This is a genomic window from Bradyrhizobium zhengyangense, assembly GCF_022012555.1.
Classification (GTDB): Bacteria; Pseudomonadota; Alphaproteobacteria; order Rhizobiales; family Xanthobacteraceae; genus Bradyrhizobium; species Bradyrhizobium zhengyangense.
Genome location: NZ_JAKLTZ010000013.1, coordinates 110,641 through 158,073 on the forward strand (window position 1 = coordinate 110,641; position 47,433 = coordinate 158,073).

General features: G+C 64.8%; 39 protein-coding genes and 1 other RNA gene (1 of these 40 only partly in view). 33 read left to right on the top strand and 7 right to left on the bottom strand.

The features are described from left to right. The 3 genes from L6639_RS33615 to L6639_RS33625 all read left to right on the top strand — a co-directional run. Window positions 1-916, top strand: partial view of a taurine ABC transporter substrate-binding protein gene (locus L6639_RS33615; RefSeq protein ID WP_237865901.1) — the 3' portion only. Its footprint begins 95 nt before the window's first position; only the last 916 of its 1,011 coding nucleotides appear in the window; its start codon lies off the left edge, out of view; its stop codon occupies window positions 914-916. A gap of 62 nt (window positions 917-978) precedes the next feature. Then, on the top strand, window positions 979-2,334 hold the full coding sequence (locus tag L6639_RS33620) for an amidase family protein (RefSeq protein WP_237865902.1): 1,356 nt from the start codon (window positions 979-981) through the stop codon (window positions 2,332-2,334). 70 nt (window positions 2,335-2,404) lie between these two features. Next, window positions 2,405-3,148 carry a Crp/Fnr family transcriptional regulator gene (locus L6639_RS33625; protein WP_237865903.1) on the top strand — a complete coding sequence of 248 codons (744 nt, stop codon included), beginning with the start codon at window positions 2,405-2,407 and terminating at the stop codon, window positions 3,146-3,148. 18 nt (window positions 3,149-3,166) lie between these two features. Here L6639_RS33625 and L6639_RS33630 read toward each other — a convergent pair whose 3' ends face one another. Together L6639_RS33630 and L6639_RS33635 are read right to left on the bottom strand one after the other, a co-directional pair. After that, the gene (locus L6639_RS33630) at window positions 3,167-3,517 is read right to left on the bottom strand and encodes a DUF6665 family protein (protein ID WP_237865904.1); all 351 of its coding nucleotides are present in this window, start codon (window positions 3,515-3,517) and stop codon (window positions 3,167-3,169) included. Window positions 3,518-3,572: 55 nt separating this feature from the next. Further along, a complete protein-coding gene (locus tag L6639_RS33635) occupies window positions 3,573-4,208 on the bottom strand; it encodes a TetR/AcrR family transcriptional regulator (RefSeq protein WP_237865905.1) in 636 nt (211 codons plus the stop codon). Between the two features lie 197 nt (window positions 4,209-4,405). Between L6639_RS33635 and L6639_RS33640 the strand changes: the two genes are divergently transcribed. The 5 genes from L6639_RS33640 (at window position 4,406) to L6639_RS33660 (ending at window position 12,432) form a co-directional block, all read left to right on the top strand. Next, a complete protein-coding gene (locus L6639_RS33640; RefSeq protein WP_237865906.1) occupies window positions 4,406-5,713 on the top strand; it encodes an HlyD family secretion protein in 1,308 nt (435 codons plus the stop codon). 30 nt (window positions 5,714-5,743) lie between these two features. Next, entirely contained in the window at window positions 5,744-7,333 is a 1,590-nt protein-coding gene (locus L6639_RS33645; RefSeq protein ID WP_237865907.1) for a DHA2 family efflux MFS transporter permease subunit, read from the top strand. 510 nt (window positions 7,334-7,843) lie between these two features. Continuing rightward, window positions 7,844-9,643 carry an ABC transporter ATP-binding protein gene (locus tag L6639_RS33650; protein WP_237865908.1) on the top strand — a complete coding sequence of 600 codons (1,800 nt, stop codon included), beginning with the start codon at window positions 7,844-7,846 and terminating at the stop codon, window positions 9,641-9,643. 53 nt (window positions 9,644-9,696) lie between these two features. Continuing rightward, on the top strand, window positions 9,697-11,100 hold the full coding sequence (locus L6639_RS33655; protein WP_237865909.1) for an MATE family efflux transporter: 1,404 nt from the start codon (window positions 9,697-9,699) through the stop codon (window positions 11,098-11,100). A gap of 72 nt (window positions 11,101-11,172) precedes the next feature. Then, entirely contained in the window at window positions 11,173-12,432 is a 1,260-nt protein-coding gene (locus L6639_RS33660) for an O-antigen ligase family protein (RefSeq protein ID WP_237865941.1), read from the top strand. On the opposite strand, the gene L6639_RS33665 is transcribed toward L6639_RS33660, so the two are convergent. Then, window positions 12,429-13,172, bottom strand: coding sequence for a sulfite exporter TauE/SafE family protein (locus tag L6639_RS33665; RefSeq protein WP_237865910.1), 744 nt, complete (start codon window positions 13,170-13,172; stop codon window positions 12,429-12,431). The two genes, L6639_RS33660 and L6639_RS33665, sit on opposite strands and share 4 nt — an antisense overlap. Before the next feature lie 267 nt (window positions 13,173-13,439). On the opposite strand from L6639_RS33665, the gene L6639_RS33670 reads away from it, so the two are divergent. Further along, the gene (locus L6639_RS33670; RefSeq protein ID WP_237865911.1) at window positions 13,440-13,718 is read left to right on the top strand and encodes a hypothetical protein; all 279 of its coding nucleotides are present in this window, start codon (window positions 13,440-13,442) and stop codon (window positions 13,716-13,718) included. Window positions 13,719-13,724: 6 nt separating this feature from the next. On the opposite strand, the gene L6639_RS33675 is transcribed toward L6639_RS33670, so the two are convergent. Beyond that, window positions 13,725-15,101: an aminotransferase-like domain-containing protein gene (locus tag L6639_RS33675; RefSeq protein ID WP_237865912.1), complete on the bottom strand. Its 1,377-nt coding sequence runs from the start codon at window positions 15,099-15,101 to the stop codon at window positions 13,725-13,727. 49 nt (window positions 15,102-15,150) lie between these two features. Between L6639_RS33675 and L6639_RS33680 the strand changes: the two genes are divergently transcribed. Both L6639_RS33680 and L6639_RS33685 read left to right on the top strand, forming a co-directional pair. Further along, the gene (locus L6639_RS33680) at window positions 15,151-15,612 is read left to right on the top strand and encodes a DUF983 domain-containing protein (protein WP_271607129.1); all 462 of its coding nucleotides are present in this window, start codon (window positions 15,151-15,153) and stop codon (window positions 15,610-15,612) included. A 76-nt stretch (window positions 15,613-15,688) separates the two neighbouring features. Beyond that, a complete protein-coding gene (locus L6639_RS33685; protein ID WP_237865914.1) occupies window positions 15,689-16,402 on the top strand; it encodes an alpha/beta fold hydrolase in 714 nt (237 codons plus the stop codon). 58 nt (window positions 16,403-16,460) lie between these two features. Here L6639_RS33685 and rnpB read toward each other — a convergent pair. After that, an RNA gene (gene rnpB / locus L6639_RS33690) (RNase P RNA component class A) lies at window positions 16,461-16,887 on the bottom strand. Between the two features lie 150 nt (window positions 16,888-17,037). Here rnpB and L6639_RS33695 point away from each other — a divergent pair. Both L6639_RS33695 and L6639_RS33700 read left to right on the top strand, forming a co-directional pair. Next, window positions 17,038-17,388, top strand: coding sequence for a YciI family protein (locus tag L6639_RS33695; protein ID WP_237865915.1), 351 nt, complete (start codon window positions 17,038-17,040; stop codon window positions 17,386-17,388). Beyond that, entirely contained in the window at window positions 17,388-18,620 is a 1,233-nt protein-coding gene (locus L6639_RS33700; RefSeq protein ID WP_237865942.1) for an RNA polymerase sigma factor, read from the top strand. Before L6639_RS33695 ends, L6639_RS33700 begins: the two co-directional genes overlap by 1 nt. On the opposite strand, the gene L6639_RS33705 is transcribed toward L6639_RS33700, so the two are convergent. Both L6639_RS33705 and L6639_RS33710 read right to left on the bottom strand, forming a co-directional pair. Continuing rightward, window positions 18,617-19,639 carry a D-cysteine desulfhydrase family protein gene (locus tag L6639_RS33705; RefSeq protein WP_237865916.1) on the bottom strand — a complete coding sequence of 341 codons (1,023 nt, stop codon included), beginning with the start codon at window positions 19,637-19,639 and terminating at the stop codon, window positions 18,617-18,619. The two genes, L6639_RS33700 and L6639_RS33705, sit on opposite strands and share 4 nt — an antisense overlap. A 100-nt stretch (window positions 19,640-19,739) precedes the next feature. After that, the gene (locus L6639_RS33710; RefSeq protein WP_237865917.1) at window positions 19,740-20,522 is read right to left on the bottom strand and encodes an N-acetylmuramoyl-L-alanine amidase; all 783 of its coding nucleotides are present in this window, start codon (window positions 20,520-20,522) and stop codon (window positions 19,740-19,742) included. A gap of 512 nt (window positions 20,523-21,034) precedes the next feature. Between L6639_RS33710 and rsmH the strand changes: the two genes are divergently transcribed. The 20 genes from rsmH (at window position 21,035) to ligA (ending at window position 47,254) form a co-directional block, all read left to right on the top strand. Then, the gene (rsmH, locus tag L6639_RS33715; protein ID WP_237865918.1) at window positions 21,035-22,024 is read left to right on the top strand and encodes a 16S rRNA (cytosine(1402)-N(4))-methyltransferase RsmH; all 990 of its coding nucleotides are present in this window, start codon (window positions 21,035-21,037) and stop codon (window positions 22,022-22,024) included. A gap of 3 nt (window positions 22,025-22,027) precedes the next feature. Beyond that, a complete protein-coding gene (gene ftsL, locus L6639_RS33720) occupies window positions 22,028-22,420 on the top strand; it encodes a cell division protein FtsL (RefSeq protein WP_237865919.1) in 393 nt (130 codons plus the stop codon). Continuing rightward, entirely contained in the window at window positions 22,417-24,156 is a 1,740-nt protein-coding gene (locus L6639_RS33725; protein WP_237865920.1) for a peptidoglycan D,D-transpeptidase FtsI family protein, read from the top strand. The genes ftsL and L6639_RS33725 overlap by 4 nt, the downstream gene beginning before the upstream one ends. A gap of 82 nt (window positions 24,157-24,238) precedes the next feature. After that, the gene (locus L6639_RS33730) at window positions 24,239-25,711 is read left to right on the top strand and encodes a UDP-N-acetylmuramoyl-L-alanyl-D-glutamate--2,6-diaminopimelate ligase (RefSeq protein ID WP_237865921.1); all 1,473 of its coding nucleotides are present in this window, start codon (window positions 24,239-24,241) and stop codon (window positions 25,709-25,711) included. Further along, complete coding sequence (locus L6639_RS33735) at window positions 25,708-27,087, top strand: UDP-N-acetylmuramoyl-tripeptide--D-alanyl-D-alanine ligase (RefSeq protein WP_237865922.1); 1,380 nt, start codon at window positions 25,708-25,710, stop codon at window positions 27,085-27,087. Before L6639_RS33730 ends, L6639_RS33735 begins: the two co-directional genes overlap by 4 nt. A 159-nt stretch (window positions 27,088-27,246) precedes the next feature. After that, window positions 27,247-28,350 (top strand): phospho-N-acetylmuramoyl-pentapeptide-transferase, encoded by a 1,104-nt coding sequence (gene mraY, locus L6639_RS33740; protein WP_237865923.1) that lies wholly within the window; start codon window positions 27,247-27,249, stop codon window positions 28,348-28,350. Between the two features lie 10 nt (window positions 28,351-28,360). Beyond that, window positions 28,361-29,758, top strand: coding sequence for a UDP-N-acetylmuramoyl-L-alanine--D-glutamate ligase (gene murD / locus L6639_RS33745; RefSeq protein ID WP_237865924.1), 1,398 nt, complete (start codon window positions 28,361-28,363; stop codon window positions 29,756-29,758). Between the two features lie 2 nt (window positions 29,759-29,760). After that, window positions 29,761-30,153, top strand: coding sequence for a hypothetical protein (locus tag L6639_RS33750; RefSeq protein WP_237865925.1), 393 nt, complete (start codon window positions 29,761-29,763; stop codon window positions 30,151-30,153). 180 nt (window positions 30,154-30,333) lie between these two features. After that, window positions 30,334-31,485, top strand: a complete 1,152-nt coding sequence (ftsW, locus tag L6639_RS33755) for a putative lipid II flippase FtsW (protein WP_237865926.1) — start codon at window positions 30,334-30,336, stop codon at window positions 31,483-31,485. A gap of 145 nt (window positions 31,486-31,630) precedes the next feature. Continuing rightward, window positions 31,631-32,731, top strand: coding sequence for an undecaprenyldiphospho-muramoylpentapeptide beta-N-acetylglucosaminyltransferase (gene murG / locus L6639_RS33760; RefSeq protein WP_237865927.1), 1,101 nt, complete (start codon window positions 31,631-31,633; stop codon window positions 32,729-32,731). A gap of 117 nt (window positions 32,732-32,848) precedes the next feature. Next, on the top strand, window positions 32,849-34,252 hold the full coding sequence (gene murC / locus L6639_RS33765) for a UDP-N-acetylmuramate--L-alanine ligase (RefSeq protein ID WP_237865928.1): 1,404 nt from the start codon (window positions 32,849-32,851) through the stop codon (window positions 34,250-34,252). A 4-nt stretch (window positions 34,253-34,256) separates the two neighbouring features. Continuing rightward, window positions 34,257-35,177: a UDP-N-acetylmuramate dehydrogenase gene (gene murB / locus L6639_RS33770; RefSeq protein ID WP_237865929.1), complete on the top strand. Its 921-nt coding sequence runs from the start codon at window positions 34,257-34,259 to the stop codon at window positions 35,175-35,177. Between the two features lie 128 nt (window positions 35,178-35,305). Beyond that, window positions 35,306-36,292, top strand: coding sequence for a D-alanine--D-alanine ligase family protein (locus L6639_RS33775; RefSeq protein ID WP_237865930.1), 987 nt, complete (start codon window positions 35,306-35,308; stop codon window positions 36,290-36,292). A gap of 348 nt (window positions 36,293-36,640) precedes the next feature. After that, a complete protein-coding gene (locus tag L6639_RS33780) occupies window positions 36,641-37,657 on the top strand; it encodes a cell division protein FtsQ/DivIB (protein WP_237865931.1) in 1,017 nt (338 codons plus the stop codon). After that, entirely contained in the window at window positions 37,654-38,976 is a 1,323-nt protein-coding gene (gene ftsA / locus L6639_RS33785; protein WP_237865932.1) for a cell division protein FtsA, read from the top strand. The genes L6639_RS33780 and ftsA overlap by 4 nt, the downstream gene beginning before the upstream one ends. An 87-nt stretch (window positions 38,977-39,063) precedes the next feature. Further along, window positions 39,064-40,854: a cell division protein FtsZ gene (gene ftsZ / locus L6639_RS33790; RefSeq protein WP_237865933.1), complete on the top strand. Its 1,791-nt coding sequence runs from the start codon at window positions 39,064-39,066 to the stop codon at window positions 40,852-40,854. A 363-nt stretch (window positions 40,855-41,217) separates the two neighbouring features. Beyond that, on the top strand, window positions 41,218-42,180 hold the full coding sequence (gene lpxC / locus L6639_RS33795) for a UDP-3-O-acyl-N-acetylglucosamine deacetylase (RefSeq protein WP_237865934.1): 963 nt from the start codon (window positions 41,218-41,220) through the stop codon (window positions 42,178-42,180). A 244-nt stretch (window positions 42,181-42,424) separates the two neighbouring features. After that, a complete protein-coding gene (locus L6639_RS33800; protein WP_237865935.1) occupies window positions 42,425-43,312 on the top strand; it encodes an outer membrane protein assembly factor BamD in 888 nt (295 codons plus the stop codon). A gap of 24 nt (window positions 43,313-43,336) precedes the next feature. Next, window positions 43,337-45,010, top strand: coding sequence for a DNA repair protein RecN (gene recN, locus L6639_RS33805; protein WP_237865936.1), 1,674 nt, complete (start codon window positions 43,337-43,339; stop codon window positions 45,008-45,010). Window positions 45,011-45,106: 96 nt separating this feature from the next. After that, window positions 45,107-47,254, top strand: coding sequence for an NAD-dependent DNA ligase LigA (gene ligA / locus L6639_RS33810; RefSeq protein WP_237865937.1), 2,148 nt, complete (start codon window positions 45,107-45,109; stop codon window positions 47,252-47,254). The last annotated feature ends 179 nt before the right edge of the window (window positions 47,255-47,433 follow it).

A 47,433-nucleotide genomic window follows, 5' to 3' on the forward strand; every position in this document is an offset into this window, starting at 1 on the left:
CTATCTGAACCTGGTGAACGCGCAGCTCGTGACGAAACACCTCGGCCTGCTCGCCAAGGAGATGCCGGGGGTCGACATCAAATACGTCAAGGTCGGCGGCGGCGGCGACATGCTGCGCGCGATCGCCGGCAACGACGTTGATTTCGGCGGCCTCGGCAATCCGCCGACGGCGATCGGGGTAACGCGTGCCTTGCCGATCAAGGGCATCCTCGTCATCAACATGCTCGACTATGTCGAGTCGATGGTAGTCCGCGCCGACAAGAACATCACCTCGTTCAAGGACCTCAAGGGCAAGACGGTCGCCGCGCCGTTCGGCTCGACCACGCATTATCTGCTGCTCCAGGCGTTGAAGGACGAGGGCGTCGATCCCGCCTCCATGAAGATCCTGGATCTCGCGCCGTCGGATATCGCAGCGGCCTGGCTTCGCGGTGACATCGATGCCGCCTGGTTCTGGGAACCGAACCTCGACAAGGCCGTGAAGAACGGCGGCAAGATCCTCGTCACCTCGGGAGAAATGGCCAAGCGCGGTTACCCGACCTGGGACATCGGGGTTGTCATGAATGCGTTCGCGGACAAATATCCTTCCTACGTCGAGAAGTTCGTCAAGGCCGAGTGCGAGGGGATCGATTTCTGGCTGAAGAACCCGGACAAGACGGCCGAGATCATCGCGGAGGAGCTGTCGCTGCCGCTCGAGGATGCAACGCGCATGATGAAAGGCACCGGCATGGTCCCCTGCGACAAGCAGCTTACCGGGGAGTATCTCGGCACGTCCGCGAAGAAGGGCAAGTTCGTCGATACGCTGGTGTCGACCGCCGACTTTCTGGTCAAGCAGGAACGACTGCCGAAACTTCTACCGCGCACCGACTTCGAAGCCTTCATCCAGCCGGCCTATATCGAGAAAGTCATCGGCCACTAAGGCGAGTGCCGGCGCGCTTGTCCCGCCGGCACAGTCCCGTTCCTGCAGGTACATCAGCGACAATGGATATCTCCCCCCGCCGTCTCCGCGCCGCCTATCGCAGCGGCGCGCTCAAGCCGTCCGATGTCGTCGCGCATGTGCTGTCGCGCCTTACGGACGCCGACCAGAGCGGCGTCTGGATATCGAAAGCCAAACCCGAGAATGTCATGGCCGCCGCGCGTGCGCTCGATGCGCGCGCCAATGAAATCGACAAGCTGCCGCTTTACGGGCTGATCGTCTCGGTGAAGGACTGTATCGATGTCGCCGGCGAGCAGACCACCTCGGCCTGCCCGGAATTCGCCTATGTCGCGAAAGATACGAGCCCGGTTGTCGCTGACGCCATCGCCGCCGGAGCCATCTATATCGGCAAGACGAACATGGATCAGTTTGCCACCGGCCTCGTCGGTGTGCGCTCGCCCTATGGCATCGCGCGCAACCCGTACAATGCGGACTACATTCCCGGTGGTTCCAGCTCGGGCGCCGCAGTGTCGGTCGCAACCGGCACGTCGTCCTTTGCCTTCGGCACCGATACCGGCGGATCGGGCAGAGTGCCGGCGTCCTATTGCGGTGTCACCGGCTTCAAACCGGCACCGGGTGCTTTCAGCCAGCGCGGCATGGTCTATGCCTGCCGAAGCTTCGATACCATCTCGCTGTACACGCGGGAGCCGGGCGACGGCTATGACGTCTATCGCGTGCTGGCGCGACGCGACCCCGCGGATTGCTTTTCGCCGGTCGATTTTGCCGGCTGGACGGAGCAGATCTCTCCGACTCGGCCCTTCCGGATCGCGACACCTCGACCGGACCAGCTCAGGTTCTTCGGCAACGAGGAGACGGAGAGGCTGTTCGGCAGCGGGCTTCGCAAGTTGCGGCGGCTTGACATGTCGGTCGCTTCCACCGACTTTTCGCCGTTCACCTCGATCAACGATCTGATGTTCTTTGGGCCGTTCCTCGCCGAGCGTGATGTTTCGGTTGGCGCGTTCCTCGAGGCCAATCCGGACGCGGGCGTCAGGATCGTGCGCGATCTTGTCATCGGCAGCCGGAAGTTCAACGCGGCCGACACTTATCGCGCGCTCTACGAGGTCAAGGAGGTCCAGCGCGTGCTCCGCGACTTCTGGCAATCTCACGACGCGTTGGTCGTGCCGACGGTCGGAACCGTGCTCAGGATTGACGACGTCGCGCGCGATCCGCTGACGGCAAATTTCAACAATGGCTACTACACGAACTACGCCAATCCGCTGGGGCTCACCGCAATCGCGGTGCCGAATGCGATGACCGGGGCAGGCGTGCCCTATGGCGTCACCTTTCTGGCGCCGGCGGGGCGGGAGCGCCTGCTCACCGACCTCGCCTGTGCATTCATGGAAGCGGAAGCCCAGGCTTGAACACTTTCCCTCGCGTTGCAATCTGACCGGAGACCTCCTAGCCTTCGAGCCGGCACTCGAAGGGAGACCGATGGTGGGGCGCAGTCATGCGCAGGAGGTGGCCGATCCGGGTGAGGCTTCAAGTGAGCCTTGCGCCGAGGTGCAAAAGGCCGGGACCGGACGTTATGTGCTGAAGGCGCTCGACAAGGCCGATCTCGACCTGGTGATGCGGACCGGCAGGCTCGCGGCCTACCAGAACCGCGAATATCTGCTGCGGGAAGGGGAGCCTGCGAACGGCATCCACATCATCCTGAACGGGATCGTGGAAAGTACCCATGCCGGTACGCAGGGGCGCGAGCTGATGCTGGCGACCTGGGAGGCCGGCGACTTCGTCGGTGCGCCCTACATTCTCGGTGATCACCGCCATAGCTGGTCGGCCCGCGCGCTTGGCCGGGTCGAGGCCCTGCATCTCGACCAGGACGCGATCCGAACGTTGATCGCGCAATCTCCGTCGTTTGCGGTGGCACTGATCGAGTGCCTCGGCTTCAAGGGCGAGACTTATTCGATGCTGGCGCAGACGCTGGCGGGGCAGAAGGCGGCGGAGCGGCTGGTATTGCTGCTGGTGAAGCTCTGCGAAAACGCTGCTCAGGACGAGAGTGGCCCAATTTCGCTCGGTCGGATCACGCAGGCCAACTTGGCGCGCATGATTGGTGCGACACGACAGTCGATCAGCCTGATCCTCAGCCGCCTGCAGGACGACGGCATCATCTCGACCGGTCCGACCAAAATGGTCGTCAATGATCTCGCGGCGTTGAGGAAGCAGGTGACCGAGTAGCGAGCGCGCAGCAGAAAGTCATTTCGAAGCCAGCTTCGTTGGCGGCGCCAGCCCCATGCAGCGCTGCACCTCGGCCGGCACGTTGTAAGTCCGCATGATATGGCGGCTGTCGCGCAGCCCGGTGGCCTCGCGCTGGACCACGAACATCCAGAGCGCCTGACCGGCCTCCATTACCAGCTTGCGCCTCGCCGGCTGCATCGCGGCCGGCGTCTCCGAGGACGACTCCGAGGACTCATGGGCGGCGTCGAATTCGCGCAAGTGCGCCAGCGCCTGTTCGAGTGTGCGGCCCATCCGTCCAAGCGCTGAGGCCTGTTCCTGGACGATCTCATAATGGAGGATATCGACCGGCGGGCGAAGATCACGGGACATGGCGCTCACTATAATGCGGCGCCAACTGCGGGCGCAACGCGTCGCCGGCTTCCGCTCACTTCGCCTTGTACGCAGCCAGGAACATCCGCGTCGCGCTGTCGATCACTTCCGCCATGCGCTCTTCCGAGGGCGGCGGCGCGGCCTGGAAGACGAAGGGCAGGAAGAGCGAGGCCTTGCACAGTTCCATGAACTGCGAGGCCGCAAGGTCGCAATCGTCGATGGCGAGATCGCCGGAGGCGACATGGGCCTTCAGATATTCGGACAGCCGGTTGATGGTCTTGTCCAGCACGCGCAGATAATAGCGGCGGCCGACGTCGGGCATGCGCTCGGCAATCGCCATCACCGTGCGGATCGCCGATCCGCCGCCAGGCCGGCAGAGCAGGTGCAGATAGGCCTGGCCGAAATCCTTCAGCGTGGTCTCGGCGTCGCGCGCAGGGTCGAAATTGAACACGACCTGGCCGTGAAACAGCGCTTCCTCCTCGAGGATGGCCTCGAACAGCGCGCTCTTGTCGGCGAAGTAGACATAGAGCGTCCCCTTGGAGACGCCGGCCGCGCGCGCGATCTCGCCCATGCTGGCGCCGTCAAAACCCAGATCCATGAACACCTTACGGGCGCCGGCCAGGATCTGGCGGCGCTTCGAGCTGTCCTCCTCTTGGAGGATTTGCAGATGTTCGCGGCCGGCTACAACCATTGGTTCAGCGTCTCGGAAGGTTTTCGGATCAGGGGTCGAAGCATGAAACCCAAATAAAGGATTCGGGCCAATAGGGTTCGCCCGGGAATATTATCTATATTGACCGAACCGTTCGGTCAATGATATTTGGGATGGACGAACGGGATTGCGGCCGCGCGACGGCTGCCCCGGTTCGCGTTTTTATTGGGGAGGCCTTTATGGCCACATCGAGAGACCAGGCTGCGCGCGTCCTTCGCCAGGAAGCGGTGGAGACGAATGCGACGAACGGCGAAGCTGCGCCCGGGGCATCGGTAGCCCTCGCCGAGCAGCTGCGGTCTCATGTGGTGGAAGAAAGCAAGCGCCGCACCAGCGAGGCGCCGGAGAAGCCTGTGGCCGATCAGCCGGCTCCGACCGCACCCACCACTGCCGCGCCGAAACCCGGCAAGCGCAAATTCGTCATGATGGGTGTGGGCCTCGTGCTGGCGCTCGCGGCAGCAGGCTACGCCGGCTACTACACGCTGGTCGGCCGCTTCTATGTCTCGACCGACGACGCCTATGTCCGCGCCAACAACACCATGCTGGGCGCGCGCGTGGCCGGTCATATCTCCTCGATCCTCGCCAAGGACAACACGCTGGTGCATGCCGGCGACATCGTCATGCGTATCGATGACGGCGACTACAAGATCGCGGTCGATGCAGCCGCAACCCGGATCGCGACCCAGCAGGCCACCATCGACCGCATCGGCCGCCAGATCGCGGCGCTGGACAGCCAGGTCGCGCAGGCCAAGGCGCAACTCGTCTCCGCCGAGGCGGGGCTCAAGCGCGCCGATCTCGACTATGAGCGCCAGCAGGCGCTGAGCAGCAAGGGCTTTGCCTCGCGCGCCACCTTCGAAACTTCGGAAGCCGGCCGCGACCAGGGCGCCGCCGCGGTCAAGGCCGCGCAGGCTGCCTATGACGTTGCGGTGAGCAATGTCGATGTCGCCAAGGCCCAGCAGGCCGAAGCCCAGGCGCAGCTCGCCGAGCTCAAGACTACGCTCGCCAAGGCCGAGCGCGACCTCGCCTTCGCATCGGTGCGGGCGCCGGTCGACGGCATCTTCTCCAACCGTCTCGTCAACGCCGGCGACTTCATTGCCGTCGGCCAGCGCCTCGGCAATGTCGTGCCGCTCGACGAGGTCTATATCGACGCCAATTTCAAGGAGACCCAGCTCAAGCGCATCCGTCCCGGCCAGCCGGTGACGATCAAGGTCGACGCCTACGGCATGCGCAAGTTCTCCGGCGTTGTCGACAGCATCGCAGCGGGCGCTGGCTCGGTGTTCACGCTGCTGCCGCCTGACAACGCCACCGGCAACTTCACCAAGATCGTGCAGCGCGTCCCGGTCCGCATCCGTGTGCCGAAGTCGGTCGCCAGGCAGAACCTGCTCCGCGCCGGCATGTCGGTCTACGCCACCGTCGACACCAACAAGGGCGCGCCCGACGCCGACAGCGAGACCGATCTCGACGATCCGACCATGATCCATCCGCAATAGGCGCGCGATCGGCGCTGCGAGGGTCAGACCATGGCGAACGCCACGACTGCTTCACCTGCCATGATGGCAGATCCCGCTTCGGAGCGCATCGCGCCGAAGCGGCTGTTCGCCTTCATCATCATGGTGTTCGGGATGTTCATGTCGATCCTGGACATCCAGATCGTCTCAGCGTCCTTGAGCGAAATCCAGGCCGGCCTGTCGGCGAGCTCCAGCGAGGTCTCCTGGGTCCAGACTGCCTATCTGATCGCGGAAGTGATCGCGATCCCGCTGTCGGGATTCCTGTCGCGCGCGTTCGGCACGCGGCTTCTGTTCGCGATCTCGGCGGCCGGCTTCACGATTTCGAGCCTGCTCTGCGGCTTCGCCACGACCATCGAGGAGATGATCCTCTGGCGCGCGCTGCAGGGCTTTCTCGGCGCCGGCATGATCCCGACGGTTTTCGCCTCCGCCTACACTGTGTTTCCGCGTTCGAAATTCCACATTGTCGGTCCCATCATCGGGCTTGTCGCGACCCTTGCTCCCACGATCGGTCCGACGGTCGGCGGCTACATCACCGATTTGATGTCGTGGAATTGGCTGTTCTTCATCAACGTCGTGCCCGGCATCGGCATCACCCTCGGTGTGTGGGCGCTGGTCGATTTCGACGAGCCGCATTTCGAGTTGCTCGACCGCTTCGACTGGTGGGGCCTGCTGTTCATGGCCGGCTTCCTCGGCACGCTGGAATACGTGCTGGAGGAGGGGCCGCAATATGAATGGCTGCAGGACACCTCGGTGGCGATCTGCGCCTGGATCTGCGTCGTCTCGGCGATCGCCTTCTTCGTGCGCGTCTTCACGGCGGCCGAGCCCATCGTCAATCTGCGCACCTTCAGCAACCGCAATTTCGCCGTCGGCTCCACGCTGCAATTCTGCATCGGCATCGGCCTTTACGGCCTGACCTACATCTATCCGCGCTATCTCGCCGAGGTGCGCGGCTACAGCGCGCTGATGATCGGCGAAACCATGTTCGTCTCTGGTATCACCATGTTCCTGGTGGCGCCGCTGGTCGGCCGGCTGATGGCGAGCCTGGACATGCGCTACATGGTCGCGTTCGGCCTGATCGTGTTCGCGATGGGCTCCTACCAGATGACCTGGATCACGCGCGACTACGATTTCTACGAGCTGCTCATTCCGCAGATCCTGCGCGGCGTCGGCATGATGTTCGCGATGGTGCCGACCAACAACATCGCGCTCGGCACGCTGCCGCCTGATCGGGTGAAGAACGCCTCCGGCCTGTTCAACCTGATGCGCAATCTCGGTGGTGCCGTCGGGCTCGCCGTCATCAACACCGTGCTCAACGATCGTACCGACCTGCACATCACGCGCCTTCAGGAGCGCATCACCTGGGGCAATGCGACCGCGACCGAAACCCTGACCATGCTCCAGCAAAAGTTCCAGGGCCTCGGCGACTCCGCGCTGATGGCGATGAAGCAGCTCACCCAGATCGTGCACCGTCAGGCTGTGGTGATGAGCTTTGGCGACGCGTTCTTCATTCTGACGCTGTTCTACCTCAGCCTCAGCGTGCTGGTCACGCTGCTGAAAAGGCCGGCCTCGCCGTTCGGTGCTGGCGGCGGCGACGCACACTGACGCGAGCCATATATCTGGTGTCGTCGCCCGGCTCGACCGGGCAACCCAGTATCCCAGAGGCGGCATTGGTGAGCTCGCTCTCACCATGCCCGCCGCGGCGTACTGGATGCCCCGCCCCCCGCGCGCAATTGCGCACTAGGCGGGGCAATGACAGCGACAATTGAGGCGGCAGCCCCTCGCACCAAAATGCAACACTCGTGCGTGATCTCGCGCAGGCCCCGTTGCAAACTGCAAATCACACATCTATAAAGCGCACCTCATTTCAATCGAACCGGGGAGAGATTTGCATGATTTCGTCGCATTCGCAGATCGTACGCCCGCGCTCGATGTTCTGGCTCGGTACCTGCTTGGCCGCCTAGAGGCCGCTTCCGCCAGCTTCGATCGGATTTTTTACCCCGATCGCTCCGCTTCCCAACTGTAAGCCAATTCAAGTGACGCTGCTTCGGCCCTCGCGGCCGGCTTGTGTCCATCGATGGAGCCGGCCCGCGCCAACAGCGGCCGGATAATGTCATGACCGCCTTGTCGAAAAAGCCCGCGGCTATCCGCGTGGTTCTGCGCTTTGTGTTCCGGCACTGGCTGAAGCAGCCGGGGCGGGCGCTTGCCATCGCCGTCGGCCTGTTAGGTGCGACCGTCGCCGATCTGTTCATGCCGGTGTTCTCAGGACATCTGGTCGATGCGCTGACGCGCGGGCCGTCCGATCCCGATGCGCGCCACGCCGCCCTGGTGGCGCTGGGTGGCATCGTGGTGCTGGGCGCTGCGTCGATGGTGCTGCGCCTGAGCGGACTCCAGGTGATCGTGCCGTTCACGCTGAAGCTGATGTCTGACGTCGCGCAGGATGCCTTCCTGCGCGTGCAGCGCTTCTCGACCGACTGGCACGCCAATTCCTTCGCCGGCTCGACCGTGCGCAAGATTACCCGCGGCATGTGGGCGCTCGACCTGCTGAACGACACCATCCTGCTGGCTCTGCTGCCGTCGCTAGCGGTGCTGATCGGATCGATGATCCTGCTCGGCGTGCACTGGGCCTCGCTTGGTGCGGTGATCGCGCTCGGCGCGGCCGCCTATGTCACGATGACGGTGCTGTTCTCGATGCGCTACATCGCGCCGGCCGCGCGTGTCTCCAATGCCTGGGACACCAAGGTCGGCGGCACGCTGGCGGACGCGCTCACCTGCAACGCGGTGGTGAAATCGTTCGGCGCGGAAATGCGCGAGGATGCGCGGCTCGCCCGCGTCATCAAGCGCTGGCGCGTGCGGGTGCGGCGGACCTGGTTCCGTTACAACTACACGGCCATGTCGCAGCTCTCGCTGCTGCTGTGCCTGCGTGCGTCCGTGATCGGCGGTTCGGTGCTGCTGTGGATGTCGGGTCGCGCCTCGCCCGGCGACGTCACCTACGTGCTGACGAGCTATTACGTGATCCACGCTTACCTGCGGGATGTCGGCATGCACATCAACAACCTCCAGCGTTCGGTCAACGACATGGAGGAGCTGGTGGCGATCCATGACGAGCCGATCGGCATCGCGGATGCCGAAGGCGCGCTGCCGATCGCGATCGAAGGCGGCGAGATCGTGTTCGACGACGTCACGTTCCATTACAGCGGACATCGCGCGCCGCTCTACGACGGATTGTCCTTGACGATCCGCGCCGGCGAGCGTGTCGGTCTCGTCGGCCGCTCCGGCTCCGGCAAGACGACGTTCGTCAAGCTGGTGCAGCGGCTCTACGACGTCACCGGCGGCCAGGTGCTGATCGACGGGCAGGATATCGCGCTCGCAACGCAGCAATCGCTGCGCTGCCAGATCGCGATCGTGCAACAGGAGCCGATCCTGTTTCACCGCACACTCGCCGAGAACATCGCCTACGGCCGGCCCGGCGCCAGCCTGGAGGCGATCGAGCAGGCGGCGCGGCTCGCCAATGCGCACGATTTCATCCTGCGCTTGCCGAAGGGCTACGGCACGCTGGTCGGCGAACGCGGCGTCAAACTGTCGGGCGGCGAGCGGCAGCGCGTTGCGCTGGCGCGCGCCTTCCTGGCGGATGCGCCGGTGCTGATCCTGGACGAGGCGACCTCGAGCCTCGATTCGGAATCGGAGGCGCTGATCCAGCAGGCAATGGAGCGGCTGATGAAAGGCCGCACCTCGATCGTGATCGCGCACCGGCTGTCGACGGTGAAGAGCCTCGATCGCATTCTCGTGTTCGACCGCGGCGAGATCGTCGAGCAAGGCACGCATGCCATGCTCGCGAGCAAGCCCGGCGGGATCTATCGCAGCCTGTTCGAGCGCCAAGTGGTGGAGCTCGGGCATATCGCAGCAGCGGAATGACGCGCGGCGGCAGGGCGAAAGCCTTGCCGTCACGTCGTCGAGGATGGAATGACATGAAGGACCTGACGCGCGGCTCCATCGTGAGCCACATTCTGAGCATGGCGCCACCGATCGTGGTCGGCATGATCACGATCATGATCTGCCAACTCGTCGACCTGTACTTCGTGTCCGGGCTCGGCGACGCCGCTGTTGCCGGTGTCGCCGCGGCCGGTAACGCCGGCTTCCTCGTCAACGGGCTGATGCAGATGCTCGGTGTCGGCGCGGTCGCGTTGATCGCGCATGCCGTGGGCCGCAAGGACCGCGACGACGCCAATATCATCTTCAACCAGTCGGTCGTGCTGTCGGTGCTGTTCGGGCTGCTGACGCTGCTCGGCGGCCTGGCGCTGGCGCGCCCCTATATGCGCGCGATCTCGCTCGACGCGGCCACGATCGAGGCTGGCGCCACCTATTTCCACTGGTTCATGCCGGCGTTGGCCCTGCAATTCGTGACGCAAGTGATGGGGGCCGCGCTGCGGGCCACCGGCATCGTGCGGCCGAGCATGCTGGTGCAGGTGCTCGCCGTGCTCCTCAACATCGCGCTGGCGCCGGTCCTGATCACGGGCTGGGGCACCGGACACGCGTTCGGTGTCGCCGGAGCGGGCCTTGCGAGCTCAATCGCCGTCTTCATCGGCGTGCTGATGCTGTTCGCTTATTATCACAGGCTGGAGCGCTACGTCGCCTTCCATCCGGAGCAATGGCGTCCGCGGCTGCGGGAGTGGAAACGGATCCTCAATGTCGGTCTGCCCGCGGGCGGCGAGTTCGCGATGATCTTTATCTTCATGGCCGCGATCTATTACGTGCTGCGCGATCTCGGTCCGGCGGCCCAGGCCGGATTTGGCATCGGCACGCGCGTCATCGGCTTGATCCAGATGCCGGCGCTTGCCGTCGCCCTCGCGGCGGGGCCGATTGCGGGCCAGAATTTCGGTGCGGGCAACAGCGAGCGAGTGCGGGAGACCTTCGTCAGGGCGGCGTTGATTGCGACGGTCTTGATGATCGCGCTCACTGTCTTCGTGCAGCTCGCACCCGGATTGTTGCTCACCGGCTTCTCGAATGATCCGGAGACGATGAGGGTCGCGTTGCTGTTTCTGAAAATGATCTCGCTGAACATGGTGGCGCAGGGATTCATCTTTGTCTGCTCCAGCATGTTCCAGGGCCTCGGCAACACCAAGCCGGTGCTGTGGAGCTCGGCGACACGCGTCCTCACTTATTCTCTGCCGGCGATCTGGCTTTCGACGCGGCCGGGCTTTCGGATCGAGTACGTCTGGTACATATCGAACGCGGCGACGACGCTCCAGGCCGTCCAGAGCCTGTGGTTGTTGCGCCGCGAGTTCAGGAAGCGGCTGGTGACTCCGACGGAGAATGCTGAAGAGCCGGTGAGTTCGGAGCCCAGCGCGCCTCTGGCCCGCGAGCCTGCGTAGCGACGGCTTGTTCCATCCCCGCGGCTCCGGCTAATTTGCCGGGCTGCGAGGGTGGGATTGTCGAAGGGACGAATGGGCGGAGTGGCGAACGAGGGGCGGCCGGCGACCTGGCTCTCGGCGATCTGGGCGGCGCGCTACCGCACGCCGGCTCGTTTTGTCGCGCTGATCGCGCTGCTGCTGCCGTGGACGACGAGCGGGACGACGTTCGCGCTGATACCCTGGCTGATTGCCTTCGCGTTCCTCGATCTGCGCGACTTCCCGCGCTCGCTGCTGCGTCCGGTCTGCCTGCTGCCGATCGCGCTGGTGGTCCTCGCGCTTGTCGGCATGCTCTGGTCGGAGGCCCCGTGGCCGGAAAAAGTTCATGCGATCGGACCGGTGTTGAAGCTCCTGGTGATCCCGCTTCTGATCTACCAGTTCGAGCGTTGGCCCTACGGCGTCTGGGTGTTCGTGGCTTTTCTCACATCCTGCGCGCTGGTCATGCTGGTCTCCTTCGCCGTCGCTGTTGACCCCGATCTGTCGCTGAAGCTCTATCTGTCGCGCGGGCCGTATAAGATCGAGAGCGGTGTCGCGGTGCGCAACTATATCGACCAGAGCCAGGAGTTCGGGCTCTGCGCGATTGCGTCGATCTATCCGATCGTGGCGTTGTTTCGCGAGGGACGCGTCCGTATCGCGATGCTGCTTACCGCGATCGCGATCGGCTTTCTCGCCAATATGACGTTTGTCGTGGTCTCGCGCACGGCACTGGTGACGCTGCCGATCCTGCTCGTGGTCTTTGCTCTCCTGCATCTGCGTTGGCGCGCCGCCTTGCTGGCCGCGGGTGCGATGGCGTGGTTGGCTGTGTCACTCTGGACGGTCTCGCCGCATCTGCGCGCAACCGTCGCGAAGTTCCAGGGCGACTACGAGATGAGCGTGGAGGACAAGCAGGTCAGCGGCATGGGTTCACGTCTGGAGTACTGGCGGAAATCCCTGGGCTTCGTCGCTGATGCGCCGCTGGTTGGCCACGGCACCGGCTCGATCCGCGCTCTGTTCGCAGGCGCGGCTGCGGATGCGGAGGCCGATCCGCTGCGCGGCGAGATCGTCAGCAATCCGCACAATCAGACGCTGAGCGTTGCGGTGCAATGGGGCGTGGTGGGCGTGCTGGTTCTCTACGCGCTATGGTTTGCGCATTTGCTGATGTTCCGCGGCGAGGGGCTCGCCTGCTGGATCGGCCTATTGGTCGTGGTGCAGAACATGCTGTCCTCGATGCTCAACACCCATCTGTTCGACTTCACGCCGGGCTGGATCTACGTGCTCGGTGTCGCGGGCGGCATGGCGCTCGCGAAGAAGAGCTAGAACGCACTGACGCTGTTCCAAACCAGGGTCGCGCCCGAGAGGAATAGCAGGCCGAGCACGACGTCGCCAAAATGCTTGTCGCTGAGGGCGTGATAGACGCGCGCCCCCAGCCATGCGCCGATCAACGTGCCCGGGAATGCGACCATCGCGAGCCACACCACCTTGAATGCGACGAGGCCCGAGGCGGTTTGCAGCACCAGCGCGGTCGCAAGCACCGTGAAATTGAACAGCTGGAAGATGCCCCGCCGTTCGTGCTTGTTCCAGCCGCGGATATTGGCCCACAGGATCGGGAGCGGTCCGGACAGGCCGGCGAGCCCGCCCAAAATGCCGCCGGCAAAGCCGATCACGCCGTCGGCGATGCGGCCGCCGAAGGTGACGGCGAACTGCTTTTTGTTGAAGTAGAGCGCGCTCGAGAAGATCAGCAACAGGACGCCGACGCTCAGTTTGAACACTTTTGGATCGGCCGAAGCGACCAGCGTGGTTCCGATCGGCACGCCGAGCAACCCACCGATCAGGAACGGCCACACCAGCGAGAGGTCAAAGCTTTTCCACATCGATGGCAGCGTCGAGGTTTGTGCGATCACCGAGCAGATCAGCACCAGGGGCACCGCGAGCGAGGGCGGCAGCACGTAAAGCCAGATGCCGAGCGCCATCAGCGCGGTGCCGAACCCGGCCAGCCCCGAGACGAACCCGCCGGCCAGCGCGCCGAACAGCAGCAGCGCAATCGTGAACGTTTCCACGCCTAAGTTCCTGTTGTCGCGATCTCGTGATCACCGCACCGTGCATAGCACAGCCGCGGACGTCGAGGTCAATGCATGCTTGCACGCAAATGCGACCTGCAATCGTCGGGCATTTTCGAACGATACGCCCAGGAAAATGGAGAACAACCATAGGTGCGCCGCGCCGGTGATGCCACCGAAGTGACTAATCGTGAACCCGCTCCTTGTTGGAACGGCGGGACCTCATTCGTATCTGAGCCGGGGCGGCCGTCGATTGGAGAGACAGCAATGCGTATGATTCTGGCTTCGAGCCTTTTGATCGCCCTCATGGGCTCTGCGAACGCGGCTACGGTGCACCATGCGCACCGACAGCATGTCATTGTTCGTCCCGATCAGGGAGGAGGCGCCTCAGACCCCGCTTCGGCCTTTGGCTACGCACCATCCGGGCCGGCGATCTATCCCCGCTCGGCACCGTACGGTGAATATGAAATGTATCCGCGGGATTCCCAGGGCTACGCGCCTGGCGAACGCGAGCAATTTCTCGACAGCGTGAGACGAGGCGGCTGACGCGCCTTAGACGATCTGCCTGGTATCCGCGGGCCTCTGCAGCGTGCCGATCAGAATCCGGAGTGCTTGCGTCAGCTCCGCGCGATTGCGCGCGGCGCCGAGCGACAGCCGTGCAGCATTCGGCGGACTGCCATCGACCACGAAAGAGTCGCTGGCCACGACGGCGAGCCCATCGCGCAACAGCTGCGCGGCGACATCGCGGCGGCCCGATCCCTCCGGAAGCCGCAACCACAGATGATGCGCGGCGGGGTTGGCCTGGAACTGAAACCCCTTCAGTGCGCGCTGCGCCAATTGCTGGCGGCCGACGGCCTCGTTGAGGATGGCCGCGATGATGCGGTCGGCGACACCGTTCTCGAGCCAATGCGTCACCAGCGCGACCATCAGCGGCGCCGGCATCTGCACTGTCGCTTGCAGATGGCCGCGCATCTGAAGCTGCGCGTCGACGTCGGGCGCCAGGAGATAGGCAACGCGCAACGCCGGCGCGATGCATTTTGACAGTGTCGTCGCGAGATATGTCCGCTCCGGGATGAGGTTCGCAATCGGCGAGGCCGATCGGTCGAGCAGCCCGTAGGCATCGTCCTCGATCAGGGCAGTATCGGCATCGCGGACGATCTTGGCGATTGCACTGCGTCGCTCGGCGGAGAGTGTCGCCGTGGTCGGATTGTGCAGGGTCGGAATGAGATAGACTGCCTTCGGGCCGTGCGTGCGACAGGCCTTCGCCAGCGCATCCGGCAAAATGCCCCCGTCATCCATGGCGACACTGACGAGCTTGACGCCGAGCTGCGCAGCCGCCGCTTTAATGCCGGGAAAGGTGAGGGCCTCCGTCAGCACGACGTCGCCTGGCCGCGCGAGGTGGGCGAGGAGGTTGAACAGGATCGTCTGTGCGCCCGGAAAGATCACGAGCTTGTCGGCCTGCGCATGGGGAACGCGCGCACGCATCCAGCGCGCGGCGACCTCGCGCTCATGCGCGCTGCCGCCCGGCGGCTGGTAGTTCAGGAATGCGGTCAGGCCCGATTGCGCGCGAAGGGCCTCAAAGCCGGCGATGATGCGCTCGTCGAGCTGCGCTTCGAGCGGATGCGGCGGCACGTTCATGGAGAGGTCGATCGTGACCGGATGTGGCAGGTCGACCGTACGGCGTGCACTGGTCTCCGACACGAACGAGCCCTGGCCCACGCGGGCCTCCATGATGCCGCGGCGTCGTGCCTCGGTGTAGGCGCGCGTCACCGTGGTGAGGTCGATGCCCAGCGCTTTTGCCAGCGCACGCTGCGTCGGCAATTGCTGTCCCCGCACCAGCCGGCCCGTCGCGATGTCGGCCTCCATTGCGTCGACGATGCGCTGGTAGCGCGGCCCTGAGAGCTCCGAAATTGTAGGGGTCCAATCCATGCAATTTAGGCCCATATCCTTTGAATGTATGGATGCAGGATATTATTGTATGGATCATCAAAACGGAAGAGGTGTCGTCATGACGACCGGTTCAGTCTCTCTGGCAAAGGCGATGTGGCGTGGCTTTCGCGGCAAGTGCCCGAATTGCGGCGAAGGGCACGTGTTCGGCCGTTTCCTCAAGGTGGCCAGCGCTTGCGATCATTGCGGCGAGGAGCTGTTCCATCAGCGCGCCGACGACTTCCCGGCCTATCTCGTCATGGTCGTGGTCGGCCATCTCGTGGTGCCGGCGATCCTTGCGGTCGAGACCGCCTATGCGCCGCCGGTCTGGCTGCAACTCGCAGTGTGGCTGCCGGTGACGCTGTTTGCTTCGCTTGCTCTGCTGCAACCGACCAAAGGCGCGATCGTCGGCCTGCAATGGCAGATCGGCATGCACGGGTTTGAGGCGAGCAAGCTGCGGCGGGAAGCCGGCCAGCTTGCGCCCGTGCTGGTGAAGGCACAGCGCGCGGCCTGAGGCAGCTCGCGGCGTTTACATCGCGCGGCCCATTGCTACACTCCATCGCATCAAAACAAGAACGATGGAAACGCCAATGGCCGCACGCGCAAAAACCTTCCTGCTTTGTCATGGCGCGTGGTCCGGCGGCTGGTCCTGGCGCAAGATGCATCCGCTGATGGCGCAGGCCGGCCACCGCCTGGTCGCGCCCACCTACACCGGGCTCGGTGAACGATCGCATCTCGCCAGTCCCGCGGTCGATCTCGACACGCACATCCAGGACATCCTGGGCGTCATCAAGTTCGAGGATCTCGACGACATCGTGCTGCTCGGCCACAGCTATGGCGGCATGGTCGCGACGGGCGTTGCCGATCGCGCGCGTGAGCGCGTGACGCAATTGATCTATCTTGACGCCTTCGTGCCGCGCGATGGCCAGTCGCTGTTCGATCTCAACGAAGGTGGACGCGAGCCGATGCGCAAGGCTGCCGCCGCCGGCGATGGCTATCGCATCCCGCCGAACCCGCCGCCCCCTGATACGCCACAGGCCGATCTCGATTGGCTCAACGCCCGCCGAATCAACATGCCGATCAAATGCTTCGAGACGAAGCTGAAGCTTCAGCACGGCGAGCCGGCAATGCCGCGCAGCTACATCTATTGCGCCCGCATCCCGCCCGGTGATGTGTTCGGGCAATTCGCAAGGCGGGCGAGGAGCGAGCAGGGCTGGCGCTATTTCGAGCTCGACGCCAGCCACGCGCCGAACGTTACGGCACCGGGGGCATTGATGAAGGTGTTGCACGAGATCGTGGCGTAGAGCGGCGCCCAAAATTGGTGAGGGGTCCGATGCGTTGGCATCGAACCCCTCGTTGCAAGATATCAGCCGGCCTGTAAGCCGGGTTCTGTAGGGCACCGCCTGCTTGCGCAAACGATACGTGACGACCATTCCTCTGGGACCATGTTTGCACATGACCTCGAGCAACCTACCCGGACGGCGGGCCTGACATCGCCCCGCGGCGTTATCGCTTTCGCGAACAGCCCGCTATGCCGTCCCTATTCGGTTTTGCTCCCGGTGGGGTTTACCATGCCGGCTCCGTTGCCGGACCCGCGGTGCGCTCTTACCGCACCTTTTCACCCTTACCCCGCGAAGCCCGAAGGCGAAGCGGGGCGGTTCGTTCTCTGTGGCACTTTCCCTGGGGTCGCCCCCGCCGGACGTTATCCGGCACCGTATGTCAAGGGAGCCCGGACTTTCCTCCCCGGCGGCCTTTCGGCGCTTGCCGGAGCGGCCGTCCGGCCGACTGACTGACAAGGCAATGGGCATTTGTGACGGTTTCGTCAAGCCAAGATCGTGGCGCACGCGGCGGCGGAAATAATTTATCCTGAAGATGTCGTTGGGCGCGGACCCCGTTCGACTGGATGTCGGCGATCCAGCCGAAGCACAGGAGTAAAGCGATGCAATATCTGCTGCTGATCTACCGGAACGAAAACTACATGACCGACATGAGCGCCACCGACCGCCAGAAGCTGATGGGAGAATACGGCGCCTACACCCAGTCGATCATCCAGAGCGGCCATTTCAAGGCCGGCGATGGGCTGCAGCCGACGACGACCGCGACCACGGTGCGCGTTCGCGACGGCAAGACCATGACCACCGACGGCCCGTTCGCGGAAACGCGCGAGCAGCTCGGCGGCTACTATCTGGTCGAAGCCAAGGATATCGACGATGCCGTTGCGCTCGCCGCGCGAATTCCCGAGGCGAAGCGGGGCTCGATCGAGGTCCGGCCGGTCATGATCTACAATTGATCGCACCGAGCGACATCGACAAGATCTTCCGCGACGAGGCGGGGCGGGCGCTGGCCACCCTGATCCGCCTCGTCGGCGATTTCGATTTGGCCGAGGACGCGCTGCAGGATGCGTTCGCGGTCGCGCTGGAGCGCTGGTCGGCGTGCGAGATCCCTGACAATCCGCGCGCCTGGCTGGTCAATGTCGGCCGCAACAAGGCGATCGACCGCATCAGGCGCCAGGCCGCCTTTCGCGGCAAGCAGCAGGCGCTCCTGCATGAGCTCGAGCTCAACGCGAATACGCCGGCTGAGCCGCCCGCGGTGCTCGACGACGACATGCTGCGGCTGATCTTCACCTGCTGCCATCCGGCGTTCGCGGTCGAGGTCCAGGTCGCGCTGACGCTGCGCACCGTCTGCGGCCTCTCCGCCGCGCAGGTCGCGCGCGCGTTCCTCATTGGTGAGGATGCGATGGCGCAGCGCCTCGTCCGCGCCAAGCAGAAGATCAGGCTCGCCGGCATTCCCTATGAGGTGCCGGAGCGCGACGCGCTGGCGCCTCGGCTCGACGGCGTGCTTGCCGTGATCTATCTGGTCTATACCGAAGGCTATGTCGCAACCTCGGGCACGGACCTGATGCGGCCCGATCTCGCGACTGAGGCGATCAGGCTGGCGCGCTTGCTTGACCGTCTGATGCCGGATCGCGCCGCGATCAAGGGCCTGCTGGCGCTGATGCTGTTGCACGATGCGCGCCGCGCCGGCCGCGAGACCGCGGCCGGCGACATCGTCCTGCTGGAAGAGCAGGACCGTTCGCTCTGGGATCGCGCGCAGATCGAGGAAGGCTTGCGCCTCGTCGATGACGCGCTGCGCGTGCCGGGCCGGCCGCAGCCCTATGCGGTGCAGGCCGCGATCGCCGCGTTGCATGCCCGCGCGCCGAGCTTCGAGGCGACAGACTGGCCGCAGATCGCCGGGCTCTATGAAGTGCTGTTGCGCATCAGCCCGTCACCGGTGATCGAGCTCAACCACGCCGCCGCCGTGTCGATGGTCGACGGCCCCGCCCGCGCGCTCGATCTCGTCGACGCGATCACCGCGCGTGGCGGCCTCGATGGTTACGAGATGTTGCCGGCGGTGCGCGCCGATCTGCTGCGACGGCTCGGCCGCAAGGATGACGCGCGCGAGGCTTATCGCGTGGCGAGCGAGGCGACCCAGCTCGAGCCGTTGCGACGGCTGTATGCGCGGCGGCTGCGGGAGCTCGACTAGATGCCGAGCGCACTCTGATAGGCGAACAGGGCGGGGGCGCCGCCCGTGTGCAGGAAGATGACGTCCTCGTCATTGCGCCAACGCCCCATCCGGATCATCGCGATCAGGCCGGCGAGCCCTTTGCCCGAATAGACGGGGTCGAGCACGAGCGCCTCCGTTTGTCCGGCGAGCCGGATCGCCTCGATCGTAGCCGCGTGCGGCACGCCATAGGCTGGGCCGGCGTGACCGGCGACCACTTCGACCAAGGCCTCGTCGAAATCTGCGTCGAGCAGATCCGCCGCTTGCCGCGCAAGCCCCACCACGTCAGTGCGCACCCGCGCCGGCTCGGCATCGATGTCGATCCCGATGACTTTCGTGTCCGGCATGGAGATGGCCGCGCCGACGATGAGACCAGCCTGCGTGCCGGCACTACCGGAGCAATGCACGATCGCGGATGGTTTGAAGCCAGACAGCGCCGCCTGCTGCGCGATTTCGGCGATCGTGGTGGCATAGGCAACCGCGCCCAGTACATTCGAGACGCCGTAGGGCACAAAATATGGCTTGCGTCCTTTCGTCCGGAGATCGTCGACGAGCGTGCGGATGGCGGCATTGCGGTCGCCGGTCCAGGGCACGTCGTGCAGATGCGCGCCGAACAGCCGATTGAGAAAGGCATTGCCCGAGGTCTCGTATTCCGGTGTCGGCGGCGCGAGCCGGCCGTGATAGACGGCGAGATGGCAGGGCAGACCGAGCTTTGCCGCAACTGCCGCGACCTGCCGCTGGCTATTCGATTGCACGACACCGCCTGAGACGATCGTGTCCGCGCCTTTCGAGACTGCATCGTGCAGGACGTAGTCGAGCTTGCGCAACTTGTTGCCGCCGAAGCCAAGCCCCGTCGCGTCGTCGCGTTTGACCCACAGCCGCGGCCCGCCGAGATGAGCCGTCAGTCGCTTCATTGGCTCGAGCGGCGTGGGAAGATTGGCGAGGCCCAGGCGCGGAAAGGCTGCGAGGCGGTCGATCAGCGGCTTGCGATCCCCAGGCATCGTTTGCCTCGTCCCGTGTGTCCGACGATCGGACCATAGCCCGACGTCGGGAATTGCAGGGACGATAGTGCGATCACATTCAGGCGAACTCTGGGACGCGCTACTTCGACGCGGCAGCAGTCCCATCCGCCGGCAGGCTCGCCAGCAGCGCCTGCAAGGTCGACAGCGTCGAGTGATCGGCAACACCGTCGAGGCGCGCGGGGCGGAAGTGGCGCTGGAAGGCGGTGACGACTTCCATGGTCGATGCGTCGTATTTGCCCGACAGCGGCACGCCATAGCCGTAGCGGGCGAGCGCCTGCTGCAGGCTCAGCACCTCGTCGCTGATGGTGCCGAGCATCAGGGTTTCGCCGCGCACGATCGGCGCCGGCGTCACCCAGTGGCCGACACCGGAATTGGCGAGGGAATGCCAGGGAAATTTTTCGCCGGGATCCTTCTTGCGCGCGGGCGCGACGTCGGAATGGCCGAGCACCCGCTGCGGCGTTACCTTGCGGCGGAGCATGATGCCCCGGCACAGCGCGATCACGGCGGCGATCTGGCGCAGCGGATATTCCGGATAGCCCCAGTCGTGGCCGCGATTGATGATCTCAATCCCGATCGAGCAGGAGTTGATGTCGTCTTCGCCGGCCCAGGACGAGACGCCGGCGTGCCAGGCGCGGCGCGATTCCGGCACGCATTGCACGATGCGGCCGTCCTCCAGCACGACATAATGGGCCGACACTTCGGTGCCGGCCGTGCACAGCCGCGCCAGCGCGCCCTCGACGTCGGGCATGCCGGTGTAGTGCAGCAAGATCATGTCCACCTGCCGTCCCTTGTTGCGGTCGCCGTGATTGGGCGAAGGGATGATGTCGGAGACGATCGACGAATCCGGCTCGAACGTCCGCATGCTCGCTGCGGCCTTTGGAACCGGGAGAACGCGCTGACGCTTCGAATCAGTTCCAGACGGTGTGGACGGACCGGACGACATAAACAGCTCAGAATCGGAGGACGAGTGGGCCAAGCCCTTCTCTTTACTATTTCTTTACTGTCCGGTCCGCGCAATCGCGCAGGTCAGTTAACGCGTGCATTTTGGGCCCAGTGTGTGGACGACGCATCACCACCCAAGCACCTTTTCGAGATGTAATGAGCCGATCAACGCTTTCTTAACGCTAAGCGCCGTTACTGAGAGGTGAAGAGCCGACCCGCGTCCGGAGGCGGCCAAAAGCGCTTTTGGCTCGAAATCCCATGGCAGCCCGACATATTCCGCTGGGAACACCGGGTCTGCCGCCCGGGACGACCGGACGCGGTGCGCTTGCTGAACTGGGGCTTTGTCGTGGAACCGCCGCGACGCGGAGTTATTCGAGGCGTGATGGGCTTGCTCGCCCCCGATTTCACCTGTCCGTCCGACGGGTGCGGCGCATGAGTGATGCGCCGCACATTCCCGTGCTTGGCCGTGAGGCGATCGAGCATCTCGCGCCGCGCCAGGGCGGCATCTACGTCGATGCCACCTTCGGGGTTGGCGGCTACAGCCGCGCCATACTCGATGTACCGGGAACCCGCGTCATCGCGATCGATCGTGATCGCACCGCGATCTCCGGCGGCGCCGAGCTGGTCGCGCGCGCTGGCGGCCGGCTGACGCTGGTCGAAGACCGTTTCTCGAACCTCGCCGAGGTCTGCGCCGCGCAAGGCATCGATGCGGTCGACGGCGTCGTGATGGATGTCGGGGTGTCCTCGATGCAGCTCGACCAGGCCGGCCGCGGCTTCTCGTTCCGTCTCGACGGTCCGCTCGACATGCGGATGGGGCAGACCGGGCCGACGGCCGCCGATGTTGTCGCGCGCGCCTCGGAGAGCGATCTCGCCGACATTATCTATCTCTTCGGCGAAGAACGGCATTCGCGCCGCGTCGCCCGCGCCATCGTTGCCGACCGGCAGGAGACGCCGTTCACCACCACGCGCGCGCTCGCCGATCTCGTCGGACGCGTGGTGCGCTCGAAGCCCGGCGATATTCATCCGGCAACACGAACGTTCCAGGCGCTGCGCATCTTCGTCAACGAAGAGCTCGAAGAGCTCCAGACCGCGCTTGCTTCCGCCGAGCATGTGCTCAAGCCTGGTGGCCGTCTCGTTGTGGTCTCGTTCCACTCGCTTGAAGACCGCATCGTCAAGAATTTCCTTAGCTTGCGTGCCAAGACCGGCGGCGGCTCGCGGCATCTGCCCGAGGTGGCGCAAACAGCGCCGAGCTTCCAGCTTCTGACGCGGCGGCCCGTGATCGCCGGCGAAGAAGAAGTTGCGCACAATCCGCGGGCGCGTTCCGCAAAGCTGCGCGCCGCCGAACGCACTTCGGCGCCGGTGCATGCCGACGACGAGCCATCGTCCTGGCCAAAACTCTCCGACGTGATGAGGGGCGGCTAGCAGATGCGCTTCATCCACCTTCTCGTCATCGGCGCGCTGATTTTCGCGGCGGCCTATGTCTACCGGATCAAGATGGATTCCACCGCGCGCACCGAGAAGGTGCTGCGGCTGCATGCGGAGATCCGCGAGCAGCGCGATGCGATCGCGCAGTTGCGCTCCGAATGGGCCAGGCTCGATGCGCCCTTGCGCCTGCAAGGCCTCGTCGAGCGGCATCTGCCGCTCAAGCCCGTCAACGGCACGCAATATGACTCACTGAAGAACCTGCCCGACCGTCCGCCGCGGATGTTCCGGCCGGGCGAGCCTGATCCGATCGGGTCCATGATCAACACCATCGAAGCCGCGAGCGATCCCGACAGCGTGACGGGCTCGGTGCCGCAGCCCGAGGACAAGCAATGAGCGCTGTTCCGGCCAAACCGACCGAACCGTGGCGCCAGCGTCTGATCCGCAGCCTGCTCTACGGGCGCAATGTCGATCGCGCCGCGAAGGCGCGCGCGCGTGTCGGGCTGGCGATGGTCGCCTTTGCCATGGTCTATGCCCTGATCGGCAGTCGGCTCGTGATGTTCGCGATCGGCGCCGACGCCCATAGTGCGCGCCGCGCCGCCTCGCAGGAAGTGGTCGCGACCGCGCGGCCCGACATCGTCGACCGCAACGGCGCGATCCTCGCGACCGATGTCAAGGCCGCCAGCATGTTCGGCGAGCCGCGCCGCATCATCGACAAGGATGAGGCAATCGAGCTGTTGACCGCGACCGTGCCCGACCTCGACGAGACCGAGGTGCGCGAGCGCCTGTCGTCGCGAAAAGGTTTCGTGTGGCTGAAGCGCGAGATTACGGCGAAGCAGCAGCAGGACATCCACAAGCTCGGCATTCCCGGCATCGGCTTCCTGCGCGAGAACAAGCGGGTCTATCCGACCGGCAACGAAGTCGCCCACCTCATCGGTCTCGTCAATATCGACAACCAGGGCATCGCCGGCATGGAGAAGTGGCTCGACAACCAGGGCCTCGCCGATCTCCACCGCGCCGGTTTTGCGACCGACCGCCTGCAAAAGCCGGTCGAGCTGTCGGTCGATCTGCGCGTCGAGCACGCGTTGCGCGACGAGCTGCTGAAGGCCAAGGAAAAGTTCCACACCAAGGCGGCCTCCGGTCTCGTCACCAATGTCAACACCGGCGAAATCATAGCCATGGTGTCGGTCCCGGATTTCGATCCGAACAATCCCAAGGAAGCCCACGATCCCGATCGCATCAATCGGCTGACCACCGGCGTCTACGAGATGGGCTCGACGTTCAAGGCCTTCACGCTCGCAATGGCGCTCGATACCGGCAAGTACGGCCTCGATTCGATGTGGGATGCGCGCGGGCCGCTGCACTACGGCAAGTTCGCGATCCATGACGACGAGCCGAAGGGGCGCTTCCTGAACATGAAGGAAGTGTTCACCTTCTCCTCCAACGTCGGCGCGGCGCGCATCGCACTGTCGCAGGGCGTAGAAGCCCACAAGGCCTTCCTGCGCAAGATGGGCCAGCTCGAGCGGCTGCGGACCGAATTGCCGGAAAGCGCCTCGCCGATCGTGCCGAAACGCTGGGGCGATCTGAACACCATCACTATCGCCTTCGGCCACGGCATGGCCGTGGCGCCCTTGCAGGCCGTGATGGGCGTCAGCGCGCTGGCCAATGGCGGCCTGTTGATTCCGCCGACCTTCCTCAAGCGCACCGAAGAGGAAGCGCGGGCGATCGCAAAGCGCGTGATCAAGCCCGAGACGTCTGACAAGATGCGGTTCCTGATGCGGCTGAACGCTGAAATCGGCACCGCCAAGAAGGCCAACGTTCCCGGTTACTATATCGGCGGCAAGACCGGTACCGCGGAAAAGGTGGTCAACGGCCGCTACGCCAAGAAGAAGGTGCTGACCGCGTTCACCGCGATCCTGCCGGCCGACAAGCCGAAGTACCAGCTGCTGATCATGCTCGACGAGCCGCAGCCGCTGAAGGAGACCTACGGCTTCATCACCTCGGGCTGGAACGCCGTTCCGACGGCCGGCAACGTCATCACCCGTATCGGGCCGCTGCTCGGCATCGAGCCCCGCTACGACCTGCCGCCCGCGGACCGCCTTATTCTTGCAGCATCCAGGACAACCCAGTAATCAATCGGGTAGGCCGCAGCCGCTGCTGAGTCGGGGATTTTCCCTCAGGATTCGGCTTTTCCGGCGCGGCAACTGGAAGACCATGAAGCTGCGCGACCTCATAGGTCAGGATATTCTGGGCAATGATGCCGCAATCGAGCCCGCCGTTGCGGCGCTCGATGTGACAGGCGTTGCGCTCGACAGCCGGGTGGTCAAGCCAGGCGATCTCTTCTTCGCACTTGCGGGCAGCAAGACCGACGGGGCGCGCTTCATCGACGCGGCCGTTGCGGCCGGTGCTGTGGCCGTGGTTGGGGATCACGCACCCGACGGATGCAAGGTGCCGTTCATCACGGTCGCCAATCCGCGCCGCGCGCTCGCGCTGGCGGCGGCCAGATTTTTCCCGGCACAGCCTGCGACGATCGCGGCGGTGACCGGCACCAGCGGCAAGACCTCGGTGGCCGCGTTCACGCGTCAGATCTGGGAGCGGCTCGGGCATGCTTCGGCCAGCATCGGCACCATCGGCCTCGTCTCGCCCAAGCGCACCGTCTATGGTTCGTTGACCACGCCGGATCCGATCGCGCTGCATCGGCAACTTGATGAGATCGCGCGCGAAGGCGTGACGCATCTTGCGTTCGAGGCGTCCTCGCATGGCCTCGACCAATATCGGCTCGACGGCGTGCGCGTCTGCGCCGGCGGCTTCACCAATCTCACGCGCGACCACATGGATTATCATCCGACTGTTGCGCACTACCTCGCGGCAAAGCTCAGGCTGTTTCGTGAGCTCATTCCATCAGGTGGCGCTGCGGTGATCTCAGCCGATCATGATTGCTCGGCGGAGGCGATCGATGCGGCGAAGACGCGCGGTCTGCGCGTGATGGCGGTAGGACGCTACGGCGATGGGGCCGGCGAGGGCATCCGTCTCGTCGAGGCCACGGTCGAAGGCTTTTCGCAGAAGCTAGCCCTCGAACATCGCGGCAAGCATCACGCGGTGCGGCTGCCGCTGGTCGGCGAATTCCAGATCGAGAACGCGCTGGTCTCGGCCGGCCTTGCGATCGGCACCGGCAGCGATGCTACCAACGTGTTTGCGAGCCTCGAACATCTCGAAGGTGCCAAGGGCCGGCTCGAACGCGTCGGCGAGCGCAATGGCGCCCCTGTTTTCGTCGACTATGCGCACAAGCCCGATGCACTGGCGAAGGCGTTGCAGGCGCTGCGGCCTTACGCCAAACGAAGACTGATCGTCGTGTTCGGCGCGGGCGGCGATCGCGACGCCGGCAAGCGCCCGATCATGGGGCAGGTTGCTGCGGAGAACGCCGATCTCGTCATCATCACCGACGACAATCCGCGTAGCGAGAAGCCGGAAGCCATTCGCGCCGCGATCCTCGCCGCCGCCAGGGGCGCGCGAGAGATCGGCGACCGCGCGGCCGCGATCCGCGCTGCGATCGAGGAGCTCGAAGATGGCGATGCGCTGCTCGTCGCCGGCAAGGGCCACGAGATCGGGCAGATCGTAGGCCACGAGGTCCTGCCGTTCAGTGATCACGAGGCGGTCGCCGCCGCATTAGCAACGAGGGTCGCATGAGCGGGCCATTATGGACGGTTGCCGAGGTGGCGCGTGCACTGGGCGTGTCTGGATCATTCCCTGATACCCCGATCGACTTCGTCACCCAGGACAGCCGCCTGGTGAAGCCCGGCGGCCTGTTCGTGGCGCTATCAGGCACGCCGAGCGGCGGCTTCATCTCGGCCTTCGCCAGTGCGCGCGACGGCTGGGAGTTCGCGGACAAGGCGGAAGCGTCAGGCGCAGTCGCCATGATCGTGCCGCACGAGATCGCGGGCATCCGCATTCCCCAGATCATCGTCAAGGATACGCTGATCGACGGCCTCTGGGGCCTCGCGCGCGCCGCGCGCGCGCGTTTTAAAGGCCCGGTCATCGGCCTCACCGGCAGCGCCGGCAAGACCAGCACCAAGGAATTTCTCGCTGCCTATCCCAATGCCTATGCGAGCCCCTCGAGCTTCAACAATTTCTGGGGCGTGCCGCTGACGCTGTGCAATGCCCGGCCTGACGCCAGCCTTTGGGTCGTCGAGATGGGCATGAACCAGACGGGCGAGATCGCGCGGCTCAGCGAATTGACGCGGCCGACCGTCGCCCTGGTCGTCAACGTCCAGCCGGTGCATCTCGAAAAGCTCGGCTCGCTGGAGGCGATCCGACGCGAAAAAGTGTCGATCGCGCTCGGCCTGCCCGAGAACGGCGTGCTGGTGCTTCCCGCCGGGCTCAAGGCGTCGGAATGGAAGGGCAAGGTGGTGCGCTTCGGCGAGCATGCCGAGGTGCACGAGGTCAAGCACGCGCCGCATGGCGAGAGCTGGCAGGTCGTGGCCGCGATCGGCAGGAAGGAGATTGCCTTCAGCCTGACGCCGGGCGCGCCGCACCGCGTACAGAATGCGCTGGCCGCGCTCGCCTCTGTTCATGCCGCGCATCTCGATGTCGCGACGCTCGCGATCAAGCTCGATCGTGTCGGCATCATGACCGGCCGCGGCGTCGAGCAGGCGGTCGGCGGCGTCACCGTGATCGACGACAGCTTCAACGGCAATCCGGCGAGCGTGGCCGCCGCGCTGCAGAGCCTTCAGGCGCGTAACATGACCGGCGGTCGCCGCATTGCCGTGCTCGGCGACATGCTGGAGCTGGGCGACGATGCCCCGCACTACCACACCGCGCTGGCCTCGCATCTCGACGGCATTGACGGCATCTATTGCGTCGGGCCGCTGATGCGTCACCTCTTCGACACGCTTCCATCAGGCAAGGGGCTCGGCTGGCACGACGATCCCGCCACGCTGAAGGCCAGCGAGGTCGCTAACTTGCTGAAGGCAGGCGATGTCGTTGTTGTCAAGGGCAGCAAGAAGATGTTCTGGGTCAACAAGTTTGTGCCGGGCCTAGTGGCCGCCTTGCAGGCAAAGGCGTAAACTGCTTGGAAGGCGCAGTTCCCGAATCCCACCCTTTGCGGCGCGCCGCCGTCCGGTTTCTTTGAGGTCGCCGACCCCATGATGAAGACCAGAGAAGGTGCGTGAGAGATTGAGGCCTGCGCGAAGGCCGCGTGCGAAAGGCGCCATAGGACCGACTGAATGTTTTACTGGCTGATCGAGCTCTCCAACACATTTCCGAGCTTCGGTGCGGTACGCACCGTATTGAACGTCTTCCGCTACATCACTTTCCGGACCGGCGGTGCGATCGTCACCGGCGCGCTGTTCGTGTTCCTGTTCGGGCCCTGGATCATCGATCACTTGCGCATCCGTCAGGGCAAGGGCCAGCCGATCCGCACCGATGGTCCGCAATCGCATCTGGCCAAGAAGGGCACGCCCACGATGGGCGGGCTGATGATCCTGTCCGGGCTGACGGTCGCCACTGTGCTCTGGTGCAATCCGCTCAATCCTTACGTCTGGATCGTGCTTGCGGTGACGCTCGGCTTCGGCTTCGTCGGCTTCTACGACGATTACCTCAAGGTGACCAAGCAGACCACGAGCGGATTCGGCGGCAAGCTGCGCCTCTTGATCGAGGCCATCATCGCGCTGGTCGCCTGCTACGCGCTGGTGCGGTTGAACCGCGATCCCGCGTCGACCGCGCTGACGATCCCCTTCCTCAAGGACACCGTGCTGCATTTCGGCTGGTTCTTCGTCGTGTTCGGCGCCTTCGTCATCGTCGGGGCCGGCAATGCGGTGAATCTCACCGACGGCCTCGATGGCCTTGCCATCGTGCCCGTGATGATCGCGACCGCGAGCTTTGCGATGATCGCCTATCTCGCCGGCAACGCCGTCTTCGCCGACTATCTCCAGATCAAATATGTCGCGGGCACCGGCGAGCTCGCGGTGCTCTGCGGCGCGCTTATCGGCGCCGGTCTCGGCTTCCTCTGGTTCAACGCGCCGCCGGCCTCGATCTTCATGGGTGACACCGGCTCGCTCGCGCTCGGCGGCATGCTGGGTTCGATCGCAGTCGCGGTGAAGCACGAGATCGTGCTCGCTGTCATCGGTGGCCTGTTCGTGCTGGAGGCGGTCTCGGTGATCGTGCAAGTGGTGTCGTTCAAGCTGACGGGCAAGCGCATCTTCCGCATGGCGCCGATCCACCACCATTTCGAGCAGCTCGGCTGGACCGAGCCGCAGATCGTGATCCGCTTCTGGATCATCTCGGTGATGCTGGCACTCGCCGGTCTCTCCACGCTGAAGCTGCGGTGATGGTCCCGCAATGATCCCCGTCACATCCTTCGCCGGCAAGACGGTCGCGGTGTTCGGCCTCGGCGGCTCGGGGCTCGCCTCCTGCCGTGCGCTGAAGGCCGGCGGCGCCGAGGTGATCGCTGCCGACGACAATGCCGAGAACGTCGCCAAGGCGGCGCAGGCCGGCTTCATCACCGCGGATCTGCGCAATGTTGCCTGGGACAATTTCGCAGCGTTGGTGCTTGCGCCCGGCGTGCCGCTGACCCATCCGGTGCCGCACTGGAGCGCGCTGAAGGCGCGCGAGGCGGGCGTCGAGGTGATCGGCGACATCGAGCTGTTCTGCCGCGAGCGGCGCCGTCACGCCCCGAACGCGCCGTTCGTTGCCATCACCGGTACCAACGGCAAGTCGACAACGACGGCCTTGATCGCGCATCTGACCAAGGTCGCCGGCTACGACACCCAGATGGGCGGCAATATCGGCACCGCGATCCTGTCGCTGGAGCCGCCGCGCACGGGCCGCGTCCATGTCATCGAGATGTCGTCCTATCAGATCGACCTCACGCCCTTGCTCGATCCCTCCGTCGGCATCCTGCTCAATGTCAGCGAGGATCACATCGATCGTCACGGCACCATCGAGCATTACGCTGAAGTGAAGGAGCGCCTGGTTGCGAACGTGCAGGCAGGCGGCACGTCGATCGTCGGCGTCGATGACGGCTATTGCCGCGACATTGCCGATCGGCTCGACCGCGCCGGCAAGAACGTGGTGCGCATCTCCGTCAAGAATCCGCTCGCTTCAGGCATCCATGTCGAGCACGGAACCATCGTGCGCACCTCCGGCGGCGCCCGCAACGAGATCGCCAAGCTTGGCGGCATCGGCTCGCTGCGCGGCCTGCACAACGCGCAGAACGCCGCCTGCGCCGCCGCAGCCGCGCTCGCGATGGGCATCAGCCTCGACGTGCTTCAGAACGGCCTGCGCAGCTTTCCGGGCCTGGCGCACCGGATGGAGCAGGTCGGCCGCCGCGGCAATGTGCTGTTCGTCAACGATTCCAAGGGCACCAACGCCGACGCCACAGCGCATGCGCTGTCGTCCTTCGCGGACATCTTCTGGATCGCCGGCGGCAAGCCCAAGGCGGGCGGCATCACCAGCTTGACCGGTTTCTTCCCGCGCATCCGCAAGGCCTATCTGATCGGCGAGGCCGCGCCGGAGTTTTCCGGCACACTCGGTACGGTCGCGCACGAGATCAGCCAGACGCTGGACGTTGCTGTCGAGCACGCCGCGCGCGACGCGGAAGCATCGGGTCTTGCCGACGCGGTCGTGCTGCTGTCGCCGGCCTGCGCCTCATTCGACCAGTACCGCAACTTCGAGATCCGCGGCACAAAGTTCCGCGAGCTGGTGCAGGCGCTGCCGGGCGTGAAGCCGGCGGTGTGAGCATGTCGCGGCGACGCCGGATCGCAATTGTCGTCGCTGCTCTTGCTATTCCGATGGGTTTTTTGGGTGTCGTCCTCGTTGACAGCCTCATGCACCAATTCGGCGCGTGCCGCGTCGTTCGTCAAAGTGCATTTGCCTCCCCGGGCGGTGGTCAGTTGGTTGTCGTGGTCTGGAAGACCTGCGGAGCAACCGACAGTACGCAAGCCAGCCTCGTGGCGCGCGGCCGGACCTTCTCGCCCGAGGACACACCGACCTTTGTCAGCGTGGCCGGGCATCTCGATGTCGTGGTCGCCTGGAGCAGCGAGCGGTCGGTCAGGATCGGTTTCATTCCAGAGCCAGGCGAGGTCTACAAGCGCGATCAGCGCGCGGGTGACGTCGCGATCAATTATGAGTAAGGCCTCTCGTGTCCCGGACGCGGTGCAGCGCGCGGCTCTGCAGCGCACCGCGCCGCGAAGAGGCGCCGCGCTGCGCGGCGTCCGGGGCACGAGACTCTTCAAAACTTGAACGGTCTATTAACCTCCCGGTAACCAACCTCGGCGACCAATGGACGGACCTCTGTCCGAAAGCGGCCGCCCATGCTCTCCCGTGAAGAACGCACCCCCTTTTCCGAGTGGTGGTGGACCGTCGACAAGCCGCTGTTCGGCGCGATCCTGTTGCTGATGCTGACAGGCGTCATCCTGTCACTGGCGGCGAGCCCATCGGTCGCGACCCGTATCGGCCTCGATCCCTTCCATTTCTTCAGCCGTCACGTGATGTTCCTGGCGCCGTCCTTCATGGTGCTGCTCGGCGTTTCCTTTCTGTCGCCGCGCACGATCCGCCGTTCGGCGCTGATCATCTTCACGCTGAGCATCATCCTGATCGTGGTGACGCTCGCGGTCGGCCCCGAAGTGAAGGGCTCGCGGCGCTGGATCACGCTGCTCGGCATCAATATCCAGGCCTCCGAAATCGCAAAGCCCTCCTTCGTCGTCATCGCGGCCTGGCTGTTCGCGGAATCGACCAAGCGGCCGGAGATGCCGGCGACCTCAATGGCACTTGTACTGCTGCTGATGCTCGTCTCCCTGCTGGTGATGGAGCCGGACTTCGGCCAGACCATGCTGATCCTGATGGTGTGGGGCTCGCTGTTCTTCATCGCGGGCATGCGCATGATCTGGGTGTTTGGCCTTGCCGGCCTCGGCGCGGCCGGCCTGTTCAGCGCCTATCTGTTCGTCCCGCACGTCGCCGGCCGCATCAAGCGCTTCATGAATCCGGCTTCAGGTGACACCTTCCAGGTCGATACCGCGATGGAGGCTTTCTACAACGGCGGCTGGTTCGGCTTGGGACCGGGCGAGGGAATTGCAAAACGCAGCCTGCCTGACAGTCACACCGACTTCGTGTTCGCGGTTGCCGCCGAAGAGTTCGGCATTATCCTGTGCCTCGCCATGCTGGCGCTGTTTGCCTTCGTCGTGATCCGCACGCTGTCGCGCGCCTATGCCAATGAGGACATGTTCTCGCGCTTTGCGGCCTCTGGGCTAGCGATCCTGTTCGGCGTGCAGGCGGCGATCAACATGTCGGTCAACCTCCAGCTCATTCCCGCCAAGGGCATGACGCTGCCGTTCATCTCCTACGGCGGTTCCTCAATCGTGTCGCTCTCCTATGGCGTCGGCATGATGCTGGCCCTGACGCGCCTGCGCCCGCGCACCGAGGTCGAGGCCAGCGGCCACGCCGAGGCGATGCGCAGCTACGCGTAAGCCGTTATTGCGAGGAGCTCGTGACAAAATTGCAGAGCAATTTTGCACTGAAGCGACGAAGCAATCCAGACTATCCCCGTGAAGCGATTCTGGATTGCTTCGCTTCGCTCGCAATGACGGGAAAGACCTTGTAAAAGGCATCGTCATGGACACCTCCCCCTTGATTCTTCTCGCCGCGGGCGGCACCGGCGGCCATCTGTTTCCGGCCGAGGCGCTCGGCGTCCAATTGATCCGGCGCGGCTTTCGCGTGCGTCTCGTCACCGACGAGCGCGCGCTGCGCTATAGCGGGTTGTTCAGCAAGGACATGATCGACGTTGTCGCGAGCGAGACCGCGCGCGGCCGCAATCCATTGCAACTCGTCTATGCCGGCCTCACGCTCGCGACCGGCACGCTCTCTGCCTACCGGCTGATCAAGCGGCTGAAGCCCGCTGCTGTCGTCGGCTTCGGCGGTTACCCGACCTTGCCGCCATTGGTTGCGGCAAAGTTCGCGGGCGTGCCTGGGATCATCCACGAGGCCAATGCCGTGCTTGGCCGCGCCAACCGTTTCCTGTCGAGCCGCGTCCAGGCCATCGCAACGTCGTTGCCGGGCGTGCTCGACCGCGATCCTGCGCTCGCGGGCAAGACCACGACGGTCGGCACGCCGATGCGTCCCGCGGTCCTTGCGGCCGCCGCCGTGCCCTATGCCGCACCGGAAGTGAACGGACCGCTGCGTCTGCTCGTTGTCGGCGGCAGCCAGGGCGCACGCATCATGGCCGACATTGTGCCCGATGCGATCGAGCGGCTCGAGCCCGCGCTGTGGGGGCGGCTCGTCCTCACCCAGCAGGTCCGCGACGAGGACATGACGCGCGTGCGCGCGGTCTACGACAAGCTCAAGATCAAGGTGGAGCTCGCGCCTTTCTTCACCGATCTGCCGGCGCGTCTCGCCTCCAACCATTTGATCGTGTCGCGTTCCGGCGCGGGCACTGTGGCCGAATTGGCCGCGATCGGGCGGCCCTCGATCCTGGTGCCGTTGCCGGGCTCGATCGACCAGGACCAGTTCGCCAATGCGGGCGTGCTGGCCAAGGTCGACGGCGCGGTTCGTATTCCGCAGACCGAATTTACCTCCGATCGGCTCGCCTCGGAGATCTCCGCCTTTGCCGCCGAGCCGGCGCGCCTTGCCGCCATGGCTGCCGCGGCGAAAGCGGCAGGCCGGCTCGACGCCGCCGAGCGGCTGGCCGATCTCGTGGTCAAAGTCGCGGGAATCTGACGCGAAAAAGCCCTTGTCTTCGTCTTCCAAAGCGGGGCATCCAGTAAGGACGGCGCGGCTGATTTGGCCGTGATCCAGACGCCGCCTGCGCAAGGCGGCGAGGTCAGGGAACAGAGCATGAGACTGCCGCGCGAGATCGGACCCATCCACTTCGTCGGGATCGGCGGGATCGGCATGAGCGGCATCGCCGAGGTGCTGGTCAATCTCGGCTATGCCGTGCAGGGCTCGGACGCCTCCGACAATTACAATCTCGACCGCCTGCGCAAGAAGGGCGCAAAGGTCTCGGTCGGCCATAAGGCCGAGAATGTCGATGGCGCCGAGGTCGTGGTCGTCTCCACCGCGATCAAGCGCGACAATCCGGAACTGATGGCGGCGCGCGAGCGTCGCATTCCCGTGGTGCGCCGCGCCGAGATGCTGGCCGAGCTGATGCGGCTGAAGAGCTGCGTCGCAATTGCCGGCACGCATGGCAAAACCACGACGACCACCATGGTCGCAACGCTGCTCGATGCCGGAGGGCTCGATCCGACCGTCATCAACGGCGGCATCATCAACGCCTACGGCTCCAACGCGCGTCTGGGGGCCGGCGACTGGATGGTGGTGGAAGCCGACGAGAGCGACGGCACGTTCTTGAAGCTGCCGACGGATGTCGCGATCGTCACCAATGTCGACCCCGAGCATCTCGATCACTTCAAGACGTTCGATGCCGTGCAGGATGCGTTCCGCCATTTCGTCGAGAACCTGCCGTTCTACGGCTTTGCCGTGATGTGCATCGATCATCCCGTGGTGCAGACCATCGTCGGCAAGATCGAGGATCGGCGTATCATCACGTATGGCGAGAATCCGCAGGCCGACGTGCGGCTGCTCGATCTCGCCCCGATGGGTGGCGGCTCGAAATTCAAGGTCGCATTCCGCGATCGCAAGACCGGCGCCGTGCCCGAGATCGCCGATCTCATGCTGCCGATGCCGGGTCGCCACAATGCCTCCAACGCGACGGCCGCAATCGCGGTTGCGCGCGAGCTCGGCGTGTCGGACGATGCGATCCGTAAAGCCATCGCCGGCTTCGGCGGCGTCAAGCGCCGCTTCACCAAAACAGGCGAGTGGAACGGCGTCACGGTGATCGACGATTACGGCCATCACCCCGTCGAGATCGCGGCGGTGCTGAAGGCGGCGCGGGAATCCACCAACGGCAAGATCATCGCCGTGGTGCAGCCGCATCGCTACACCCGCCTGCAATCGCTGTTCGAGGAATTCTGCACCTGCTTCAACGATGCCGATGCGGTTGTTGTCGCCGACGTCTATGCCGCGGGCGAGACGCCGATCGACGGCATCGACCGCGAGCATTTCGTCGCGGGCCTGCGCGCGCATGGCCATCGCGAGGTGATCCCGCTGCCGGCAGCGACGGAGCTTCCGGGCATCGTCAAAGGGCTCGCCAAGTCGGGCGATCTGGTCGTGTGTCTCGGCGCCGGCAACATCACGCAATGGGCCTATGCGCTGCCGGATCAGTTGAAGGCGCTGGGGTAGAGCAGTGAGCTTCCCCGACATCACCCCCTCACTCAAAGCCGCGATGCCAGACTTGCGCGGTCGGTTGCTTGCGAACCAGTCGCTGGCCGAGCTGACCTGGTTTCGCGTCGGCGGGCCGGCGCAGGTGCTGTTCACGCCGGCGGATGAGGACGATCTCGCTTATTTCCTCGCGCATCTCGCCAGCGACGTCCCGGTCTATGTCGTCGGCGTCGGCTCCAACCTGATCGTGCGCGACGGCGGCATTGCGGGCGTGGTGATCCGGCTGGCGCCGCGCGCTTTCGGTGAGGCGACGGCGAGTGGGGATGTCGTCACCGCAGGGGCGGCCGCGCTCGACAAGCGCGTCGCGGAGGTCGCGGCTGGCGCCAATATCGGTGGGCTCGAATTCTACTTCGGCATTCCCGGTACCATCGGCGGCGCACTGCGGATGAATGCGGGCGCCAATGGCGGCGAGACCAAGGACGTGCTGGTCGAGGCGCGCGGGGTCGGGCGCGACGGCACCAAGCACGTCTTCTCCAACGCCGATATGAAGTTCGTCTACCGCAGCAGCGGTGTCGATCCCTCGATCATCTTTACGTCCGCACGCTTTCGCGGCGAGATCAGGGATGCGGAGGCGATCCGCGCGCGGATGGCGGAGGTGCAGACCCACCGCGAGACCGCGCAGCCGATCCGCGAAAAGACCGGCGGATCGACGTTCAAGAATCCGCCGGGCCATTCCGCCTGGAAACTTGTCGATGCTGCCGGCTGCCGTGGTTTGCGGGTCGGTGGTGCCCAGGTGTCCGAGATGCACTGCAACTTCCTGATCAACACGGGCGAGGCCACCGCGCACGACATCGAGACGCTCGGCGAGACCGTGCGCGAACGCGTGAAGGCAAATTCCGGAATCGAGCTGCACTGGGAAATCAAGCGGATCGGGGGTTCCGCGTGAGCGTCATTCCGGGGGCACGAAGCGCAACCCGGAATCCCGAGATTCTCAGGTGCGCAAGTGCGAACCATAGTTCGATGCTGCGCATCGCTCCGGAATGACGAACATAGACAGGTGACGGACCAAAAAACATGCGCATCACCATCCTCTTCGGCGGCTCCAATCGCGAACGTCTGGTTTCGGTCGCTTCAGCCCAGGCGCTGCACCAGGCTCTGCCCGAGGCAGATCTCTGGTTCTGGGACGTCGAGGACAAGGTGCATGTCGTGCAATCGAAGCAACTGCTCGAACATGTCAGGCCGTTCGAAGACGAGTTCAAGCCAGGAACGCGTGGCATTCCGCTGGCGCAAGCGCTCGACCAGGCCAAGGCGGAAGATCGCGTGCTGGTGCTGAGCCTGCATGGCGGCTGCGCCGAGAACGGCGAATTGCAGCTGATGTGCGAGACGCGCGGCGTGCCGTTCACCGGCTCCGGCTCGGCCTCCTCCCATCTTGCCTTCGACAAGATCGCGGCCAAGCGCTTTGCCGCGCTCGGCGGCGTGACGCCGCCTGTGGGCATTGCGCTCGAGGATATCGATGATGCTTTCGCCGACCATGGAAGGCTGATCGCAAAGCCGGCGCGCGACGGCTCGAGCTACGGCCTGATCTTCGTCAACGCGAAGCAGGATCTCATCGCCGTTCGCAACGCCGCCAAGCACGAAGAGTATGTGATCGAGCCCTACATCGCGGGCATCGAGGCGACCTGCGGCGTGCTGGAGCGGCTGGATGGATCGATCGTCTCGCTGCCGCCGATCGAGATCATTCCGGGCGAGGGCAATTTCGACTACGCCGCCAAATATCTGCTGTCGACGACCCAGGAGATCTGCCCCGGCCGCTTCACGCCCGAAATCACCGCCGCGCTCAAGACCCAGGCGATGCTGGCGCACCGGGCGATGTCCTGCACCGGCTATTCCCGCTCCGACTTCATCGTCTCGGAGAAGGGGCTGGTCTATCTCGAAACCAACACGCTGCCCGGGCTGACCAAGTCCTCGCTCTACCCCAAGGCGCTGAAAGCCGAGGGCATCGCCTTCGTCGACTTCCTCCGCGGCCTGATCGAGCTCGCCGAGCGGCGGGTGCGGAAATAGTTAGGATTGGTTAACGGCCGAACCGGCAAAAACGCCCGGTTTGGTGGCCAAAACCGGTAAAATGCCGGGGATCGTGGCATAAACGCCTCACAAGGTTGGGCAAAAAGCACGCCGCGTTAACGAACTTTACCTTTTGTTTACCAGGACGTCCGAAGGTTAACGCTGGCGGCGCATATGGCGTTTGGGCTGCCGGCGCGTGAACCGTTTCGGATTGTTCCCGATCGGCGAACGCTTTGAAGGGGAGCGGTTTCTTCTGCTGAAGACCATCACCCGGCCCGGCACGTCCGAGACGTCATGTTCGCCAGGACCCACGCGATGTCGTGGGCAAACTGTTGACGAGCTCGTGCAATGGATGGAGCAGGAAGCCTCACCCGATCGTTTATGAGATCGCTGAGGCCCCAAGCTGACCTGAAGGCGGCCGCTATCGGAGCGGTCGTGCTTCTGCGCGAGTGGGTGCAGGAGAAGCGTGCTGAGAAGCGCGCCGCCAGCAAGCAGAAAATCAAGGCCAAGGCTGTCGTCGAGCGCGAGCCGCCGCCGCGCCTGGTGGCGCTGGTCGAGCGCTATCTGCCGCGCCGGGTCGGGATCACGATGACGGTGCTGCTGCTGATCGGCAGTTGCGGCCTCGGCATCGTCAAGGGCGGCCATCTCCAGGATTTCATCACCGCGGTCAGCGACGCGCGCAACGCGATGGCCAATTCGGCCGGCTTCCGCATCACCTCGGTCGTGATCAACGGCCGCAAGCAGCTCAGCCAGGACGAGATCCTCGCGATCGGTGGGGTCAGCGGCCGCTCCTCGCTGTTGTTCCTCGATGCCGACGACGTCCGCGACAAGCTCAAGGCCAATCCCTGGATTGCGGACGCGACCGTGCTGAAGCTCTACCCGGGCCAGCTCATGATCGAGATCACCGAGCGCAAGGCCTTCGCGCTGTGGCAGGAGGCCGGCCGGCTCTCCGTCATCGCCGACGACGGCGCGCTGCTCGAGCCCTATGTCTCGCGCCGGTTCCTGTCCCTGCCGCTCGTGGTCGGCAAGGGCGCCGACACCCAGGCCCGCGACTTCCTGGCGCTGCTGGCGCGCTATCCGCAGGTGAATTCGGTGACTAAGGCCGCGATCTATGTCGGTGAGCGGCGCTGGAACCTGAGGTTGAAGGACGGCCTCGACGTCCGCCTGCCGGAGCAGGACGTCGGCAACGCACTCGCCGCGCTTTCCAAGCTCGACAAGGATGAGAGGCTGTTCTCGAAGGACATCGTCGCGATCGACATGCGCCTGCCCGACCGTCTGGTGGTGCAGCTGTCCGATGACGCCGCCAAGGCGCGCGAGGATCTGTTCAAGGACAAGAAGAAAAAGAAGGCCGGGGACGCCGCATGACCGGTCTTGATCGCACCCAGACGCCGAAGACGCGCCCGATCTCGCACAAGCGCGGCGGCCTTGTTGCCTGCCTCGACATCGGCACCAGCAAGATCGCCTGCATGATCGCGCGGCTGAAGCCGTCGGCGCCGAGCGAAGCCCTGCAAGGCCGCACCCATGCGGTGGAACTGATCGGTTACAGCCAGATCCAGTCGCGCGGCATGAAGGCCGGCGCGGTGGTCGATCTCGCCGAATGCGAGCAGGCGGTGCGCCAAGCCGTAGGGCTTGCCGAGAAAATGGCGAAAGTACGCGTCGAGTCCGTGCTGCTGTCCGTTTCCGGCGGCAGGCTCTCCGGCCAGCTGGTCGAAGCTGCCGCCGATATCCGCGGCGGCGCGGTCACGCCGGCCGATGTCAGCCGCGTGACCTCCACCGGCATGCGCCACGCCACCGGCGAGGGCCGCACCGTGCTGCATGCGCTGCCGGTCGGTTACACGCTCGACGGCGTCAAGGGCATCCGCGATCCCCGCGGCATGGTCGCGCATCAGTTCGGCGTCGACATGAATGTCGTCACCTGCGACGCCACCGTGGCGCGGAATCTGATGCTGGCGGTGGAACGCTGCCACATCAATGTCGAAGCCATGGCAGCGAGCCCATATGTGGCCGGCCTGTCGGTGCTGACCGACGACGAGGCCGATCTCGGCGCCGCCGTGATCGAGATGGGCGCGGGCACCACCACGATCGCGGTCTATTCCGGCGGCCGCTTCGTGCACGCGGCCGGATTTGCGGTCGGCGGGCAACACATCACGATGGATCTTGCGCGCGGACTCTCGGCGACCATTGCCGATGCCGAGCGAATCAAGACGTTATACGGCACCGTTATCACCGGTGGATCGGACTCGCGTGAGCTGATGTCTGTACCGACAGCCGGTGACGATCAGGATCTGCCGCAGATCGTTTCGCGCGCCACCATCGCCAACATCGTCAAGCATCGTGCCGAGGAAGTCTTCGAAATGGTTCGGGACAAGCTGAAGGATTCGCCCTTCGCGGCAGAGCCCAAAGGCCGTGTCGTGCTCTCGGGCGGCGCCTCGCAGCTCACCGGCCTCGTCGAGCTTGGAACGCAAATTCTCGGCCGGCCCGTGCGGGTCGGACGTCCGCTCGGTTTTGGCCGGCTGCCCAACGAGGCGAAGAACGCCGCGTTCGCGGTGCCGGCCGGACTTCTCGTCTACCCGCAATATGTTCACCTCGAACATGTCGAACCGCGGCATACGCGGCAGCAGGTCAAGACAGGGACCGGCGGTTATTTCGGAAAGGTCGGACGATGGCTACGCGAGGGCTTTTGATGACCCATTTCCGCAAATGTCTGATTTCACCAACTCCCGCGGCCGCAGGCCGGGGCGAACCCACGCGCGCGTGATCGAGAGGCAAACATGACCATCAGCATCAACGTTCCTGATATTCACGAGTTGAAGCCCCGCATCACCGTGTTCGGCGTCGGCGGCGCCGGTGGCAACGCCGTCAACAACATGATCACGGCGGGCCTTCAGGGCGTCGACTTCGTGGTCGCCAACACCGACGCGCAGGCGCTGACGATGTCGAAGGCACAGCGCATCGTGCAGATGGGCACCGCGGTGACGCAAGGGCTCGGCGCGGGTTCGCAGCCGAACGTCGGCGCGGCGGCTGCTGAAGAAGTGATCGACGAGCTGCGCGACCATCTCTCTGGCGCCAACATGGTGTTCGTCACCGCCGGCATGGGCGGCGGCACCGGCACCGGCGCAGCTCCCGTCATCGCCAAGACCGCGCGCGACATGGGCATCCTCACCGTCGGCGTCGTGACCAAGCCGTTCCACTTCGAGGGCGGCCGCCGCATGCGCACCGCGGAAGCCGGCATCAACGAGCTGCACAAGGTCGTCGACACGCTGCTGATCATCCCGAACCAGAACCTGTTCCGGGTCGCCAACGAGAAGACCACCTTCGCCGACGCCTTCGCGATGGCCGACCAGGTGCTCTACTCGGGCGTCGCCTGCATCACCGATCTGATGGTCAAGGAAGGCCTGATCAACCTCGACTTCGCCGACGTCCGCGCCGTCATGCGCGAGATGGGCAAGGCGATGATGGGCACCGGCGAGGCCTCCGGCGACAAGCGCGCGCTGACCGCCGCGGAAGCCGCGATCGCCAATCCGCTGATCGATGATTCGTCGATGAAGGGTGCCAAGGGCCTCCTGATCTCGATCACCGGCGGCAAGGACCTGACCCTGTTCGAGGTCGACGAAGCCGCGACCCGCATCCGCGAGGAAGTCGACCAGGACGCCAACATCATCGTCGGCGCGACCTTCGACGAAGCGCTCGACGGCCTGATCCGCGTCTCGGTCGTTGCCACCGGCATCGAGCAGGCCGCGATCGCCCGCAACAGCCAGGCGACCTCGGCTCCGGTCGCGAACGCCGCGCCGCAGCAGGTGCAGCAGGCTCCCGCGGCTCCGGCCGCTGCCGCCGAGAGCCGTCTCGCCGACCTGACCGCGCGCCTGCGCGCCGACAATCAGCGCCTGGCCGAGCGTGCCCAGAAGATGGAGGCGCAGATCCCGGCCGCCGCACCGGTCGCGGCTGCGCCCGCCGCCCGTCCCAATGTCGAGCGTGCTGCGCTCGCCGCCATTGCAGCGGCCGTTTCCGAAGTCCCGCCCGCGCCGCAGACTTACGGCGACGTCACCGTGCGTCCGATCGCGCAGAAGCCCACCCTGTTTCCGGAACCTGAGCAGGCCCCGCTTGCCATCCAGGAGCCGATGACGCCGGAAACCTTCATCCCGCCGCAGGCCGAGCGCGCCCCGGCTCGCGCGCCCCGGATGCCGCGCCTCGACGAGCTGCCGATGCCGGCCCAGGCCGAGCTTCGTCAGGCTCGTGGCGAGGTGGAAGAAGAGACTCCCCAGAAGACCCGCCTGTCGCTGCTCCAGCGCCTCGCCAATGTTGGCCTCGGCCGTCGCGACGAGGAAACCGAGGCGCCGATCGCGGCTCGCACCGCTGGCCCCGCCATGCCGGCGTTGCCCGAGCGCAAGCCGCAGCGGTCGGTAGCGCAGCAGATCGCTGCCAACGAGCCGGTCTCGGAGTATGCCCGCCGGCCCGCGCCGCAGGGACTCGACGCCCATGGCCGCCCGGCACCTGTTGCGCCGACGCCACAGGGAGACGACCATCTTGATATCCCGGCCTTCCTGCGGCGGCAGGCGACCTGAGAATTGTTACAATAAGGCAGACGCAAAAAGGCCCCGGCGGGATGCTCGCCGGGGCCTTTTCCTATTCCCCGTGCATATCCGGATTGCACGTTCAAGCAACTGATTTTAAATCATTAATTACCTGTTGGGTGTTTCAGTAAAGCTGCCAATAACGGCCCCAAACCCAGGTGCAATTTGGTTAAGCCTTGGCGCGAATACGGCGGGTTTGGGGTAACAATCGGTAAAAAAGCGTGAGTTGGCGCTCTTTGAGGCAGTGACTATGGTTTGCCGTGACTTGGGGATACGGAGATTCGAACGGTCGATCTCAATCGATCAGTCGAGTTGAGTATAAGTCGCAGTGGGTCGTAGTGGGGCGGGTTCCTGATGAAATTTAGCCGGCAAACAACGCTTCGTGCGCAAGCCACCGTGGCCGGCGTCGGCGTTCATTCCGGTCTTCCCGTCACCCTTACGCTTGGACCTGCACCTGTCGATGCGGGTTTTATTTTTGTCCGCACCGGGCTTGAGGGAAGTGACCGCGAGATCCAGGCGACCGCCGAGCAGGTGGTGGCAACCGATCTCGCGACTGTCCTCGGTGATCGCAATGGTCCGCTCATCTCCACTGCCGAGCATGTGCTTGCTGCGCTGCGAGGTATGGGTGTCGACAACGCCATCATCGAAGTCGATGGTCCCGAAGTGCCGATCATGGACGGCAGCGCCGCGGCTTTCATCGCAGCGATCGATCAGGCTGGCGTCGTGACCCAGCCGGCGCAGCGCCGGTTCATTCAGGTTTTGAAGCCTGTTTCGGTCAAGATGGGCGACTCCTTCGGCGAGCTCAGGCCCTACGCCAACGGCTTCCGTGCCGAGGTCGAAATCGACTTCACCAATCCCGTCATCGGCCAGCAGAGCTATGGCTTCGACGTGAGCCCCGAGCGCTTCCGCCGCGAGGTCGGCCGCGCCCGGACCTTCGGTCTGATGGGCGATGTCGCCAGGCTCTGGAGCGCGGGCTACGCGCTCGGTGCCTCCTTCGAAAATACCGTCGTGTTCGACGAGGAGCGGCTGCTCAACACCGAGGGCCTGCGCTACGCCGACGAATGCGCCCGCCACAAGGTGCTGGACGTGATCGGCGATCTTGCGCTGGCCGGCCTGCCGCTGCTCGGCGCCTATCGCTCTGTGCGTGGCGGCCACAAGCTCAACCACGCCGTCCTGACTGCATTGCTCGCCGACCGTACCGCCTGGCGGGTGGTCGAGGGTGAGGCAGCCCGCCGCACCACTCGTCCCGTGGTCGAGGTCGGCAGCGGTATTGTTGGCGGCCGGATCGCCGCGGCCTACGGTCCGGACGTGTCCTGAAGGGCAGTTGCGGCAGACGGCTAAGCGGGGATTTCTCCGGGAAACTCCTGGTAACCATGATCGGCTAGGATTGCGGCGCTTTCGCCTTAATCCGGGCGGAATGCCTGCCTATCCGATGGGTTAACGATCGTTTTCCGGTTACACCGACGTGGTCGCATGGCAGGCACCACGGACACATTTCGCGCCCATGACGGGGATCATGGGCTGGCGGGCACCGCATCACAGGGCGTCAGGTCTTAAATTCATGTCGGCACAGCGTATGACGCGCGGATATCTCTTGGTCTCACCGCGAGCCCGTGGGCTGCTTCAGGTCGCGACACTCGTCCTGCTCGCATTGCCGCTGGCCGGTTGCGGCACCGGCGCGCTCTGGGACAAGTTCATGAACAAGGACGACACCTTCGTCGAGGAGCCTGCCGACAAGATCTACAATGAGGGCTTGTACCTCATGAACGAAAAGAAGGACATGAAGGCGGCGAACAAGAAGTTCGAGGAGGTCGACCGCCAGCATCCTTATTCCGACTGGGCGCGCAAATCGCTGCTGATGTCGGCCTACGCATCCTACCAGGGCGGCGACTATGACAGCTGCATCGGCGCTGCGACCCGCTACGTCACCCTGCATCCCGGCAGCCCGGACGCCGCTTACGCGCAATATCTGATCGCCGCCTCGCATTACGACCAGATCCCGGACATCAACCGTGACCAGGGCCGCACCGAAAAGGCGATCGCCTCGCTGGAAGAGGTGGTGCGCAAATATCCGAACTCCGAATATGCGACCTCCGCCAAGGCCAAGATCGAGGGGGCACGCGACCAGCTCGCCGGCAAGGAAATGTCGGTCGGTCGCTACTATATGCAGAAGCGCGACTACACGGCCGCGATCAACCGCTACAAGGCCGTAGTGACGCAGTACCAGACCACGCGTCACGTCGAGGAGGCGCTCTACCGCCTCACCGAGGCCTATATGTCGATCGGTATCGTCGGCGAGGCCCAGACTGCCGCCGCCGTGCTCGGCCACAATTTTCCTGACAGTCGCTGGTACAAGGACGCCTATAATCTTGTAAAATCCGGCGGTCTCGAGCCGAGCGAGAATCAGGGGTCCTGGATCAGCCAGACCTTCAAGAAGATAGGCCTCTAAGTCTCGGCTAGGAAATCTGGTTCCATGCTGGCGCGTCTGTCGATCCGTGACATCGTCCTGATCGAACGGCTCGATATCGAATTCGCCACCGGACTTGCGGTTTTGACCGGCGAGACCGGTGCAGGCAAATCCATCCTGCTCGATGCCTTTGCGTTGGCCCTCGGCGGCCGCGGTGACGCGGGCCTCGTGCGCCATGGCGCGGAGCAGGGGCAGGTGACTGCCATCTTCGATATCCCGAAGAATCACCCCGCAACGAAGATCCTGGCCGAGAACGGGCTCGACGATACCGGCGAGATGATTCTGCGCCGCGTGCAGCTCGCGGATGGTCGCACCCGCGCCTTCATCAACGACCAGGCGATCAGCGTGCAGACGCTGAGGGCGGTCGGCGCCGCGCTGGTCGAGATCCATGGCCAGCATGACGAGCGCGCGCTGGTCGATGCCGCCACCCATCGCCTCCTGCTCGATGCCTTTGCCGGCCTCGAAAAGGACGTCGCTGGCGTCGAAACGCTCTGGGACGCGCGCCGCACCGCCAACACCGAACTGGAAGAGCATCGCGCCAGCATGGAGCGTGCCGCGCGCGAGGCCGACTATCTGCGCCATGCCTCGGGCGAACTGAAGCAGCTCGCGCCGACGGACGGCGAGGAGACCTCGCTCGCCCATCGCCGCACCACCATGATGCAGGGCGAGAAGATCGCCTCCGATCTGCGCGAGGCGCAGGAGGTGGTCGGTGGCCACAACTCGCCGGTTGCGGCGCTGTCGGCCGCCGTGCGCCGGCTCGAGCGCCGCGGCGTCAATTCGCCGGCGCTGGTCGAGCCCGCGGTGAAGGCGATCGACGTCGCGATCAATGCGTTGGAGGAGGCCGACCAGCATCTCCTGGCCGCGCTCGCCGCAACCGATTTCGACCCGGCCGAGCTCGAACGCATCGAAGAGCGGTTGTTCGCTCTGCGTGCCGCCTCGCGCAAATATTCGACGCCGGTCGATGGCCTCGCCGCGCTCGCCGCCAAATATGCCGCCGACGTCGTGCTGATCGATGCCGGCGCCTCGCGCCTGAAGAAGCTGGAGCAGGCCGCGATCGAGGCTGACGCACGCTTTGCGGCGGCAGCGAAAAAGCTCTCCGCGGCCCGGCAGAAATCGGCCGAGAAGCTCAACAAGGCGGTCAACGCCGAGCTCGCGCCGCTCAAGCTCGAACGCGCGAAATTCATCACCCAGGTCACATCAGACGAAGCGACGCCGGGGCCGCAAGGCTTCGATCGCGTCGAGTTCTGGGTGCAGACCAATCCAGGCACCAAGCCGGGTCCGATGATGAAGGTCGCCTCCGGCGGCGAGCTCTCGCGCTTCCTTCTGGCGCTCAAGGTCGTGCTGTCCGACCGCGGCTCGGCGCCGACCCTCGTGTTCGATGAAATCGACACCGGCGTGGGCGGCGCGGTCGCGGATGCGATCGGCGCGCGGCTGGCACGGCTCGCCGGCAAGGTGCAGGTGATGGCCGTGACCCACGCTCCCCAGGTCGCCGCCCGCGCCGACCAGCATCTGCTCATCTCCAAGGATGCGCTGGACAAGGGCAAGCGCGTCGCCACCCGCGTCAACGCGCTCGCCGCCGACCACCGCCGCGAGGAAATCGCCCGCATGCTCGCCGGCGCCGAGATCACGGCCGAGGCGCGGGCGGCCGCGGACCGGCTGCTCAAGGCGGCGACGGCTTAGTTGTGTATCCCGGACGCGGCGCGTTGCGCTGCATCCGGGGAACAAAGAGACTAACCCGCCTTTACCGTCCCGCCCGCTCCGTCGTATCCAAGCACCATGGCCAGAGCAGCAAAAACAAAACCGCTTCGCGACGTCGCCGATCTCACCAAGGCGCAGGCCAAGGTCGAGCACATGCGCCTGACGCTCGAACTCGAACAGCACGACAAGCGCTATTATCAGGACGACGCGCCGACCGTGACCGACGCGGAGTACGATGCGTTACGTCAGCGCTTCAACGCGATCGAAAAACGCTTTCCGGAATTCGTCAGCGCGGACTCGCCCTCCCAGAGGATCGGCGCTGCGCCATCGGGACGTTTCAAGAAGGTGCGGCACTCCGTTCCGATGCTGTCGCTCGACAATGCCTTCGCTGACGAGGACGTGCGCGACTTCGTCGGCCGTATCGTGCGCTTCCTGAAGCTCGATGACGACAAGATCAATTTCTCTGCCGAACCGAAGATCGACGGCCTGTCGATGTCGCTGCGCTACGAGGGCGGCGAGCTCGTCACCGCTGCGACGCGTGGCGACGGCGCAGAGGGCGAGGACGTCACCGCCAACATCCGCACGCTCGAAGACGTGCCGCAGAAGCTGAAGGGCCGCAACGTCCCTGACATCTGCGAGGTGCGTGGCGAGGTCTACATGACCAAGAAGGCCTTCCTCGCGCTCAATGAGCGGCAGAAGGCCGCGGGAGACACCATCTTCGCCAATCCGCGTAATTCGGCCGCGGGCTCCTTGCGGCAGAAGGACCCCGGCATCACCGCCTCGCGGCCACTCGGATTCTTCGCCTATGCCTGGGGCGAGATGAGCGCGATGCCGGAGGGGACGCAGACCGGCATGATCCACTGGTTCGAGCGCTGCGGCTTCAAGACCAATCCACTGACCAAGCTGTGTCACTCCGTTGAGGAGCTGATCGCGTTCCACCAGAGCATCGAGGAAGGGCGCGCCGAGCTCGACTACGACATCGACGGCGTCGTCTACAAGGTCGATCGCATCGACTGGCAGGAGCGGCTCGGCTTTGTCTCGCGCACGCCGCGCTGGGGCATCGCGCATAAATTCCCGGCGGAGCGCGCCATGACGGTGCTGCGCGACATCGAGATCCAGGTCGGCCGCACCGGCTCGTTCACGCCGGTCGGCAAGCTCGAGCCGGTCGGCGTCGGCGGGGTGATCGTGCAGAACGTCACGTTGCACAACGAGGACTACATCAAGGGTATCGGCAACAAGGGCGAGGTGCTGCGCGAGGGGCGCGACATCAGGATCGGCGATACCGTCGTGATTCAGCGCGCCGGCGACGTGATTCCGCAGATCGTCGATGTCGTGCTCGACAAGCGGCCGAAGAGCGCCAAGGAATTCTCTTTCCCGAAGAAGTGCCCGTGTCCGCTGCACACCGACGTCGTGCGCGGAGAAACGGCTGCCGGCGAAGAAGAGTCTCGCGCCCGCTGCAGTGGCGAGTTCGCCTGCCCCTATCAGAAGATCGAGCACTTGAAACTGTTCGTGTCGCGACGCGCCTTCGACATCGACGGTTTGGGGGAGAAGCAGCTTCAGTATTTCTTCGACGAGGGATGGGTCAAGGAGCCCGCTGACATCTTCACGCTGGAGAAGCGCAATGCGAAGCTGAAGCTCGAGGAGATCGAGGGCTACGGCGCGACCTCGGTGCGCAACCTGTTCGGCGCCATCGAGAGCCGGCGCAGAATCGCGCTGGAGCGCTTCGTTTATGCGCTCGGCATGCGCCATGTCGGCGAAACCACCGCGCTCGCGCTGGCGCGTGGCTACGGCTCCTGGGATGCCTTCCACGACGCCTGCCTCAAGGTCGCCAAGGGCGACGAGGAGGCGATGGCGGAGATGGACGCGCTCGACCAGATCGGCGACACCGTGATCAAGAGCATCGCCGATTATTTCGGCGAGAACCATAATCGCGGCATCGTCGAGCGGCTGACCAAGGAGGTCGAGATCGTCGACGCCGAAAAGCCGAAGAGCAACTCGGCGGTCGCTGGCAAGACCGTCGTGTTCACGGGCTCGCTTGAGAAGATGACGCGGGATGAGGCCAAGGCCACCGCGGAGCGGCTTGGCGCGAAGGTCTCCGGCTCGGTGTCCAAGAAGACGGACCTCGTCGTCGCCGGCCCCGGCGCAGGCTCGAAGCTCGCGGACGCCAACAAGCACGGCGTCAAGGTGCTGACCGAGGATGAGTGGCTGACGCTGATCGGGGACTGAAGGTCTCTCCTCGTCATTGCGAAGAGCTCTTGCGACGAAGCAATCCAGAATCTTTCCACAGTGACAGTCTGGATTGCTTCGCTGCGCTCGCAATGACGGGGATAGAGCGTGATGGCATTAAGTTCGATAGCCTGAATTTTTGAGGTAGTGGGCGCACTCCTCGGAGGTGAAGGCATCGA

Bases quoted from the DNA above. Each gene is read 5' to 3' on its own strand.
- recN (WP_237865936.1), top strand. From the start codon at position 43,337: ATGCTGGCGCGTCTGTCGATCCGTGACATCGTCCTGATCGAACGGCTC.
- L6639_RS33775 (WP_237865930.1), top strand. From the start codon at position 35,306: ATGCGCATCACCATCCTCTTCGGCGGCTCCAATCGCGAACGTCTGGTT.
- L6639_RS33750 (WP_237865925.1), top strand. From the start codon at position 29,761: ATGTCGCGGCGACGCCGGATCGCAATTGTCGTCGCTGCTCTTGCTATT.
- L6639_RS33735 (WP_237865922.1), top strand. From the start codon at position 25,708: ATGAGCGGGCCATTATGGACGGTTGCCGAGGTGGCGCGTGCACTGGGC.
- L6639_RS33675 (WP_237865912.1), bottom strand. From the start codon at position 15,101: ATGGATTGGACCCCTACAATTTCGGAGCTCTCAGGGCCGCGCTACCAG.
- L6639_RS33640 (WP_237865906.1), top strand. From the start codon at position 4,406: ATGGCCACATCGAGAGACCAGGCTGCGCGCGTCCTTCGCCAGGAAGCG.
- ftsZ (WP_237865933.1), top strand. From the start codon at position 39,064: ATGACCATCAGCATCAACGTTCCTGATATTCACGAGTTGAAGCCCCGC.
- L6639_RS33645 (WP_237865907.1), top strand. From the start codon at position 5,744: ATGGCGAACGCCACGACTGCTTCACCTGCCATGATGGCAGATCCCGCT.
- L6639_RS33695 (WP_237865915.1), top strand. From the start codon at position 17,038: ATGCAATATCTGCTGCTGATCTACCGGAACGAAAACTACATGACCGAC.
- L6639_RS33730 (WP_237865921.1), top strand. From the start codon at position 24,239: ATGAAGCTGCGCGACCTCATAGGTCAGGATATTCTGGGCAATGATGCC.
- lpxC (WP_237865934.1), top strand. From the start codon at position 41,218: ATGAAATTTAGCCGGCAAACAACGCTTCGTGCGCAAGCCACCGTGGCC.
- L6639_RS33660 (WP_237865941.1), top strand. From the start codon at position 11,173: ATGGGCGGAGTGGCGAACGAGGGGCGGCCGGCGACCTGGCTCTCGGCG.
- L6639_RS33620 (WP_237865902.1), top strand. From the start codon at position 979: ATGGATATCTCCCCCCGCCGTCTCCGCGCCGCCTATCGCAGCGGCGCG.
- L6639_RS33630 (WP_237865904.1), bottom strand. From the start codon at position 3,517: ATGTCCCGTGATCTTCGCCCGCCGGTCGATATCCTCCATTATGAGATC.
- L6639_RS33650 (WP_237865908.1), top strand. From the start codon at position 7,844: ATGACCGCCTTGTCGAAAAAGCCCGCGGCTATCCGCGTGGTTCTGCGC.
- ftsW (WP_237865926.1), top strand. From the start codon at position 30,334: ATGCTCTCCCGTGAAGAACGCACCCCCTTTTCCGAGTGGTGGTGGACC.
- rsmH (WP_237865918.1), top strand. From the start codon at position 21,035: ATGAGTGATGCGCCGCACATTCCCGTGCTTGGCCGTGAGGCGATCGAG.
- L6639_RS33680 (WP_271607129.1), top strand. From the start codon at position 15,151: ATGGATCATCAAAACGGAAGAGGTGTCGTCATGACGACCGGTTCAGTC.
- L6639_RS33635 (WP_237865905.1), bottom strand. From the start codon at position 4,208: ATGGTTGTAGCCGGCCGCGAACATCTGCAAATCCTCCAAGAGGAGGAC.
- L6639_RS33780 (WP_237865931.1), top strand. From the start codon at position 36,641: ATGGATGGAGCAGGAAGCCTCACCCGATCGTTTATGAGATCGCTGAGG.
- ligA (WP_237865937.1), top strand. From the start codon at position 45,107: ATGGCCAGAGCAGCAAAAACAAAACCGCTTCGCGACGTCGCCGATCTC.
- L6639_RS33800 (WP_237865935.1), top strand. From the start codon at position 42,425: ATGTCGGCACAGCGTATGACGCGCGGATATCTCTTGGTCTCACCGCGA.
- murD (WP_237865924.1), top strand. From the start codon at position 28,361: ATGATCCCCGTCACATCCTTCGCCGGCAAGACGGTCGCGGTGTTCGGC.
- L6639_RS33625 (WP_237865903.1), top strand. From the start codon at position 2,405: ATGGTGGGGCGCAGTCATGCGCAGGAGGTGGCCGATCCGGGTGAGGCT.
- mraY (WP_237865923.1), top strand. From the start codon at position 27,247: ATGTTTTACTGGCTGATCGAGCTCTCCAACACATTTCCGAGCTTCGGT.
- L6639_RS33725 (WP_237865920.1), top strand. From the start codon at position 22,417: ATGAGCGCTGTTCCGGCCAAACCGACCGAACCGTGGCGCCAGCGTCTG.
- murG (WP_237865927.1), top strand. From the start codon at position 31,631: ATGGACACCTCCCCCTTGATTCTTCTCGCCGCGGGCGGCACCGGCGGC.
- L6639_RS33655 (WP_237865909.1), top strand. From the start codon at position 9,697: ATGAAGGACCTGACGCGCGGCTCCATCGTGAGCCACATTCTGAGCATG.
- ftsL (WP_237865919.1), top strand. From the start codon at position 22,028: ATGCGCTTCATCCACCTTCTCGTCATCGGCGCGCTGATTTTCGCGGCG.
- ftsA (WP_237865932.1), top strand. From the start codon at position 37,654: ATGACCGGTCTTGATCGCACCCAGACGCCGAAGACGCGCCCGATCTCG.
- L6639_RS33670 (WP_237865911.1), top strand. From the start codon at position 13,440: ATGCGTATGATTCTGGCTTCGAGCCTTTTGATCGCCCTCATGGGCTCT.
- murC (WP_237865928.1), top strand. From the start codon at position 32,849: ATGAGACTGCCGCGCGAGATCGGACCCATCCACTTCGTCGGGATCGGC.
- L6639_RS33685 (WP_237865914.1), top strand. From the start codon at position 15,689: ATGGCCGCACGCGCAAAAACCTTCCTGCTTTGTCATGGCGCGTGGTCC.
- L6639_RS33705 (WP_237865916.1), bottom strand. From the start codon at position 19,639: ATGCCTGGGGATCGCAAGCCGCTGATCGACCGCCTCGCAGCCTTTCCG.
- L6639_RS33710 (WP_237865917.1), bottom strand. From the start codon at position 20,522: ATGCGGACGTTCGAGCCGGATTCGTCGATCGTCTCCGACATCATCCCT.